Annotated in this window: 49 protein-coding genes and 5 pseudogenes; 25 read left to right on the top strand and 29 right to left on the bottom strand. The window is 67.6% G+C overall.

Annotated features, from left to right (window positions below):
• From ACFXI4_RS38945 to ACFXI4_RS38925, 5 genes are all read left to right on the top strand, one after another.
• The coding region (locus tag ACFXI4_RS38945; RefSeq protein WP_385000668.1) for a transposase at window positions 1-480 on the top strand (480 nt) is incomplete at its 5' end.
• Window positions 481-941: 461 nt separating this feature from the next.
• Window positions 942-1,715, top strand: coding sequence for an SDR family oxidoreductase (locus ACFXI4_RS38940; protein WP_385000665.1), 774 nt, complete (start codon window positions 942-944; stop codon window positions 1,713-1,715).
• 111 nt (window positions 1,716-1,826) lie between these two features.
• Window positions 1,827-2,579 carry an SDR family NAD(P)-dependent oxidoreductase gene (locus ACFXI4_RS38935; protein ID WP_385000661.1) on the top strand — a complete coding sequence of 251 codons (753 nt, stop codon included), beginning with the start codon at window positions 1,827-1,829 and terminating at the stop codon, window positions 2,577-2,579.
• 10 nt (window positions 2,580-2,589) lie between these two features.
• The gene (locus ACFXI4_RS38930; protein WP_385000659.1) at window positions 2,590-3,060 is read left to right on the top strand and encodes a hypothetical protein; all 471 of its coding nucleotides are present in this window, start codon (window positions 2,590-2,592) and stop codon (window positions 3,058-3,060) included.
• Window positions 3,061-3,120: 60 nt separating this feature from the next.
• The gene (locus ACFXI4_RS38925; protein ID WP_385000656.1) at window positions 3,121-3,951 is read left to right on the top strand and encodes an alpha/beta fold hydrolase; all 831 of its coding nucleotides are present in this window, start codon (window positions 3,121-3,123) and stop codon (window positions 3,949-3,951) included.
• Between the two features lie 932 nt (window positions 3,952-4,883).
• Here ACFXI4_RS38925 and ACFXI4_RS38920 read toward each other — a convergent pair.
• Window positions 4,884-6,296, bottom strand: coding sequence for an FAD-dependent oxidoreductase (locus ACFXI4_RS38920; RefSeq protein ID WP_385000653.1), 1,413 nt, complete (start codon window positions 6,294-6,296; stop codon window positions 4,884-4,886).
• Window positions 6,297-6,623: 327 nt separating this feature from the next.
• Between ACFXI4_RS38920 and ACFXI4_RS38915 the strand changes: the two are divergent.
• Both ACFXI4_RS38915 and ACFXI4_RS38910 read left to right on the top strand, forming a co-directional pair.
• Window positions 6,624-6,839 (top strand): annotated as a pseudogene (locus ACFXI4_RS38915) (helix-turn-helix domain-containing protein); the annotation flags it as partial.
• A 19-nt stretch (window positions 6,840-6,858) separates the two neighbouring features.
• A complete protein-coding gene (locus ACFXI4_RS38910) occupies window positions 6,859-7,128 on the top strand; it encodes a cytochrome P450 (RefSeq protein ID WP_385000680.1) in 270 nt (89 codons plus the stop codon).
• A 206-nt stretch (window positions 7,129-7,334) separates the two neighbouring features.
• On the opposite strand, the gene ACFXI4_RS38905 is transcribed toward ACFXI4_RS38910, so the two are convergent.
• Complete coding sequence (locus tag ACFXI4_RS38905) at window positions 7,335-8,003, bottom strand: TetR/AcrR family transcriptional regulator (protein WP_385000677.1); 669 nt, start codon at window positions 8,001-8,003, stop codon at window positions 7,335-7,337.
• Between the two features lie 373 nt (window positions 8,004-8,376).
• Here ACFXI4_RS38905 and ACFXI4_RS38900 point away from each other — a divergent pair, with 373 nt between their 5' ends.
• Window positions 8,377-9,522: an acyl-CoA dehydrogenase family protein gene (locus ACFXI4_RS38900; RefSeq protein ID WP_385000650.1), complete on the top strand. Its 1,146-nt coding sequence runs from the start codon at window positions 8,377-8,379 to the stop codon at window positions 9,520-9,522.
• 11 nt (window positions 9,523-9,533) lie between these two features.
• Window positions 9,534-10,421 carry a 3-hydroxybutyryl-CoA dehydrogenase gene (locus ACFXI4_RS38895; RefSeq protein ID WP_385000647.1) on the top strand — a complete coding sequence of 296 codons (888 nt, stop codon included), beginning with the start codon at window positions 9,534-9,536 and terminating at the stop codon, window positions 10,419-10,421.
• A gap of 443 nt (window positions 10,422-10,864) precedes the next feature.
• On the opposite strand, the pseudogene ACFXI4_RS38890 reads toward ACFXI4_RS38895, so the two are convergent.
• The 5 genes and pseudogenes from ACFXI4_RS38890 to ACFXI4_RS38870 form a co-directional block, all read right to left on the bottom strand.
• Window positions 10,865-11,056: pseudogene (locus ACFXI4_RS38890) on the bottom strand (transposase); the annotation flags it as partial.
• 46 nt (window positions 11,057-11,102) lie between these two features.
• A complete protein-coding gene (locus ACFXI4_RS38885; protein WP_385000644.1) occupies window positions 11,103-11,711 on the bottom strand; it encodes a DUF1775 domain-containing protein in 609 nt (202 codons plus the stop codon).
• 127 nt (window positions 11,712-11,838) lie between these two features.
• Window positions 11,839-13,419, bottom strand: a complete 1,581-nt coding sequence (locus tag ACFXI4_RS38880) for a beta-propeller fold lactonase family protein (RefSeq protein ID WP_385000641.1) — start codon at window positions 13,417-13,419, stop codon at window positions 11,839-11,841.
• A 109-nt stretch (window positions 13,420-13,528) separates the two neighbouring features.
• Window positions 13,529-14,164 (bottom strand): hypothetical protein, encoded by a 636-nt coding sequence (locus ACFXI4_RS38875; protein WP_385000638.1) that lies wholly within the window; start codon window positions 14,162-14,164, stop codon window positions 13,529-13,531.
• On the bottom strand, window positions 14,161-14,772 hold the full coding sequence (locus ACFXI4_RS38870; RefSeq protein ID WP_385000635.1) for a sigma-70 family RNA polymerase sigma factor: 612 nt from the start codon (window positions 14,770-14,772) through the stop codon (window positions 14,161-14,163). The genes ACFXI4_RS38875 and ACFXI4_RS38870 overlap by 4 nt, the downstream gene beginning before the upstream one ends.
• A 325-nt stretch (window positions 14,773-15,097) precedes the next feature.
• Between ACFXI4_RS38870 and ACFXI4_RS38865 the strand changes: the two are divergent.
• A pseudogene (locus tag ACFXI4_RS38865) lies at window positions 15,098-15,856 on the top strand (SDR family NAD(P)-dependent oxidoreductase).
• A gap of 106 nt (window positions 15,857-15,962) precedes the next feature.
• On the opposite strand, the pseudogene ACFXI4_RS38860 reads toward ACFXI4_RS38865, so the two are convergent.
• Window positions 15,963-16,189, bottom strand: a pseudogene (locus ACFXI4_RS38860) (IS701 family transposase); the annotation flags it as partial.
• A 208-nt stretch (window positions 16,190-16,397) separates the two neighbouring features.
• Between ACFXI4_RS38860 and ACFXI4_RS38855 the strand changes: the two are divergent.
• Complete coding sequence (locus ACFXI4_RS38855; protein ID WP_385000632.1) at window positions 16,398-17,729, top strand: IS701 family transposase; 1,332 nt, start codon at window positions 16,398-16,400, stop codon at window positions 17,727-17,729.
• 237 nt (window positions 17,730-17,966) lie between these two features.
• Here the strand turns inward: ACFXI4_RS38855 and ACFXI4_RS38850 are convergent, their stop codons facing one another.
• The 9 genes from ACFXI4_RS38850 to ACFXI4_RS38810 all read right to left on the bottom strand — a co-directional run bounded on the left by ACFXI4_RS38850 (window position 17,967) and on the right by ACFXI4_RS38810 (window position 27,233).
• Window positions 17,967-18,791, bottom strand: coding sequence for an SDR family oxidoreductase (locus ACFXI4_RS38850; protein ID WP_385000629.1), 825 nt, complete (start codon window positions 18,789-18,791; stop codon window positions 17,967-17,969).
• 234 nt (window positions 18,792-19,025) lie between these two features.
• Window positions 19,026-20,225: a cytochrome P450 gene (locus ACFXI4_RS38845; protein WP_385000626.1), complete on the bottom strand. Its 1,200-nt coding sequence runs from the start codon at window positions 20,223-20,225 to the stop codon at window positions 19,026-19,028.
• Window positions 20,226-20,248: 23 nt separating this feature from the next.
• A complete protein-coding gene (locus tag ACFXI4_RS38840; RefSeq protein WP_385000623.1) occupies window positions 20,249-21,208 on the bottom strand; it encodes a PDR/VanB family oxidoreductase in 960 nt (319 codons plus the stop codon).
• Window positions 21,205-23,235, bottom strand: coding sequence for a flavin-containing monooxygenase (locus ACFXI4_RS38835; protein WP_385000620.1), 2,031 nt, complete (start codon window positions 23,233-23,235; stop codon window positions 21,205-21,207). The genes ACFXI4_RS38840 and ACFXI4_RS38835 overlap by 4 nt, the downstream gene beginning before the upstream one ends.
• Window positions 23,232-24,062 carry an alpha/beta fold hydrolase gene (locus ACFXI4_RS38830; RefSeq protein ID WP_385000617.1) on the bottom strand — a complete coding sequence of 277 codons (831 nt, stop codon included), beginning with the start codon at window positions 24,060-24,062 and terminating at the stop codon, window positions 23,232-23,234. The genes ACFXI4_RS38835 and ACFXI4_RS38830 overlap by 4 nt, the downstream gene beginning before the upstream one ends.
• A gap of 47 nt (window positions 24,063-24,109) precedes the next feature.
• Complete coding sequence (locus tag ACFXI4_RS38825) at window positions 24,110-24,835, bottom strand: SDR family NAD(P)-dependent oxidoreductase (RefSeq protein WP_385000614.1); 726 nt, start codon at window positions 24,833-24,835, stop codon at window positions 24,110-24,112.
• A complete protein-coding gene (locus ACFXI4_RS38820) occupies window positions 24,832-25,617 on the bottom strand; it encodes an alpha/beta fold hydrolase (RefSeq protein ID WP_385000611.1) in 786 nt (261 codons plus the stop codon). Before ACFXI4_RS38820 ends, ACFXI4_RS38825 begins: the two co-directional genes overlap by 4 nt.
• Window positions 25,618-25,622: 5 nt before the next feature.
• Window positions 25,623-25,823 carry a 4-oxalocrotonate tautomerase family protein gene (locus tag ACFXI4_RS38815; RefSeq protein ID WP_385000608.1) on the bottom strand — a complete coding sequence of 67 codons (201 nt, stop codon included), beginning with the start codon at window positions 25,821-25,823 and terminating at the stop codon, window positions 25,623-25,625.
• 45 nt (window positions 25,824-25,868) lie between these two features.
• Window positions 25,869-27,233 (bottom strand): MFS transporter, encoded by a 1,365-nt coding sequence (locus ACFXI4_RS38810; protein ID WP_385000605.1) that lies wholly within the window; start codon window positions 27,231-27,233, stop codon window positions 25,869-25,871.
• Window positions 27,234-27,384: 151 nt separating this feature from the next.
• Here ACFXI4_RS38810 and ACFXI4_RS38805 point away from each other — a divergent pair, with 151 nt between their 5' ends.
• From ACFXI4_RS38805 to ACFXI4_RS38795, 3 genes are all read left to right on the top strand, one after another.
• Complete coding sequence (locus ACFXI4_RS38805; RefSeq protein WP_385000602.1) at window positions 27,385-28,155, top strand: IclR family transcriptional regulator; 771 nt, start codon at window positions 27,385-27,387, stop codon at window positions 28,153-28,155.
• A gap of 96 nt (window positions 28,156-28,251) precedes the next feature.
• Window positions 28,252-28,698, top strand: coding sequence for a MarR family transcriptional regulator (locus tag ACFXI4_RS38800; protein ID WP_385000600.1), 447 nt, complete (start codon window positions 28,252-28,254; stop codon window positions 28,696-28,698).
• The gene (locus tag ACFXI4_RS38795) at window positions 28,695-30,785 is read left to right on the top strand and encodes a SpoIIE family protein phosphatase (RefSeq protein WP_385000597.1); all 2,091 of its coding nucleotides are present in this window, start codon (window positions 28,695-28,697) and stop codon (window positions 30,783-30,785) included. Before ACFXI4_RS38800 ends, ACFXI4_RS38795 begins: the two co-directional genes overlap by 4 nt.
• 579 nt (window positions 30,786-31,364) lie before the next feature.
• On the opposite strand, the gene ACFXI4_RS38790 is transcribed toward ACFXI4_RS38795, so the two are convergent.
• Together ACFXI4_RS38790 and ACFXI4_RS38785 are read right to left on the bottom strand one after the other, a co-directional pair.
• Entirely contained in the window at window positions 31,365-32,156 is a 792-nt protein-coding gene (locus ACFXI4_RS38790; RefSeq protein WP_385000594.1) for an alpha/beta fold hydrolase, read from the bottom strand.
• Window positions 32,157-32,263: 107 nt separating this feature from the next.
• Entirely contained in the window at window positions 32,264-33,280 is a 1,017-nt protein-coding gene (locus ACFXI4_RS38785; protein ID WP_385000674.1) for an aldo/keto reductase, read from the bottom strand.
• Window positions 33,281-33,427: 147 nt separating this feature from the next.
• Here ACFXI4_RS38785 and ACFXI4_RS38780 point away from each other — a divergent pair, with 147 nt between their 5' ends.
• Window positions 33,428-34,345 (top strand): helix-turn-helix transcriptional regulator, encoded by a 918-nt coding sequence (locus ACFXI4_RS38780; protein ID WP_385000591.1) that lies wholly within the window; start codon window positions 33,428-33,430, stop codon window positions 34,343-34,345.
• 238 nt (window positions 34,346-34,583) lie between these two features.
• Entirely contained in the window at window positions 34,584-35,267 is a 684-nt protein-coding gene (locus ACFXI4_RS38775) for a TetR/AcrR family transcriptional regulator (RefSeq protein WP_385000587.1), read from the top strand.
• Window positions 35,268-35,322: 55 nt separating this feature from the next.
• Here ACFXI4_RS38775 and ACFXI4_RS38770 read toward each other — a convergent pair whose 3' ends face one another.
• The 5 genes and pseudogenes from ACFXI4_RS38770 to ACFXI4_RS38750 all read right to left on the bottom strand — a co-directional run bounded on the left by ACFXI4_RS38770 (window position 35,323) and on the right by ACFXI4_RS38750 (window position 39,398).
• The gene (locus tag ACFXI4_RS38770) at window positions 35,323-35,883 is read right to left on the bottom strand and encodes a transposase (RefSeq protein WP_385000584.1); all 561 of its coding nucleotides are present in this window, start codon (window positions 35,881-35,883) and stop codon (window positions 35,323-35,325) included.
• 769 nt (window positions 35,884-36,652) lie between these two features.
• Window positions 36,653-36,787, bottom strand: a pseudogene (locus ACFXI4_RS38765) (transposase); the annotation flags it as partial.
• A 336-nt stretch (window positions 36,788-37,123) separates the two neighbouring features.
• On the bottom strand, window positions 37,124-37,570 hold the full coding sequence (locus ACFXI4_RS38760) for a VOC family protein (protein ID WP_385000581.1): 447 nt from the start codon (window positions 37,568-37,570) through the stop codon (window positions 37,124-37,126).
• 1 nt (window position 37,571) lies between these two features.
• On the bottom strand, window positions 37,572-38,345 hold the full coding sequence (locus ACFXI4_RS38755) for an SDR family NAD(P)-dependent oxidoreductase (protein WP_385000578.1): 774 nt from the start codon (window positions 38,343-38,345) through the stop codon (window positions 37,572-37,574).
• Between the two features lie 111 nt (window positions 38,346-38,456).
• Window positions 38,457-39,398 (bottom strand): SDR family NAD(P)-dependent oxidoreductase, encoded by a 942-nt coding sequence (locus ACFXI4_RS38750; RefSeq protein WP_385000575.1) that lies wholly within the window; start codon window positions 39,396-39,398, stop codon window positions 38,457-38,459.
• 132 nt (window positions 39,399-39,530) lie between these two features.
• On the opposite strand from ACFXI4_RS38750, the gene ACFXI4_RS38745 reads away from it, so the two are divergent.
• From ACFXI4_RS38745 to ACFXI4_RS38720, 6 genes are all read left to right on the top strand, one after another.
• A complete protein-coding gene (locus ACFXI4_RS38745) occupies window positions 39,531-40,112 on the top strand; it encodes a TetR/AcrR family transcriptional regulator (protein WP_385000573.1) in 582 nt (193 codons plus the stop codon).
• A gap of 933 nt (window positions 40,113-41,045) precedes the next feature.
• Window positions 41,046-41,810, top strand: coding sequence for an SDR family NAD(P)-dependent oxidoreductase (locus ACFXI4_RS38740; protein WP_385000570.1), 765 nt, complete (start codon window positions 41,046-41,048; stop codon window positions 41,808-41,810).
• A gap of 455 nt (window positions 41,811-42,265) precedes the next feature.
• Window positions 42,266-43,189: a helix-turn-helix domain-containing protein gene (locus ACFXI4_RS38735; RefSeq protein WP_385000567.1), complete on the top strand. Its 924-nt coding sequence runs from the start codon at window positions 42,266-42,268 to the stop codon at window positions 43,187-43,189.
• 174 nt (window positions 43,190-43,363) lie between these two features.
• Window positions 43,364-44,386 (top strand): DUF4331 family protein, encoded by a 1,023-nt coding sequence (locus tag ACFXI4_RS38730; protein ID WP_385000564.1) that lies wholly within the window; start codon window positions 43,364-43,366, stop codon window positions 44,384-44,386.
• A gap of 343 nt (window positions 44,387-44,729) precedes the next feature.
• The gene (locus tag ACFXI4_RS38725; protein WP_385000561.1) at window positions 44,730-44,888 is read left to right on the top strand and encodes a hypothetical protein; all 159 of its coding nucleotides are present in this window, start codon (window positions 44,730-44,732) and stop codon (window positions 44,886-44,888) included.
• The gene (locus tag ACFXI4_RS38720) at window positions 44,882-45,037 is read left to right on the top strand and encodes a hypothetical protein (RefSeq protein ID WP_385000558.1); all 156 of its coding nucleotides are present in this window, start codon (window positions 44,882-44,884) and stop codon (window positions 45,035-45,037) included. Before ACFXI4_RS38725 ends, ACFXI4_RS38720 begins: the two co-directional genes overlap by 7 nt.
• Window positions 45,038-45,331: 294 nt before the next feature.
• Here ACFXI4_RS38720 and ACFXI4_RS38715 read toward each other — a convergent pair whose 3' ends face one another.
• Window positions 45,332-46,438, bottom strand: coding sequence for an MFS transporter (locus ACFXI4_RS38715; protein WP_385000555.1), 1,107 nt, complete (start codon window positions 46,436-46,438; stop codon window positions 45,332-45,334).
• Between the two features lie 142 nt (window positions 46,439-46,580).
• On the opposite strand from ACFXI4_RS38715, the gene ACFXI4_RS38710 reads away from it, so the two are divergent.
• Window positions 46,581-47,051 carry an Lrp/AsnC family transcriptional regulator gene (locus ACFXI4_RS38710; protein WP_385000552.1) on the top strand — a complete coding sequence of 157 codons (471 nt, stop codon included), beginning with the start codon at window positions 46,581-46,583 and terminating at the stop codon, window positions 47,049-47,051.
• Between the two features lie 861 nt (window positions 47,052-47,912).
• Here the strand turns inward: ACFXI4_RS38710 and ACFXI4_RS38705 are convergent.
• The 4 genes from ACFXI4_RS38705 to ACFXI4_RS38690 all read right to left on the bottom strand — a co-directional run bounded on the left by ACFXI4_RS38705 (window position 47,913) and on the right by ACFXI4_RS38690 (window position 51,819).
• Window positions 47,913-48,509: a cysteine hydrolase family protein gene (locus tag ACFXI4_RS38705; RefSeq protein ID WP_385000549.1), complete on the bottom strand. Its 597-nt coding sequence runs from the start codon at window positions 48,507-48,509 to the stop codon at window positions 47,913-47,915.
• Entirely contained in the window at window positions 48,506-49,981 is a 1,476-nt protein-coding gene (locus tag ACFXI4_RS38700; protein WP_385000546.1) for an MFS transporter, read from the bottom strand. The genes ACFXI4_RS38705 and ACFXI4_RS38700 overlap by 4 nt, the downstream gene beginning before the upstream one ends.
• A complete protein-coding gene (locus tag ACFXI4_RS38695) occupies window positions 49,978-50,457 on the bottom strand; it encodes a MarR family winged helix-turn-helix transcriptional regulator (RefSeq protein WP_385000543.1) in 480 nt (159 codons plus the stop codon). The genes ACFXI4_RS38700 and ACFXI4_RS38695 overlap by 4 nt, the downstream gene beginning before the upstream one ends.
• Window positions 50,458-51,333: 876 nt before the next feature.
• A complete protein-coding gene (locus tag ACFXI4_RS38690) occupies window positions 51,334-51,819 on the bottom strand; it encodes a MarR family winged helix-turn-helix transcriptional regulator (RefSeq protein WP_385000671.1) in 486 nt (161 codons plus the stop codon).
• A gap of 109 nt (window positions 51,820-51,928) precedes the next feature.
• Here ACFXI4_RS38690 and ACFXI4_RS38685 point away from each other — a divergent pair, with 109 nt between their 5' ends.
• Together ACFXI4_RS38685 and ACFXI4_RS38680 are read left to right on the top strand one after the other, a co-directional pair.
• Window positions 51,929-52,531, top strand: coding sequence for a UbiX family flavin prenyltransferase (locus tag ACFXI4_RS38685; RefSeq protein ID WP_385000540.1), 603 nt, complete (start codon window positions 51,929-51,931; stop codon window positions 52,529-52,531).
• Window positions 52,531-54,000, top strand: coding sequence for a UbiD family decarboxylase (locus ACFXI4_RS38680; protein WP_385000537.1), 1,470 nt, complete (start codon window positions 52,531-52,533; stop codon window positions 53,998-54,000). Before ACFXI4_RS38685 ends, ACFXI4_RS38680 begins: the two co-directional genes overlap by 1 nt.
• Window positions 54,001-54,138 lie beyond the last annotated feature (138 nt).

Raw genomic sequence — 54,138 nt, 5'->3', positions numbered from 1 at the left:
GGCTGGCCGAAGGGGATGCGGCTGATCGTCCGCAAGGAACGGCCACACCCCGGCGCCCAGTTGAGGATCACGGACGCGGACGGCATGCGGATCACGTGCTTCGCGACCAACACCACCGGCCTGCCGATCGCCGAGCTCGAACTCCGTCACCGGCTCCGGGCCCGGGCCGAGGACCGAATCCGAGCCGCCCGGGCCACCGGCCTGCGCAACCTGCCCCTGCACCACACAGCCCAGAACAAGGTCTGGCTGGAGATCGTCCAGATCGCGCTCGACCTCCTGGCCTGGATGCCCATGCTCGCCCTGACCGACCAGGCCCGTCTTTGGGAGCCCCGCCGACTGCGGTTCCGCCTGTTCTCCGCGGCCGCCCAGCTCGTCACCACCGGCCGACGCCGCATCCTCCGCCTCGCCCGCCACTGGCCCTGGACCGGCGAGATATCCGCCGCCCTTGAACGACTTGCGCTCCTGCCGAACCCCGGCTGACCAGCTGATTCGCCTGTCCCTACAAGAAGAGGAACCAGCCCGGAGCAGTGGGACCCGGCGTCCACCCGAGGCGACACTCGGGCCCTCGGAATGCCCGCCATCAGCCACCGAAAGCGAAACGGTCCACCGACTCCGTCGGCGGACCGTCATGCAAGATCGAGGCTAGCAGTCCGGGATGCCAACCGGGCGGCCTCCTCGCGCCGCGCCCGGCTGCGGGGGAATTTGCCTGCTCCGGGGTGATGCGAGTCCGCAGAAATTCCTGCAGTTCAGCCTCCGATACGTGCTCACTTGTGCCTGCCACGTTAGCGCTGCGGGCAGTGCGGATCCCCGGCCGTGGGGGGCTATGCCGTACCCCCGGTAAAGCGCGCCCGGGGACGAAGCGTTCTCTTCCACGGCATCCGAACCGGTGGTGCTCTAGACGTGCCGCTAGCCCCCGGCCACCAGGCTGGTGAAGAAGCGAAATGGACAAGTACATATCTCGTTCGGAGATCTTCATGAATTCCTCGTCCTCGCATCGCAAGGTCGTCCTGGTGACCGGTGCGTCCAGTGGCATTGGCGAGGCGAGCGCCCGTCACCTTGCTGCCGCCGGACACCACGTCGTCCTCGGCGCCCGGCGCGTTGACCGCCTCATCCAACTGGTCAGTGAGCTCACCGAGGCCGGCCACGACGCCGAATACGCACAGCTGGATGTCACCGACTTCGAGAGCGTGAAAGCCTTTGTCGACGGCGCGCTGACCCGCCACGGGCGAGTCGATGTCCTGGTCAACAACGCCGGCGTGATGCCGCTGGCCCTCATGCAGGACCTGCGCGTCGACGAGTGGAACCAGATGATCGACGTTAACCTGCGCGGCGTACTGCACGGAATCGCAGCGGTCCTTCCCGGCATGCGCGAGCGCCAGTCCGGTCACATCATCAACGTCGCCTCCACCGCTGCACACCGCACGGACCCGACCGGGGTCGTCTACTGCGCAACCAAGTTCGCCGTTCGCGCTGTCTCCGACGGCCTGCGCCAGGAGACCACCGACCTCCGCGTCACTGTTGTCTGTCCAGGCCTCACCCACACCGAGCTGATCCATTCCGGAGGCGACGAGCAGGTACAGGGTGCGGTGCGCGCAGCACTCGATGCAGTTGGCATCAGCCCCTCGGCCATCGCCGAAGCCATCGGTTACGCCGTCGCCCAGCCAGCCAGTGTCAATGTCAACGAGATCATCGTCCAGGGCACCGCGCAGGTCTGACGTCGTGCCGACCGCTGCTGAAACACCACGCCCTCAGCATCCACAAGGGTCCAGATCGCTGATGCAGGCCGGACAAGACATCACACGCTCAGCAACAAGGAAGAAGCAGACATGACCCAGCAGTTTGCAGGCAAGTCGGCGCTCGTCACGGGTGGCGGCAGCGGCATAGGGCGGGCGTCCGCCCTGGCCCTCGCCATCGAAGGAGCACTGGTGACGGTCGCGGGCCGCACCGTGAAGACCCTGCAGGAGACCGTTCGTCTCATCGAGGCCTCCGGCGGGTCGGCCCGCTATGTGGTCGCTGACATGAGTGACGAGGCCCAGGTGGAAAAGGCTGTCCAGTCCGCTGTTGCGGACACCGGCCGCCTGGACATCAGCCTTAACAACGCGGGCTACGACGGCGAGCACCAGCTCACCCAGGACTACTCCACCGAGATGCTCGACCGTATGATCGCCATCAACGTGCGTGGCATGTTCCTGCCAATGAAGTACGAGCTGCGGCACATGGTGGCACAGGGCTCCGGCGTAATCGTGAACATGTCCTCCGGTGCGGGGCTGGTGGGCGTTCCGGGGTTTTCCGGCTATGGCGCCACCAAGGCCGCCGAGGTCGCCATGACCAAGAGCTCCGCGATCGAGGCCGCGACCCACGGCATCCGCATCAACGCCATCTGCCCCGGCCTGGTGGAAACCCCGATGATCGCGGACCTGCCACCGGACTACCGCAAGCAGCTCGACGCCGCCCACCCCCTGGGCCGCATCGCCCGCGCCGAGGAGATCGCCGATGCCGTGGTCTGGCTCGCCTCCGACAAGTCCAGCTTCGTCACCGGCATCGCCCTGCCCGTCGACGGCGGCTACACAGCCCCCTAACGAATCGATCGTGCTCAATGTCCACGACCACCCGCAGCTGCGCCCCGGGGCCCGCACCGGCGTGTGGTGCGCGACCAAGCTGGCCACCGACGCCGGCGGATGGCGGCAGATCAACCGCGGCGGGCACCCGATGATGTGGCCGATCTCCTGGCCCGGCGACACCGGCTTCACCGACCCCGCCAACACGCGGCATCCCTCCGGGGATCTCGCCGCCGCCGACCAGGTCGCCGCCGTCGTAGCAGCCACCGGGGCCTGCGCCGATCCAGAACGGCAAGACCGTAGCCCGGCAGCAGTTCCCGGATGTGCTGCCCTACGCCGTCGGAACCCCTGCCGGTACGGCTTCAACGGCCGCACCCTGGCCGACAACGCGTCCGAGGCGATGCTCTCGCTCGTGACCAACACGGCCGTGCCGTCCGGGCTCAAGCCGTCCGTCGCCCAACATCTGCGGACCGACCACTTCCCGTACATCGTGCCCGCGTGACCATCCCCTTCCGCACCATCGCGAAAACAACCCCACCGCAGGGACTTCGAAAGAGATGCCATGCCTTTCATAACCGTCGGCCAGGAGAACTGCGCGCCGATCGAGCTGTACTACGAAGACCATGGGACGGGCAGGCCCGTCGTACTCATCCACGGATTTCCGCTCAGCGGCCGGGCCTGGGAGCGGCAGGAACGTGCCCTGCTGGCGGCCGGGCGCCGGGTCATCACCTACGACCGTCGCGGCTTCGGCCGCTCGAGCCAGCCCACCACCGGCTACGACTACGACACCTTCGCCGCCGACCTCGACAAGCTCCTGACCGCCCTGGACCTGCGCGACATCGACATCGCCGGGCACTCCATGGGCGGCGGCGAGATCGCCCGCTACCTGGGCACCTACGGATCCGGGCGGGTCCGGCAGGCCGCGATCATCTCCGGGGTACCGCCGTACCTGCTCAAGACCCCGGAAACGCCTCATGGGGTGCCCCAGGAGGTCTTCGACCAGATCGCAGCGGCGCTGACCACGGACCGGCTGGCGTACTTCACCGAGTGGAACAAGAACTTCTTCAACCTCGATGAGACACTCGGCTCCCGGATCAGCGCCGAGGCTGTCCAGGACGCCTGGAACACCGCGGCCGGCGCCTCACCCACCGGAACCATCGCCTGCGTGGCCACCTGGCACACCGACTTCCGCGCCGATCTACCCAAGATCGACGTCCCGGTGCTAGTCCTCCACGGCACCGCCGACCGTATCCTGCCGATCGAGGCCTGCGGTCCGCGCTCCCACGAACTCATCGTCAACAGCAAGTACGTGGCCATCGAAGGCGCTGACCACGGCCTGTGCTGGACACACGCCGACGAAGTCAACGCCGAGTTGCTCCGGTTCTTCGACTGACCCGATCGGGCCGACGACCGGCAATCAGCAGATGCCACCGAGCCCCTCCCCCGATCCTTGGGCCCTCGTGGTCGTTGCAACACCCCAGCTCAGAGAAGTGGCTGGGGTGACCGTAACCCTGACTCGTGAGCGGGAGGTATATCTCCAGCTCACGAGTCGGGGTTACGGCAACTCGGAAGCTTGCCGGATCGTCGGGATCAACCGGCGGACCGGCAAGCGATGGCATCACGGTCACCACTCGCCGGCCTACGGCAAGCCGAAGCCGCCCATCACGGCAGAGGCCCCGGCGGCCGGCCTGTCGCGCTACCTCCGGGAGGTGCGCGGTCTGGAACCCCGCCGTCAAATGATCACGTGGGTCATGGGCACCGTGCCAGGCGCGGCAGCTGCAGGACGTCCAGGAAGCATCCGACGATCATCGTGGGCGGGTCATGGTGTGCAGGAGCCGAGGCGTGGTGGTCGGTACCTCCTGTGGCGCGCGCCGGCGAGGCTCCGCAGGTTCCGGGACGCCAGGGAGAAGAATTGAGGGCACGCACGAGAGCGTCGAGGGCCTGTTCGGAGGGCCGGACGTCACGTTCCTGCTCCATGCCCTGGCGGTGGTCCGCGTTCACCCCGGCCGGCAGAGCCAGAGCTTCCCGCCGCAGCCCGGCGATGCGCCGCCTCGGGCTGGGTTCCAGGCCGATGTCCGGGCACCAGCCGGGTCCGCAAAAACTCAATGAGAAGCAGAAGCAGGTAAACAGGGCGGCCGCGTAGCCGAGACCGCCCGGGGTGGGAACGCGCCCTGCTGGCACGGCTTCAGGAAGCAGCCCGCCGAACACAGTGCCGGCCCGGGCATCGACGGGGTGGTGGACCCAGCCCGGTGGAAGAGCTGGTCGGTGTCCGGCTGAGACGAATGGTTCGGTGGCCGTCAGCGGTCTGGGAGGCCGGACCTGCGGTCAGCGGTAGCTTGGCGGGTACTCGCTCTCGGGTACACCATTGATGCTCGCGGCGCGCAAGACGAGGTCGTGGTCGGTGAGCGAGGCAGGATGCTCTGTCATGAAGGCAACTGCGCGCAGGCGGGTCGCCACCTCGACGTCCGTGGCAGAGGCCGCGGTGACTTGTCGCACGGCCCAACCGCGCGTCCGCTCGGCGTCCGTGGCGGGCGCCGGGGCGAGCCCGAGCCGCACTGCGTCGGCGGCCGTCGACGTCTGCCAGGCGGCCTCAACGACCACTCTCTGAGCCGCTAGGAACTCCCACGCGGGCACGTCCGGATCAGGATCTGCACAGAGGTAGGCGGACAGGCAGGAAGCGTGCAGAGCGGCGGACGACATGCCCTGGCCGTACACGGGATTGAACGACGCGACGGCGTCGCCCACGACGGCCAGCCGGGCGGGGAACCGCTCGAGCCGCTCGAAGTGCCGCCACCTGCTGTCCGCGTGACGGTACGGTCGAACCTCTCCGAGTGGCCGGCCCTTGATCGCTTCCTGGAAGATCTCCGGCAGGACCCGGCACCACGCGGCGAAGTCCTCAGTCGTCGGCTCGCCCGCCCCGCTGCCGAAGAAGGCCAGCATCAGCGCCCACTGGTCATGCTCAATCGCATTGACGGCCGCCCCGGCCAACCCGCCGGACGCAAAGGCGGGGCTGTGGCGGAACACGCCGTTGAGTGGGCCGCGCCAGTCGGTGGCGCGAGAGAAACGGGCGGTCAGGTAGCGGATGTCGACCGGGATGCGGTCCATGAGCGGCGGCTCCCAGCCGTCCCGGGCCAGCCAGTTGGCCAGACGACTGGCTCGTCCGGTCGCGTCCACGACGAAATCGGCCGGCTGTATGTGCTCACCGGCCGACGCCGTGCGCCAGCGCACGGCCTTGACGGCGCCGTCCCCGTAGAGCAGGCCGGCAACCTGCCCGATCACATGCACCACGTTGTCCAGGGCCAGAACTCGTTGCCGCACAAGTGCTTCCAGGAACGGACGGCTGAAGGTCACCAAGTCCGTGTTCGGTGTGACGATCTGCTCGACCCCGTCCACGTAGGTGGCTGTCTGCTCCGGACGGCAGTGCACAGCGCCCGCGGCGACGGCCTGCGCGACGATGCCCGGGAAGAACCGTTCCAGCTGTGCGCGCCCTCCGGGCAGCAGGCCGTGGACCTGGTACCCCTGCGGAACCCCCGGCCGCCACTGGGCTCCATCCGTGGCGCTCGAACTGTCGCGTTCGATAATCAGAACACGGTCGGCATGGTCGGCCAGGACCCGCGCGGCCAGCAGGCCCGCGATGCCTCCGCCAAGGACGCATACCGTCCCGAGGAAGCGCCGGGGGTTCTCCGGTGCCGCCGTCGTGGCGAGCCGGGCGAAGACAGTTCTGGGGTCGGTGTGCACAGACGCTCCGTGGGTGTACAGGGGGTTACGGCGCCCCGGTGACGTCGGACCGTCGCCTGGGCAACGACTGGCACCGCACCGGTAAAACGCCCGAACCTTGTCCTCTGGGCGCAGCCGAGCGCCGCGCCACGGAAGGGACCTCTCAGTCGTCCGTTGCTCGCAACGCTGCCGGTCGGGCGGGTCGGTATGGCGGATCACCGGGCTCGGTCATCACTGCCGTGGCGCCATCGTAGGCTCTTCTGACAGAACGGCGGGGCGGCCAAAGGGGGCCTGTTGGACCCCCTTTGTGAGGGCCGTGGGCGAGCCACGAGTGTGGTTAGTGAGTGACTGGCAGACGCCGCATTCGCGCGCTTCGACGAGCGTGGATACGAGCAGACGACCGTCGACGACATCGCCGAGAGAGCGGGACTCGGGCGCACCACGTTCTTCCGGAACTACCGCTCCAAGGAAGACGTGATTTTCCCCGGCCATGACCGGCTCCTGGAGTTGATCAGAGATCGGCTGGCTACCTCGAGCCACAGCACCGCTCTGGTCGCCGTGTCAGGGCGCACAGTTGCTGCTGATGCTGTTGGGTAGCGGATCCGACCCGAAGGTCTTCCCCTGCGCGGAGCGCATGCGCCCCTATCGGCCGAACGTCCGTCACCACCTCGCATTCGATGCCGGCCGTCGCCGCTGTCCGGGCGCGTCCTTGGCTCGCGCAGAAGCAGCGGTGGCCTTGCAGGTAAGAGCCAGTCGACTGTCGGGAGTGCGTCTGGAGGACGGTGGGAGCGAGCCCCCGATGCTGGGTCTGCTGTCCTTCCGGGCTCCCCTCGACGTCACCGTCAGTCGGTGAAACCTGCGGCCTACGGGGTGATAGGCCGCTGCGCCATTACTCGCCGTCGACGGCGAGCGCAGCGGTGTGATGCACGCGCCCGACGCGGCTGATGGCATGCACTTCGTCAAACTTTGCCGTCTACCGCGCATGTCGTTGCCAGTCACAGCGATCGGCTCCAGCTCGGTAGACTCGCTACCAGCCTCGCGGGAGGGAACCGAGTTCCCTTAAATCTGATCCTGAGTGTCACGCGTGTGAGGGTGAGGCCATACGTCCTCGAGTTGCTGCACAACGCGCCACATTGGCGTGTCAGTGCGGGCCACGATGACGACAGATTCTGCGCCAGTGCCCCAGGTGCGGTGCACGAGATCGAGGGCCCTGTCCACGACCGCAACGGCATCCCCGGTACCTCCGGAGCGGAGCCAGGCACGCAGTCCGTAATTGTGGGCCGCCACTACCGCTGCGGCCGCCGTGCAGGCGCGGGCGCCACCATCGGGCAGTGTCGCAAAGCGGCGCTCCAGATACGAGGCCAGAGCCCGCTCGTATTGCCAGACGACCGAGATCTCGTGGTTCTTGAGAGCGGGCACACTGCGGGTCAGCGCGTAGCGTCGCACGGAGAAGTCCGGGTTGGCGGCATACATACGGACGACTAGCCGGGCTGCCCCGCACGCCCGCCCTATTGGATCGGGGTCGACAGAGCCCTGATTCAGGTAGTCGACCATCCCGGTGAGCGCTCGCTCATGATCCGGGAAAACCACTGCTTCCTTCGTCGGGAAGTAACGGAAGAAGGACCGTCGCCCCACGCCAGCTCGGCGCACGATGTCATGAATCGTCGTGGCGTCGTAGCCGAACTCGGCGAACAGGTCGAATGCTGCGGAGACGAGCTCCTCGCGGATCGATGACTGCTGCGCTTCCCCCTCTGTGGTCTCACGTCTCGCACGCTGCTGGGGCCGGCCGATCTGATCGCTCACAACAAGAACGTATACCCCCTTCCCTGCCGTGGCACTCAGTACGCATAATTAGGGTACTGAGTGCCGAGAGGTCCAGGTGCCTCTTACTCGCCTTCGACCTGTTCCAGATCGGACGAGCGAGCAGAGCCGCGCACCCTGCCGGTCGAGCACTCGAGGGTGTCAACCCCTCGCTGCTGCCGTCCCCGGGCCGGTCGGTGTGCTGCGCTGCTTGCCGCTTCCCCGCGCGGCAAGCACTCCTCCCCCTTCACACAGCGCCTTGCGGCACATGCCGCACCAACCCTGAACCAACGAGGAATCAATGGACAACTTCGACCTGTACCGCCCGTCCGAGGAGCACGACATGCTCCGTCACGCCGTCCGCTCGCTGGCGGAGGCGAAGATCGCACCGCACGCCGCCGCGGTCGACGAGGACTCACGCTTTCCGCAGGAGGCGCTGGAGGCCCTGGTCGCCAATGACCTGCACGCGGTGCACGTACCGGAGGAGTTCGGCGGCGGAGGCGCCGACGCGCTCGCCACCGTGATCGTGGTCGAGGAGGTGTCCCGCGTCTGCGCGTCCTCCTCCCTGATCCCGGCCGTGAACAAGCTGGGCTCGCTCCCGGTGATCCTCTCCGGCTCCGAGGACCTGAAGAAGAAGTACCTGTCGCCGCTCGCCAAGGGCGACGCGATGTTCTCGTACGCCCTCTCCGAGCCGGACGCCGGTTCCGACGCGGCCGGCATGAAGACCAAGGCCGTCCGCGACGGCGACCACTGGATCCTCAACGGCGTGAAGCGCTGGATCACCAACGCGGGCGAGTCCGAGTACTACACGGTCATGGCCGTCACGGACCCCTCGAAGGGCATCTCCGCCTTCGTCGTCGAGAAGTCCGACGAGGGCGTCTCCTTCGGCGCCCCGGAGAAGAAGCTCGGCATCAAGGGCTCCCCGACCCGCGAGGTCTACCTCGACAACGTCCGCATCCCCGCCGACCGCATGATCGGCGAGGAGGGCACCGGCTTCGCCACCGCCATGAAGACCCTGGACCACACCCGCATCACCATCGCCGCCCAGGCCCTCGGCATCGCCCAGGGCGCCCTCGACTACGCCAAGGGCTACGTCCAGGAACGCAAGCAGTTCGGCAAGGCCATCGCCGACTTCCAGGGCATCCAGTTCATGCTCGCCGACATGGCCATGAAGATCTCCGCCGCCCGCGCCCTGACCTACCAGGCCGCCGCCGCCTCCGAGCGCGGGGACGCCGACCTGACCTACCTGGGCGCCGCGGCCAAGTGCTTCGCCTCGGACGTGGCGATGGAGGTCACCACGGACGCCGTCCAGCTCCTCGGCGGGTACGGCTACACCCGGGACTACCCGGTGGAGCGCATGATGCGCGACGCGAAGATCACGCAGATATACGAAGGCACGAACCAGGTGCAGCGCATCGTCATGGCCCGCAATCTGCCCGCCATCTGAGGAGTTTGACCATGCCAACACAGGCAACTGACGTGGACGCAGTAGGCGTAGTGGGCTGCGGGCTCATGGGTTCGGGAATCGCGGAGCTGTGTGCCCGGAAGGGTCTCGACACACTGGTCTACGAAGCCAACGCAAGGGCTCTCGAAGCCGGAATGAGCAGGATCGAGAGTTCCCTGTCGCGTGCTGTGGAGCGGGGCAAGCTGACGTCGGATGACCGCGACGCAGCACTACAGCGCATTTCCTTCACGACGGACATCGCGGACTTCACCGACCGCGACCTGGCGATCGAGGCGGTACCCGAAGACGAAGCGCTCAAGCTGCGCGTGTTCGCCGATCTCGACAAGGCACTGGCCCGTCCCGAGGCTCTGATCACGTCGAACACGTCCTCCATCCCCATCATGAAGCTCACCGCCGCCACCAATCGCCCCGGCCAAGTGGTAGGGCTGCATTTCTTCAATCCCGTGCCCGTCCTCGACCTGGTGGAACTGGTCCCTTCTCTGGTGACCAGCGACTCAGCTTGGGAACGCCTGCGCGCCTTCGTGACAGACACCCTGAACCGGCATGTGATTGTTTCCCAAGATCGGGCGGGATTCGTCGTCAACTCCCTGCTGGTCCCCTACATTGTCTCGGCCATCCGCATGTTCGAGTCGGGCTTCGCGACCGCCAACGACATCGACGAGGGCATGGTCCACGGCTGTGCCCACCCCATGGGCCCACTGCGGCTGGCCGACCACATAGGCCTCGACACAACTCTCGCTGTGACCGAATCGCTGTATGCAGAGTTCCGCGAGCCCCACCTGGCTCCGCCGGCGCTGTTGTCACGGATGGTGCAGGCAGGCCACCTGGGCCGCAAGACCGGCAAGGGCTTCTACAAGTACCTGAGTGGTAAGGCCGCGTAGCGGAATCCGCCAACGACAGCTAACACGCGCTGAAAGACGAGGACCGTAATCAACCTCCACCGCGCGTCAACCACTCAGTCTCCGTCCGCGGAGAGGGGCTCCGCTGCGGCCGCGCAGTCCACGCTCGGCCGTAGGGGAACCGGTTATCGCGAGGCAGATCATGGCTTCCGGGCGTGCGCAAGGATTTCGTAGTCGCGTGCCAGGCGGCGGTAGAGCATGAGTTAGCGGTAGGTGCGCGCGACCGTCCAGCGTCTCGGGATCAAGGTGGATCACTCGGTCCCAAGAGTGCGCTGGACGATCGCGAGGGTCGATGCCGAGGGTGGCGGCCTGCTCGACGAAGTACTTGCGACAACCGCCGTCGCCCCAGACTGCGCGGTCGTGGGTGGGCGACGGCGATCTGGCTGACTGAGCGTTTGGTCCGGTGATTCGTGTTTGGTCCCGGGTCAGGTTCCGCGCCAGTTCGGGGTGGCTTCGCCGGTGAGTCTGCGGGCCATGAGGTCGATCATCGCGAGGTGGATCATGGCTTCGGAGCGGTGCGGGTGTCTCTCGTAGTCGCGGGCGAGGCGTCGGTGGTGTATGAGCCAGCCGATGCTGCGCTCGATGGCCCACCGTCTCGGGTTGATCGTGAACCCGCGGGCGCCGGTCCGCTCGCGGCATGGTCTTTCCTCAACGTTGTTGCATTCACGCTCTGTTGGGAGGCGTCCTGCGTCGTATGGCGACCACGGCGCCTGCGCCCAGGACGGCGGCGCCGGCGACAGTCCACGGGAGCCACGACGCCCCGCCCGCGGCTTCTTCTTGAGTGGCCACCACTGATGCAGGCGATGCCGCGGCAGTCGGCGCCGGCTTCGCGGTTGCTTGCTGGCGGATCTCCTCGGTCTGGGCAGCGACGGCATCCAGAACGAGTACGGGGGCAGGAAAGTCCGGCATCTTGGTACCTGCCTGCCGCTCGTTCCAGTCCGCGACCGACCCGTCCGAGTATGTCTGGGCCACGTCGAAGGCGATGCTCGCCTTCTTCGGGAGCGGCCCCACCCGTACCTCGAAGTACCGGTGTTCGTCGGGTTTGAGCTCGTGGCCCGCCGTGGCTGTCCACATGATCTGGGTCGCTCCGCCGGCAGGAGACGGAATTTCCTTGCGAGTCCAGCCGGAGGCCGGCGGAATGCCGGTGGACGCGACTCCCTTGGGGAGGGTGACGTCGACGCGGACAGTGGTCGCGTCCGCCTTCTCGGAGGGCACTCGGAACCGGAGTGCAGCCGGGCTTCCTTCCTTGGCGCCGTCGGCAAAGACCCGCACGTGTGCCGAGGCCGGCCCCGCCAGAAGGAACAGTGCTCCTGCGGCAGTTCCCAGCACTGCCGCCGCCCGGTGTGTGCGCCGGCTGGAGCGGATGCGAGGTGGGCGTGTCATGGTGGCGTGGGGCCTTTCAGCAGCAGTCGCAGTACAGAAGGTCGGCAGCCTCGACGGTGCTGTCCGAGCCGGGGTGCATGGAAGCGACCCCGGACGACATCCGAGCCAGCGTCTGTGCGGTGGCCTTGCCCTGAGAGGTGAGGGAGACGCTCACACCGGTGAAGTCGGCGAAAGCCAGGACCTGGGGGGCGTTGCCCGCAGCGTCCGCGGTGAACGACAGGAGGCGGATCTTGCTGCCGTCCTTCTGGACCGAGTAGGCCTGATAGGTGGTGGTCGGCTGAAGGCCGCGGGCTTGGAGCTGAATCATGTCGAGCCCGCTGACCGGTCGGATGGTGGCTTCCAGCTGACGGCCCTTGCCACCGGGGCGCATGGTCTCGCCCGCCGTTCCGTCGGGCAGGGTGGTGGGCACGTTGCGGGGTGCATCCCCCAGGCCCTGCCGGCCGAGGTTGGCGGCGGATCCTACGGGCGCCGCGTTGGGCACGTACACCAGGGCCTGCGGTTCCTGGCCGACACCGACCGCGCCGATGACCTTGTTGGTGGCGGTGTCGATCACGTCCACGGCGTCGGACTTCTCCATGCCCACGTACATACGGGTGCCGTCTCCGCTGGGCCACACGCCGTGCGGTGCATGACCGGTGTCGTGGATGCGGGTCACCAGCTGGGGCGTGCCGCCGGGACTGCGGCGGTAGACGAGGGTCTCATCGAGGCCGCCCACGGTCAGGTAGGCGAACGAGCCGTTCTTCGTGTTGGCGAAGTTGGGGTGGTTGGTGTCCGGACCGGTCTTCAGCACGGCCGCGACCTTCCGGTGTTCGAGGTCCACGACGCTGGCCAGGCCGACGCGCTTGTGCGCGGCCCACAGCTCCGTGCCGTCGGGTGAGATCGCCTCGTCGGAGGAGAAGGTGTCGCCGAGGCCCTTGATGTTGTAGAGGACCTTGTGGGTGCGCACGTCAACAACGGTGATCTCGGCCGCGCTGATGTGGTTGACGTAGGCGGTCCTGCCGTCGGGGCTGAGGACGACCTTGGAGGGCCCGGGGCCGACGTTGATGTTCCTGATCACACCGCCGTGCACCGCGTCGACGACGGTGACGGTGTCCCGGCCGCGGTCGGCGACCCAGAACTGCTTGCCGTCCGCGGTGAAGGTGCCCTCGTGCGAGGCACGGCCGACGTCGGTCTCGTTGATCACCTTGTTGGTGGCGGTGTCGATGATGTCGACCGTGTTGCTGGTGACGCTCACGACGCCCAGGCGCTTGTCGTCACGGGAGAAGGCCAGACCGTGCACGCCGACGTTGTCGGTGTACTGCGGGCTGAGTGTGGCGCCCAGGCGCTGCGCGCCGAGGGCGATCGTGCCGAGCGTCTTGTTGGTGGACGGGTCGATGACCGTGACCGTGTTGGAGGTCTGGTCTGCGGTGTAGACGCGGTCGCGGCCCGAAATCGGCAACGGCACCGATGTGCCGTCACCCGCGGCGGCCTTCGCTGAGCTGTGCCGGGCGGAGGCCGAGGGCGTGTCGGCCTGGGCGATGCTCACCGCTCCGATGGCTGCGGCACCGACGCCGGTCAGCACCGCGGCGGCACGCGCGGCCCTTTTGATCGAAATCACTGACAAACCTCCATTATAAGGTGCGCCCGCTGGGCGCGTCGAGGAGGGGCCAGGCATGTTGCCGGCCCTGATTCGGGTGGTCGATGACGGGGTGGGAACTGGCCCCGTGTCAGGAGTTGCGGTGTGGTCCCACTGCGGCCTGGGCAACGAAGTGCCCGTCCGCGTCCTGGACGTACAGCGTGGTGATGGTGTCCTTGCGCATGGCGGTGGTCAGGTGGACGCGCATGGGGCCGTCGCTCGGCCCACTCGGCTGCACACTGCCGGCCTGCACTCGGTCACCACGGGAATTGCCTGTCATCAGCCGGTAGGTGGTGCCGTCCCGCAGCCCGGACAGCGACACGGGGATCTCGGTGCCCCAGGGGTGCGAGATCATCTCACCGTCCTGGGCGACTTGAACCGCGGCGACGGAAGTGCGGGTGTCATTGCCGGAGGTTGCCACGACCGTCACGAAAGCCGCGCACGCCGCCAGCACCAGAGATGCGATTCCGGCCGCCATCCGGCGGCGGATGCGCCCCCGCTTCTGCGACAGGACACCGGCTGATGCCCGGCCAGCGTCGGGAAGGGCGGACGGGACACGGAGGGAGTCCGCACGCTCGAAGGTCCGCACCACCCGGCGCACTCCTTCTGCTTCCTCGGAGCACCCCTCGCACGACGCCACGTGGCGGGCCAGCGGAGCGGGCAACGGCTTGCCCAGCAGCAGGAGTTCGGTGACCTCCTCGCGGATCGCGGTGCAGAAGTCGTTCATGGTGCCAGCCATCCGTTCTGGTCGAGAATGCCGCGCAGCGCACGGATGCCGTGGTAGAGGCGGCTGCGGGTGCTGGAAGCCGGGATGCCCAGCTCGTCGGCCAGGTCGGCGCAGGTCCTGCCCAGGAAGTACACCTCGATGATCACTTCCCGGTGCTCGGGGCTCAGCCGGTCCAGCGCCTCACGCAGCTCTATGCGTGCAAGCAACTGGTCGTACGGGTCGACCTCGGCAGCCGCCTGCTCCCGCTCCGCTTCCTCCGCATGGGCCACGGCCGGCCGGATCCCACGACGCCGGTGCGCGTCCACGACCGCGTTGCGGGCAATCGCGTACAGCCAGGTCCGCAGGCTGCTCCGCCTGCTGTCGAAGGAATCCGAGGCGCGCCAGGCCCGCAGGAACACTTCCTGCACGACCTCTTCCGCCAGCTGAGCGTCACCAAGTTGGTTATGGGCGAAGCCCAGGAGCTCTCCGCCATACTCGCTGTAGGCGGCTCGCACCCCGGCTTCACTATTCAATGACGGGTCTTCTGCATTTCTCCGCCAGACGCGCCATGTCCGGACGCCCACTACGAGCACCTGCCGTTCCCGGCATGCCACGCGTTCATCCAGCATCCTCCGATCCGGCCTTGCTCGATTGCGCGAGGGGATACGCAGCCGAAGAAAGCAGCGTTGTCACCCAGGTGTGTGCCCTGAGTCACGTCTTAAGGATGAGAGGTCACCGCGTGATCGCTGGACCGCTCGATCCGGCATGCGTGGCATAGCGACTGCTGCACTGGGATGCGACACCAAGGCAAAGATGCGCGGCCTGCGGGATGACTGCACGTTCCTCGCGCGCGAGGTCATCCCCTGAGGTAGCACTCGGCGCCAAGGTCGCGTACTTCAACAGCCCGGACGGCACGGATCTGAAGACCATCCAGCCTCACGGCGAATCCGTGCGCTGCCCCGGCGTCAGTTCACGCAGGTGGTCACCGGCTCCACCCAGGGCATCGGATACGCCATCGCCGTCGGCCTCGCCCGCGCCGGAGCCCGGGTCGCCGTCAACGGCCGGGGCGCGGAGCGCGTCACGGACGCGGTGGACCGGATGCGGGTCGACTCCGGCGACGACGTCGTCGCCACCGCGGGTGGCCGTGCTGGAGGCCGTCCCCTCGGTCGACATCCTGGTCAACAACCTCGGCATCTTCGGCTCCGCCGCCCCGCTGGAGATCGATGACGCCGAGTGGCGCCGCTACTTCGAGGCGAACGTCCTCTCCGCCATCCGGCTCATCCGCGCTTATCTACCCGCCATGACGGAACGGGGCTGGGTCGCATCCTCAATCTCGCCAGCGACTCGGCCGTGGTCATCCCCGCCGAGATGATCCATTACGGCATGACCAAGACCTCGCTACTCGCCGTCAGCCGCGGCTTCGCCAATGAGGCCGCCAGCACGGGCGTGACCGTCAACTCCGTCATCGCCAGCCCGACGCACACAGGCGGCGTCGAAGACTTCGTCCGTGAGTTGGTCGGTGACGAGCCGCCCTGGGACGCGGCACAGCGCGAGTTCATGATCAAGCACCGCCCGCAGTCCCTGATCCAGCGCCTCATCGAGCCCGAGGAGATCGCCCACATGGTCGTCTACCTCGCCTCGTCCTACGCGTCCGCGACCACCGGGGGCGCCCTGCGCGTCGACGGCGGCTACGTCGACTCGATCCTGCCCTGAGCAACCGGCAACCGTCGGCTCCCGGCTCCAACGCCTGTGTCGGCCGGGGCGTCCTTCGCTCACGCTGAAGATGCCCCGGCCACTGGTCATTTCTCCGGCGCACGACATCGCGAGCAAGCGCCGGTAGCAACCGGTGGATGCGATCAGGACCCACGTGCCCGGCTTCCTCGCCCAGCGTCCAGCCGTATTCCGCTCCAGCGGAGCGACCAGGCCTCGCATGTAAGCCAGCGCAGACTGGCGCGGCTCCTCCCGGTTAAACCGGTGGATGAACCGCTCGTGCAGAGCGTCCAGTTCACCCGCCCACAGCCTGACATCGTCAAGGTCCCCACCCATAACCACACCAACGACCGACCTGGCCCCAGTCACGACAAGCACCGTTGCAGTACTAATACTCCAGCAGCACTTTGACGTTTTCCCTGTTCAGGGGCAGTTTGGGTGAGTGTAGAGGGCTGATGACCGGCCTGTGTTGTCTTTCCCGGGCCGCCCCTCGATCGTGTGCAGCCGCCGCTGATAGTGACAGTGGTCCGGGCAGCCTCCCGGCGTGATCGACGAGCGTGCAGTTGAGATCTGGAACTACGAGCTCGAGGAACTGTTCCTGCGTACCGGCCACCGCTTCAAGCGTGTCGAGCCGCGTCGCCGGATGCGTGACTACATCCGTGGACTGCTGGGCCCGGTCGGCCGCAAGAACGGCTGGCAACTGGCCGAATACGCCGGACACCGCACACCCGACCGCCTCCAGCGGCTCCTCAACGGCGCCCGCTGGGACGCCGATGAACTCCGCGATGACCTGCAGCACTACGTAGCCGAACGACTTGGCGAACCAGACGGAATCCTCATCCTCGACGACACCGGCTTCCTCAAAAAGGGCACCACCTCCGCCGGCGTCCAGCGCCAATACTCCGGCACCGCTGGCCGCACCGAAAACTGCCAGATCGGCGTGTTCGCCGCCTACGCCACCACCCGCGGACGCGCCCTGGTGGACCGCGAGTTGTACCTGCCCAAGTCCTGGACCGACGACCGCGACCGCTGCCAAGCGGCCCACATCCCCGACGAGCGGACCTTCGCCACCAAGCCCGACCTGGCCAAGACCATGGTGCTGCGCGCGATCGCGTCACCGCTGCCGATCGCCTGGGTGACCGCAGACTCGGCCTACGGCCAGGAACACCGGCTGCGCCGCATGATGGTGCTGCGCGCGATCGCGTCACCGCTGCCGATCGCCTGGGTGACCGCAGACTCGGCCTACGGCCAGGAACACCGGCTGCGCCGCATGCTGGAGGAGACCGGCCTGGGATATGTACTCGCCGTCCCCAAGTCCCAGCAAGTGCCCCACTTCGGACGCATCGACCATCTCTTCTCGCAGGCACCAGGCGAAGCCTGGGAGAGACACTCGTGCGGCGACGGCGCCAAAGGCCCGCGCATCTACCACTGGGCCGCCCTGCAGATCACCTCCATCGAGGACTTCGACGGCGAGATGCCCACCCACCAGCGGTGGGCACTGGCACGCCGCAGCATCAGCAAGCCCGAAGAGATCGCCCACTACCTGGCGCACGCACCGCTAGGCACCACCATCGAGCACCTGGTCCGCGTCGCCGGGACGCGCTGGGCCATCGAGGAAGCCTTCCAGGCCGCGAAGAACGAATGCGGCCTCGACCAGTACGAAGTCCGCCGCTACACCGGCTGGATGAGGCACATCACCCTAGCCATACTGGCGCATGCCTTCCTCGCCGTCATGGCCGCCGACGCCGCAGCAAAAGGGGCAGCAGAAACGGTTCCTGCCTCGCGCCCCTCACCGTGGCAGAAGTCCGGCGGCTCCTGGCAACTTGCCACCCACCCCTCGCCGCTGGCCAGCCCTTCCACAGCGCACGCGCGCTGAGATGGTCACACTGGCGCAGACGACGCCAAGCCGTCGCCCGCCACTGTCACTATCAGCGGCGGCTGCACACGATCGAGGGGCGGCCCGGGAAAGACAACACAGGCCGGTCATCAGCCCTCTACACTCACCCAAACTGCCCCTGAACAGGGAAAACGTCAAAGTGCTGCTGGAGTACTAAGAGCGACACCTGGGGAGATTCAAAGAGCGCCTTCAGCGGAACGGCCGTCCTTGGGTGGTTCAGGCATCGAGGAAGATGTCGAGCTTGAGGTCGGCCTCTCCTTCTGCTGCACGGTAGTGACGCAGGTCGGTAGTCCCTTCCTCGGCCAGGACTTCGTCATCGATCAGCAACTGCCCGGTGCATTGCCGTGAGTCGCGGGTGAGGATTGCGTAGGCGGCGTCTGCGACGATCTGGGGCGTGCGGGCCTGGTCGGCGCCTCCCAGGATGTTGCGGACGGCGGCGGTGTCGATGAGGGTACGAGGCCACAGTGAGTTGGCGGCGATGCCGTCCTTGGCGAACTCGTGGGCGAGGCCCAGGGTGCACAGACTCATTCCGTACTTGGCCAGGGTGTAAGCAAGGTGGGCGCCGGGCCAGTGAGGAGCAAGGTTGAGGGGCGGGGACAGCGTCAGGATATGGGGGTTGTCGGCGTTCCTGAGATGGGGAACGGCGCTGCGGCTCAGCAGGAAGGTGCCGCGGGTGTTGATGTCCTGCATCAGGTCGTAGCGCTTCATGTCGATGTGTTCGGAACCGGTGAGGTCGATGGCGCTCGCGTTGTTGATGACGATGTCGATGCCGCCGAAGCGTTCCGCCGCCTGGGTGACCGCGTTGCGGACGTCGCTGTCGACGCGGACGTCTCCCACGACAGGCAGAGCCTTTCCACCGACTTCTTCGATCTCTTCGGCGGCGGTGTAGATGGTGCCTTGGAGCTTGGGGTGCGGTTCGGCGGTCTTGGCCAGCAGGACCACGTTGGCTCCGTCGGCTGCGGCGCGCAGCGCGATGGCCAGGCCGATTCCGCGGCTGCCGCCGGACATCAGGATGGTTTTGTCAGTAAGGGTGCGGCTCATGGTGGGCTCTTTCGGCCGTTGGGCTGGAGACATGGTTCCCGTCGCGGGGTGACGAGCTCGTGCCGGGCGATGCGGCGTTTGCGGGGCTGCGGGCTGGCCCTTTCGAGCCGGGCAGATGAGCTGCCGGGGTGTGTGCTGGGCGCCTGTGGGCTGGGAAGGATCGGCCATTGGGCGCTGCGGCGCCGGATGGGGTGTGCGTCGTCGCCGGTGTGCGCGGGTCGTGAGGGTGGGTTGTCAGGTGATGCGGATGGGGTAGGAGTCCCAGGCCTGCAGGGTGTTGTTGAGCTGCCGTCGGGCCTTGTTGATGGGTTCAATGGTGCGGATTCTCTGGGCCATTGCGGTGATGATGGCTTCGGCTTCGAGGCGGGCGATGTGCTGCCCGACGCACTGGTGAATCCCTGTGCCGAAGCCGAGATGACCGGAGGGGTCTCGGGTCAGGTCGAAGGCGTCGGGGTCTTTCCATCGGCGGGGGTCACGGTTTGCTGCTGCGGCGATGACAAGGATCTTGCTGTGGGCGGGGATGGTGATGCCTGCGAACTCGACCTCCTTCTCGGTGGTGTGGAACCACTGCTGCAGGGGTGAGGACCAGCGCAGCGCTTCGTCGAAAGCCACGCGGGCGAGTTCCGGCCGGGTGCGGAGGTAGGACCACTGGTCGGGGTTCTCGGCCAGTGCGCGGATCACGGCGGTAATTCCGTGGACGGTGGTGTCGACGCCGGCGGAGAGCAGGGAGCGGACGGCGAGGGGCGCCTGCTCGTAGGTGATCTCGTGCCGGTCGGCAGCCGCCCAGATCTCGGCGCCGAAGCCGCCGGGGGTCAACGACTCCCGGCGGCAGAGCGTGGTGACCCATTCGGAGAGTTCCACGAGCCGGGTGGCGCTCCGCTGCAGGAGTGCGTTCTGGGGTCCGAAGGCGTTGAAGACGAGGTCTCCGTAGGCGAGAAGGTTCTCGCGTCCTTCGGCGGGCAGGCCGACGGCGTCGGGGAACACTTTGAGAGGGAAGGATCCGAGTGCCTGAACGGCGTCGAACTCCCTGTTCTCCACAGCCTTGTCGACGATTTGGGCGGCTTCTTCGAACCACGCGTCACGCAGTCGGCGCAGTGCGCGTGGCCCGAGGACCGTGGCAAGGACTCGGCGGGTGGCGTCGTGGGCAGGCGGATCGGTCTCCGTGGGGTTGGCCGGTGGCCTCCACGGCTTTTCTTTATAGTAGTTGGTCAGACCGACTCCGCCTCCGACCTTGAAGTGCTGCCAGTTCGTGAGGATTTCGTTCATCTCCGCGTACCGTCCGACGGCGTAGATGTCGTAGCGGTTGAGGTACACGATGGGCGCTGTCTCCCGCAGTTCCCTCTGCAGCGAAAGGGGGTTGCGGAGTGTGCGCTCGTCGAACGGGTCCGCATCGCTGCGCGGGGTCGCTGCTGGGGGTGCGGTTGGGGTGGTCACGCACTGCCTCCGGTCTCAGGTCGTCACAGGTCGAGTACGAGCTGGGCGGTGCATGATCTCGACACGCAGAGCATCATGCAGTCGTTGCGGGCACGGTCGGTGTCGTCCAGGACGGCGTCGCGGTGGTCGGGAACACCGTCCAGGACAGTCGCTTCGCAGGTGCCGCACACGCCCTGTCCGCAGGACGACAGCATTTCGACGCCGGCCTGGCGCACGACGTCGAGTACGGATTCGTCGGGTCGTACGGTCAGGGTCTGCCCGCGACGGTTGAGGCGGACGGTGAAGGGGCCCGTGTGGCGGGGTGCGGTGAGGTCCTGGGCGGCGAAGCGTTCGGTTCGCAGGGTGTGGGGCGGCCAGTCGGCGCAGGCCTTGGCCAGCGCTTCCAGCAGGGGAGCCGGTCCGCAGCCGTATATCTGGGTGTCGGTGCGGGGGCGGCCGATGAAGCCGGTGAGGTTGAGCAGGCCGTGCTCGTCCTGGGGGGCGATGTGGATGCGGGCGCCGTAGCGGTTGAGTTCGTCGCGGAAGGCCATCGACGCCAGGGTGCGGCCGCCGTAGAGGAGTCGCCAGTCGGCTCCGAGCTGATCGGCCTGCCTGAGCATGGGCAGCAGCGGGGTGATGCCTATGCCGCCCGCGATGAACAGGTAGGACGCGGAGGGCACGAGGGGGAAATGATTGCGTGGTCCGCCGAAGCCGAGGATGTGGCCGGGGGTGAGCTGCTCGTGGATCCACTCGGATCCGCCGCGGCTGGCAGGCTCGCGCAGGACACCGATGCGGTAGCGGTAGGCGTCGTACCGGTCGCCGCACAGGGAGTACTGGCGGGTCTGCCCGTTGGGCAGGATCAGGTCGATGTGCGCTCCGGGCGTCCACGGCGGGAGGCGGTGCCCTTCGGGGTGCTCGAGTTCGATGACGCGGATGCCGTCGGCCGCGGGGGTGCAGGAGCGGACTTTGACGACGGAGCGGTCCGCTTTCTCTGGCGTGGTCATCGGGGCTGCCCCGTGGTCGGCGTGAGCGTTCCGAGCAGTTCGTAGTCGTTGAGGTCGGGTCGCCGCGACAGTTCGAAGTACTCGCGCAGAGAGTAGGGCCACACCTGGGATGCTCGGCCGAATTTGTTCTTGTACCAGCTGTCGATGGGGCTGGAGCCCCAGGTTCGGCGGAGGTTGCCGGCGTCGACCCAGGTACAGAACCGGTCGAGAGCGTCGGGGTGGCAGTCCAGTGCCCGGTGTCCGGTACGAAGCAGGGAGCCGATGGTGGCGACGGTGTATTCGACGGCGCATTCGGCCATGAAGACTGCGCTGCCGTTGACGACGACGCCGGTGTTGGGCCCCATGATCATGAACAGGTTGGGGAAACCGGGGACGGTGACGCCCTTGTAGGCGCGGGCGTCTCCGTCCCAGTGTTCGTGCAGGTCGAGACCTGCACGGCCCTTGACGGTCATGGGGGCCAGGTAGTCGGAGGCCTGGAAGCCGGTGGCGTAGATGATGACGTCCAGGTCGTGGTGGGCGCCGTCCGCGGTGCGGATTCCGGTGGGTGTGATCTGTGTGATGCCGTCGGTGACGAGGTCGACGTGCGGCTTGCGAAGCGCGTTCGCCCACACCCCGTTGTCCCTGGTCATGCGCTTGAGGCCTGGGGGGTAGTTGGGGGTCATCTTCTTCAGGAGGTCGGGCCTGTCGGCCAGTTGTTCTTCGAGGCGCTCCAGGAGCTGCTTGCGCAAGTGGGCGTTGCCGGCGGAGGTGGAGCCGGGTTCGGTCCAGTCGGGGTCGGCTTCCACGAAGGGGAGGCGTCCTTCGCTGGCGAGCCAGAACTGCCAGAACCTGAGCCAGCGGCCGTAGTAGGGCACGTGGCGCAACAGGTAGGTCATGCCTTCGCTGATGCGGTCGTGGTAGGTGGGTGTGGGCAGCATCCAGGGGGCGTGTCGCTGGAATACCGTAAGGGAGGCGACGTCGTCAGCGATGGCGGGGACGATCTGGTAGGCGCTGGCGCCGGTGCCGATAACGGCGACGCGCTTGCCGGTGAGGTTGATGCTGCTGTTCCACTGGGCGGAATGGAACGCGGCACCTTGGAAGTCGTCGCGGCCAGGAACGTCGGGAAAGTTGGGGCGGTTGAGCTGGCCGACGGCGGTGACGACGGCGTCGAACCGGTGGGTTGTGCGGTGTCCGTCGCGTGTCTGGGTCGTCAGTGACCAGCACAGCTGTGTGTCGTCGAAGACGGCTTGGACGACTTCGGTCTCGAAGCGGACCAGGCGCCGCAGGTCGAAGCGGGTGGCGGCGTCGATGAGGTATCCGGAGATGTCGTCGCGGGCCGAGAACTGCCAGTTCCAGTCCTGCTTTTGGGCGAAGGAGTAGCTGTAGGCGAAGTTGGGTGTGTCGAGGCGGCAGCCGGGATAGACGTTCTCCCACCACACGCCGCCGACTTCGGTGTTCTTCTCGAAGATCACGACGGACAGGCCGGCTTGGCGCAGCCGGTGGGCGGCGGCCATGCCGGAGATGCCTGCTCCGATCACGGCCACGGTGAAGTCGGTACCGGGGGCTGTTTCCTGCAGCGACCAGGTGGGGGCTCCGGTGTCTTTGGGCAGTCCGAGTTCGTGACGGAGCAGGGGCAGGCAGTCGGGTCCCGCCTGCCTGGTCAGGAAGGCCATGATCCGGTGGAGGGCGTCCTCGTCGGGTAGGGGCGCCGGGCGCGATCCGCTGTCGCGGAAGCGGACCAGGGCGTCGAGCGCAACCTCACGGGCGCGGGCCTGGGTCTCCTGGGTCATGCCGCCCTGGGGGGCGATGACCGCGTCCATCGGCGGCAGCGGCGGGCGCAGGTCATCGGCGAGAAGCTGGTCGTACTCGCCGGTGACCAGGGCGAGGGCGGCCAGCAGCGGGGGCAGCTCGGTCTCGTTGACGGCTCGCTCGAGGAAGACGGTGTCGGCGTCGATGGGCAGGACCTTGTCGTAGGTGCGGGCCGCATCTACGGGGCCGTGCGTGACGCCGGCCGACGTGGTCTCGTCTGCGCCAGTGATGATGGTCATGCGCCGGCCTCGATGAACTCGCTGATGATGCGGGCGGTCTCGGCGGGCGCTTCGATGTTGGGCTCGTGCGAGTAGTCGACGGTCACGGACCGTGCGGAGGGCGAGAGATCGGCGAGCTTCTTCGACCAGCCGTCTTCGAGAAGCGGGTCGTGACGGCCCTCGACGAGGAGGACGGGCACGCTGAGTGTGGCGAACCGGTCGAGGAAGTCATCGGCCGGGGCCTGCCGCTCAGTGGCGGGGTTGCGCAGGCGAGGGGCAGTGAGTGCCTCCCAGTGGCCGGGGGCCAGGCTGTTGTCGTAGCGGCGGCGGATGTGCTCGGACAGGTTCGCGGTGTCGCGGACGATCAGGCCCGTCATGCGTTCGGCGGCTTCCAGGCTGGGTTCGTACTCGGCGAGCGCGGCGGTGCCCTTGGGGTCCCGGAAGGGTCCGCCGGTGCCGGAGATGCTGATGGCTCGGTCGATGGGCCAGGGCCGGCGCGCGTCGACGAGGGCGCGCAGGAGGACGGAGCCTCCGAACGAGGCGCCGACGAAGGTGGCGGAGGAGACGCCCATGGCACGGCAGAAGGCGGCGATGTGCGGGATGCGTCCGGCGTAGGGGGGGCGGTCGAAGTAGACGACCTTGTCGGTCTCGCCCCAGCCGAGCAGTTCGGGGGCCAGAACGTGGTACTTGTCGGCCAGGTGGTCAATCACCTCGCCCCAGCACAGGTCGGCGGTGGTGCCGTAGCCGCCGTCGTGGATGAGTACGACGGTTTCCTTGGCCCCGGGGCCGGCCTCCAGGTATCCGGTGTGGAAGCCGCCGGCGTCGATGGTCGACCGTGTCCAGCTCATGGTGTTGGGGTCCTCTCGTGGGCGGGAATGTGGGCCGGTCGGGCCGGTCAGTGCTTGACGGACCCGCCGTCGACGCAGAGCGTCTGGCCGGTGACGAAGGCTGCGGCGGGCGAGAGCAGGAACTTCACCGGGCCGACCAGGTCGTCGGGGACGGCACGGCGGCGGATGGACCTGCTGGCGATGTTGTGGTCCGTGGTGTGGGCCATCGGCACGATCATGGGTGTGTCGGTGAGGCCGGGGCTGATGACGTTCACGGTGATCTCGTCGTCGCCGAGTTCGTCGGCCAGGCAGCGGGCGAATCCGATGACGCCGGCCTTGGAGGCGACGTAGGCGAAGACGTTGCGGGGGCCCTTGAAGACGGTTCCGGAGGCGAACAGGACGATCCGGCCACCGCGTGGCATCAGCGGGACGATCGCCTGGGTGAGTGCGATGGTGCCGTCGAGGTTAACCCGGAGGACCCGTTCCCAGTCGGCTCGGCTGGTCTCCTTGAAGGGGGACCACTGACCGACGGCGGCGCAGTGAACGAGATGGTCGACGTGGTTGGCCTGCACTGACGCCAGCAGCGACTGGACGGTCTCGATGCTGTCAGGCGCGGCGAGGTCGGCTTTGAGATATTCGACACCGTCCGCGCGCTCGTCGGGGACGTTCAGATCCAGGACGATGCAGCGGTTGCCGTCGGCCGCGAGGGCGGAGACGACTGCGGCGCCGATGCCGCTGGCTCCGCCGGTGACGACGGATGTCGTCACGCCGTTGCAGGGGGAGGTGGGATTCATGACGTCACCTCGATCGTGGAGGCCGCGTAGAACGCCGTTAGAGCGTCGTTGAACGCCGCCGAGTTCTCAATGCTGGACAGGTGTCCCGCCTCGGGAATGATCTTCAGGCGTGCGTTGGGGATCCCGAGGGAAAGCTGCTCGGACAGAGGGGCGGGGCTCTTGTGATCGTTCTCCCCCACCAGCACGAGTGTGGGGTGGGGGATGTCCGGGAGCAGGGGCAGGTGGTCGGTGAGGAAGGTGGCCTCGGCGGAGGCGATGTAGGCCTCGGGGACCATGCCGGCGATCGCGGAGTGCAGAAGCTTGTAGTTGGCGGGCGTGAGCTTGGTGACGAGAGTTTCCTGCAAGTAGCGGTCGGCATAGGCGGTCATTCCGAGGGTGGTGATTTCCCGTGTGATCGCTTCGACGCGAGCGTGGGCTTTGTCCGGTGGCAGCGCGGCGAAGGTGTCGGCCAGGACCAGGTCCTTGACCCGCTCAGGACGTCGGGCCGCGTACTCGATCGCCTGCACGCCGCCCATGGACAGCCCGACGAGGTGGACGGGGGTGGGGTCGGGTCCCAGCGCGCGTTCGAGGCAGTCGTCGATGTCGGCGACCCAGGCGTCGAGGTCGATCGTGCGGTGCCACCGAGCGGAGCCGTGTCCGCGGCTTTCCGGGGTCAGGATGCGGGAGTGCCTGCCCAGGGCGATGACCTGCGGGCGCCACAGGTGGTGGTCGGTACCGAGGCTGTGCAGGAACACCACGACCTCGCGTTCGGCTGGGCGGGGAAAGGGTGTCGGGGCGGCCATGTTTCTCACGCCTTCTTCTGTGATCGGGCGGCCAGGCTCTGGCCGCCGACGCCCCACTGCTGCGGCGGCACCTGTTCGATCAGCACGTGCAGGGCGACCGGGTCGCTGCCGGTGGTGGCGGCGTAGGCGGTGGTGAGTGCGCTGATGAGCTGTTCGACGGTGTCCGGTGTGAGCGGAGAGGCGTGGTTGACGCGGATCAGAGGCACGGGAGTGACCTTTCTTTGCGGGGTGGGGTACCGGCAGGGGGCCCGTTACTGGCCGGGGACCGGCTCCAGCGTGCCCTGCGGGTCGTGGGGCGCCGCGGCTGTGTCTTGGAGGCCGGTGTGACGGGTCTCGGGGGTGAGTACCGCGCCGAGGAGGAAGAGGGCTGAGGCTGCGGCACAGAGGAGGACCAGGCGGGAGGGGATGTCGCTGACTTGCGGGCTGATCAGGGTGACGAGCGTGGGTGTCATGCCGCCGAGGCCGAAGCCGATGTTCCAGCTCAGGCCGGTGCCGGTGGCCCGGATGTCGGTGGGGAAGCGTTCGTTCAGGAAAATCAGTACCGGCGCCTGGGCGACTACCACGAAGACGGCCATGAGGCTGGCCAGCAGGGCGACCGACGCAGGCCGGCCGGCCTGGTCGTTCATGTGGTGGTAGAGGAACGGGACGAGGACGACCATCGGCGCTCCGCACCCCAAAAACGTCGCGCGGCGTCCGATGCGGTCGCTGATCCAGCCGCCGGCGGCGCCGGCTGCGATGGTGATGATGTTGACGACGGCCAGGATGATCGCGGCGCTTTGCTGGTCGAGTCCCAGGCCCTTGACGAAGTAGGTGGGGAAAAACCCGAGAGTCAGGTAGTACAGCGATGCGGCGCCGGTGACGATGACGACGTTGAGCAGCAGGTTGACTCGGTAGCCGAGGCCGAACAGTTCCTTCAGCGGGGAACCCTGCCGGGTGGGGGCAGTACCGTTCTGCTTGGCCTTCCACAGCGGTGACTCGTCGGTCCGCCGGTAGATGTAGAAGCTGACGGCGGCGGTGAGCAGGCCGGTGAGGAACATGGCCCGCCAGCCGTAGGTGGAGAATGCCTGGCCGGGGAAGATGCCGGAGATGATGAAGTAGACGATGGAGGCGACGAGCGCGCCGGCTCCGGCGCCGCCTCCGGCGACGAGGCCGGACATCAGGCCGCGGTGGCGGGCGGAGACCGTCTCGGTCCCGAGAGTGTGGGTGGAGGCCACCACGCCGCCTACGAAGATGCCCATGATCAACCGCAGGAGGCCGAAGAGGATCGGTGCTGCGATCCCGGCGGCGGCATAGGTGGGCACGAGGCCCATCAGGGCGGTGGAGACACCCGCGCCGGTGATCGCGATGATCATTGCACGCTTGCGGCCGTTGCGGTCGGCGTAGACCCCGAAGAGCGCCGAGCCGAGGGGGCGCATCACGAGGGTGACGGCGAACGAGGCGTACACGAACGCCAGCTGCAGTGTGGCGCGGTCCGCCGGGAAGAGCAGCGGCCCGATCGTCGAGGCAACGTAGAGGATGACAAACAGGTCGTAGAGATCCATCGCCCAGCCAGTGATGGACGCCAGGCCCGCCCAGCGCACTTGCTGGCGTCGGTGTGTGGCGGTTCTTCCACTCATGGCGGCCTCCGTTGGCTGCACGTGGGCCCTTTGTGGGCTGGTTCACGCAACCGTAAAGACGAGTTTCTCCATGAGCAATAGAGGTTTCCCATAGAGGAACAATCGTTGAGGCTTGTTGTTTCGCTGAGCGAAACAGCCCTAGAGTGAGGGCATGGTGGACACAAAGGCGACCAGTCGGCTTTCCTCCGTCGAGCGCGCGCTGACGATGATGGAAGTGTTGGCCGCACACAGCGGCCTGACCGTCACGCAGCTCGCCACACGCATGGGAACGGGCAAAGCAACCGCGTTCCGCCTGGCCGGAACACTCGTGGAACGCGGCTGGCTGGTGAAGGACGACGAACTGCGCTACCGGCTTGGCCCCGGCATCCTCGGCCTGGCAGCAGCCCGCCAGGAAGTCGACCTCGCCCCCGTACTGCGTCCGATCCTCGAGGAACTCCACGAGGCATGCGGTGAGACGATTCACCTCACCCGGCTGGACGGCCGGCAGATCATCTACCTCGACCAGCTCGTCTCACCGCAACCCGTCCACTCGGTGGCCGTGCTCGGCAGCCGGTCACCGGCCCACTGCGTCTCCCCCGGTCTCGCCCAGCTCGCCCTGCTTCCCGAAGAGATGCTCAACTGGGTCCTTGCCATCGCCCTGCGGCGCTACACCGACCACTCCCCCCGCACCGCCGATGAAGTCCGCGCCCGGCTCGAAGTCGTCCGCGACCGCGGGTACGCCGTGAACGTGGGTGGCTACCGCCCGGACGTTGGCGGCGTCGGTGTGGCCGTCAGCGACAGCCGCGGAATGCCGATCGCGGGAATTTCCGTCTGCATGCCCACCTACCGCATGAAGACCATGGATCTCGAGGCCTTGGGCGACAGGCTCACAGGAGCCAGCAAGGACGCCCGCCACCGCCTGCAGCTCGCCCAAGGCATCTGAGGCACGGCATCGCATACAGCCCGGCCGGAGCAGCGTTCCGAGCACCCTCAGATTGTCGGTGTACGAACCGACCGTGTGCGGAGTTAACCTGGGTTCATGACGCGCACGCCCTACAGTGGTGTGGCTGACGGCATCGCTCATCAATCGCGATGCGCCACGCAGGCGTGGAACGCCTCGTGGCAGCAGCACAACAGTGATCTCACTGCGGCGCAGGTCGCCATGCTGCAAGTCCTTGATGAGCGGGAGAGCGCAGATCAGAAGACGCTCGGCTCGCTCGCTGCGGTCGACCGCTCGACTCTCACTCCGCTTCTGAACCCGTTGCAGGCACGTGGCCTGATCACCAAGGCCACCGACCCCCGACCCCGGTCCCTGGTCACTCTGACCACCGATGGACGTGAACAGGCCGCCCACGGCCGCATCCAGGTGGAAGAGATAAATCACCAGGTTGAAGAACTTCTCGGTCGGGAGCGGTTCTTCATCCTCACCGTCTTGCTCACGGAGCTCGGGGATGTGGCCCTCATACGAGGGCTGGAGCGATCATGAGCGAAGACGCCATCGTCGTAGCCCCCGAGGCAGGTCCGAGGCTAGAAGCGGCTGCGGTCATCGACAACCGCGGCATCGTCACCGCGTGGAGCGACACCGCCGAGCGACTGCTGGGGTACGACTCCACGGAATCGGTGGGCAAGCCTGTATGGGATGCGCTCGCTGCGCCCCTGCCCTCGACAGCCCGGAACAGCTGGGCGGCCCGCAAGGCATGGACTGCCGCCGTGCAGGCAACCGACCGTAAAGGGCATCACCTGCCACTCACCGTCCGTGCGCAGCCCGTGACGGGTGCCGAGGGTGAGCCCTTGTGGATCATCACAGCCACCGTCCCCTGCGGGTTTGAGGGACTGGTCGGCACCAGCGACCAGGCCTGGGCGCGGCGGCGCCTTTCCATCATCAACGAGGCTGGCCTGCGGATCGGCAGTACTCTGGATCTCAACCGGACGGCTGAGGAACTGGCAGAAGTCGCCACCGATCACTTCGCCGACTTCGTCACCGTGGATCTCCTCGACGCCGTTCTCCACGGTGAGGAGATCGGGCCCGCTCCCCCGGCCGGACGCCTCGTATTCCGCAGGGCCGCGCAGAGGTCTGTACTGGAGGGCTGCCCTGAAGCAGTGGTCCCGATCGGCGGACTGCATACCTATCCCGAGAACTCCCCGCCCGGCCTCGCCCTAGCCACCGGCCGCAGCTTTCTGTATCACGTCGATGAGGCAACGCTGCGCTGGTGGGCCGCTGACGCACCTGCCCGCGCCCGGACCGCTACTACGTTCGGAATTCACTCGGTACTGTTGGTGCCGCTGCGGGCACGCGGCACCAACCTCGGCATGACGTTCATCTGCCGCCACCGCACCGCTGACCCCTTTGATCAGGACGACCTGCTCATGGCAGAGGACCTCGCCTCCCGCGCAGCGGTTTGCGTGGACAACGCCCGCCGCTACACCCGTGAGCGAACAACCGCTGTCACCCTGCAGCGCAGTCTGCTTCCCCAGCGCGCCCCCGAGCAGAACGCCCTGGAAGTCGCTACCCGTTACATACCAGCCGGATCCCGAGCAGGCGTAGGCGGTGACTGGTACGACGTCATCCCCCTGTCCGGAGCCAGAGTCGCAATGGTGGTGGGCGACGTCGTCGGCCATGGTCTGCAGGCTTCGGCCACCATGGGACGGCTCAGAACAGCGGTGCGCACCCTGGCCGATGTCGATCTTCAGCCCGATGAGCTCCTCACCCGCCTCGACGACGTCGTCATCCGGCTTGGACTGGAAGACTCTGCGGCCCACGATGTCGGTCAGCTTTCCCAGGACGACGGTGAGATCAGCGCAACCTGCCTGTATGTGGTCTACGATCCCGTCTCCTGCCAGTGCACGTTGGCCAGTGCCGGGCATCTGCTGCCGGTCCTCGTCACACCGGACGGCGTGGTCGAGTTTCCTGACATGCCCGTCGGGCCACCCCTCGGTGTGGGAGGGCTGCCGTTCGACACGACGACGTTCGCACTACCTGAAGGCAGCGTGATCATGCTCTACACCGACGGCCTGGCAGAAGCTCTCAATCGCGACCTCGATACCGGCCAGAACCTCATCGCTGACGTCCTCGGGAATCCCTCGCAGTCCTTGGAAGAGACATGCGACCTGCTCCTGCACACCCTGGTGCAGGGACGTCCCACCGATGACATCGCGCTGCTCCTGGCCCGCACCAGAGCACTGGATGCCACGCAAGTGGCCACATGGGATCTGGCTGCCGATCCCGCCGTCGTCGCCGGCGCACGGCGTCACGCCTCCCACGTACTAGCCGAGTGGGACGTCGAGGATGCCTCGTTCGTCACCGAGCTCGTTGTCAGCGAACTGGTCACCAACGCCATCCGCTACGGAGGAGCACCGATTCAGCTGCGCCTCATCCGGGACGCCTCCCTGATCTGTGAGGTGTCCGACGGCAGCGGAACTGCCCCCCACCTGCGTCGCGCACGGGACTTCGACGAAGGGGGACGCGGTCTGCTGCTCGTCGCACACCTCACTGACCGCTGGGGCGCACGCCAGACCCCGGCCGGAAAGATCATCTGGGCTGAACAGGCCCTTCCCGCCACTGGCATGGCCTGAGCCCGCAAGGAGCTAACCCGGGCTGGGCACCGGACCGTTCACCACAGCGCGCCAGTGGTTCCAGGAGAGGCGCCCGTCGGCACTCCCTGTTCGCTGTCGCCAGCGTTCTGCGCTTACTTCGGGTGGCTGGCCAGCCACCCGAGGGCGAACGCTGCTGGCACGGATACAAGTCCCCACTCCGTCCATCCCCGACAAGCGCCTTCGTCGCGTTGAGGGGCGCCCACCGCCTCGTTGCCGTGGGTGGCGGAAGGCTACCGACAAGCCTCGTACGGGAAGGAGCGCATGCGTACACCGACGCATTTCCAGCGCAGCCATCGGCGCAGATCAGCTCGGCCGTAGGCTTTGTCAGGCCCTGGGGCTTGAAGTCCCGGACATTGAGGGCTCGTGCCTCGTCTGGTGACCGGCGACCATACGCTTCATCCCTCCGCTGTCGTGCGTGCTGCCGCCGGAGACGTCCTCCGCCCTGCGGCCGTACCTTCGACGCGATCTCCCACAGCCCGTCCGGAACAACCCAACTCCATGTACTCCGCCCCATACAGACCAACAGTCCGCCTCACCATGTAGGACGCGGTCTATGACTCACAGACTTGGCCGCGGAGGTCGCTGAGCTGGCGTGTCAACAGCGCGTTCCAGCAACTGGGCGAGTGCCTGCGGACGGCTCAGGAAGGGCGAATGGGAACTCGTGATGTGCAGCGGACGCACCCCTAGCCGCTCGGCTGACACCTCCGCACATCGAGGCGGAAACATTCGGTCCAAGTCGCACTGGATGAAGCTTCGCGGGATGTCCGCGTCCCAGAAGTTCGAAAGTCGCACAGTCTCCATGAGAGGGGCGAGTGGCTGCGGTGTAAGCCGTGCCGCCGCCCAACTGGCGGTGTGCGGATCGCAGTCGTGGTAAAAAGCCTCCTTCGCCGAGTCTGGCTCAAAGTACAGCGAGGCGCCGTCGGGACTCATCGTGTGATAGTCAAAGATCGGCTCGCTGCCAGCAGTAAACGCTTGCCCGTCGGGCTCGCGCGCCATGATCGACAGTGAATCCAACATGGACACTCCGTCGACCGGCAAAGGCCCCGCGAGGTACACGAGGTGACGTACGTCGGGCAGCGTGTCCGCGGCGAGTGTCATGACCCATGCTCCCATCGAGTGCCCCACAAGTACGTCGCCGGGCTGGATTGTCTCCATGACGGCGTCGCGGTACCCGGCCGCGGACGCAGGCTCGGCGACTCGCTGGGCATGGCCGGGCAGCTCCACGCCGTGCACGACGTGTCCACGCGCGGCCAGCGCAGCGGTCAGCCGTTCAAAACACCATGCACCGTGGGATGTCCCGTGGATCAGCACGAATCGCAATGCATTCCCCTTCTCGTTGATTGAGCCCAACGTCGTCCGCGTGAGCCGACTTATCAGATCGCGTTCGCGACGGATGGCCAGTGCCAGGCAGACAGCGTTCTGTGGGCGCGACGCGTATCCCGCCGCGCCGATGTGGGTCAGCTGCGGCGACGCAGCCGCTTGTCGGCGAAGGCCGGGATAACGGCGTCGTAGTTGTCGGCGGAGTTGATGTCGCTGCCGGGCTCCACGATCTCGTCGATGCGGTCCAGCACCACGTCGTCGAGGACGACGTCGGCGCCAGCGAGCAGGTCGTCGAGCTGTTCAGGCGTACGCGGCCCGATCAGCACTGCGCTGACCGCCGGGTGCGACCGGACAAAGCCCAGCGCCAGGTGGGTCATCGGTACACCCATGCCGTCGGCGAGATCGCGCAGTTGCCGCGTTGCGAGCAGCTTGGCCTGGTTGGCGGGGTCGGCGAGGTCGAAAACATGCTTTTCCATGTCCGCGCGCTGTCCACCGACCGGATCGGCGCGGCCGGCCAGCCAGCCGCTCGCGAGGGGCGCGTAGGTGAGCGCGTCCATCCCGAACTCCTGCAGGGTGGGGAAGACGTGAGCCTCCGGCCGACGGTTGAAGATCGAGTAGCGGGGCTGCTCGGTGACGAAGCGTCGGTGGGCGCCCCTTCGAGCCGCCCACTGAGCCGAGACGATGAGCTCGGCAGGGAAGGTGGACGAACCGATGGCACGGACCTTTCCTTCCCGCACCAGGTCCGTCAGGGCGCTCAGGGTCTCTTCCAGGTCAGTCCGGTAGTCCGGCCGGTGCATCTGGTAAAGGTCGATGTAGTCGGTGCCCAGCCGCCGTAGGCTGTCCTCGACGGCCCGCTTGATCCAGCGCGCCGACCCTCCGCTCATGTTCGGGTGCTCGCCCATCGACAGGCCGAACTTCGTCGCCAGGACGACCTCGTCGCGCCGGCCCGCGATGGCCAGGCCCACGACCCGTTCGGACTCGCCGTTGCTGTAGACGTCCGCAGTGTCGATCAGGTTGACACCGGCGTCCAGTGCCCGGTGGACCATAGCCACCGCCTGTTCGTCGCTCGGGCCACCGGGGAAGCCAAAGTTCATCGCGCCGAACGCGATGTCGCTCACCACGATGCCCGATCCGCCCAAAACGCGCTGTTCCACGATCACTCCGTTGCCGTCGCTCGGTTCCTCCAAAACTGAAACACCGCGCGGGCACCGGACGGCACACACTGCTGTGACCGGGGTACGGCCAGAGGGGGGACAGGCAGACCCCCCTCTGGTGCCCGCCGGCTTAACTAAGCTGGAGGAATGACCGAGCCTGCTGCTGACGACCTGGGTGCTTTCCTGCGTACCCGCCGTGCGCGCATCAGCCCGCAGGACGCCGGGCTGCCCCCGTCGATGGGCATTCGCCGGGTGCCGGGACTGCGCCGCGAAGAAGTAGCCCTGCTCGCCGGTGTCAGCGCCGAATACTACGAACGGCTGGAGCGCGGCCGCACGAAGAACGCATCCGCCTCTGTGCTCGACTCCGTCGCCCGGGTACTGCGGCTCGACGCCGCTGAGCGCGACCACCTCCACGCCCTCGCCACCTCTTCCCGCTCCCGGCGGACCCGCATGGCTGCCGTGCGCCTGCGCCCGGGGCTGCGCCGGGCTCTGGAGTCGGTCACCGATGTCCCGGCGCTGGTGCTCGGACCGCGTCAGGACCTCATCGCCATCAACGACCTCGGCGCCGCGTTCTACACCGGACTGGACCTGCTGCCCCCGGGGCGGCGGAACATGGTCCGCTACCTGTTCACGGTGGACGCGGCCCGCGAGCTGTACGACGACTGGGCCGGCACCGCCCGCGCGATGGTCGCCGAACTTCGCCGGTACGCCGGTACCCACCCGCACGATCCGGAGCTCACCGACCTGGTCGGTGACCTGGCCGTACGCGACCGGGACTTCCGATGCTGGTGGGCCGAACACGATGTGCACCTGCGAAGCCACGGCAGCAAGTGCTACCACCACCCCATAGTCGGCGACCTGGAGCTCGGCTACGAAGCGATGACACCGGTCGGCGAACCTGAACTCACTTTCGGGACTCACACCGTCGAAGCCCACTCACCGTCCGCCGAAGCCCTCGCCCTGCTGTCGAGCTGGTCGGCCACGTCCATGCCCGGCAGTACGGTCGACACCTCCAGACCAGTGGACCCGCAGTCCGCAACCACGGACCCCGACGCAACTCCTTAGCACTCCGGCAGTCCGTACTCCCTGCGCCGCCAGAACGGCAACAGCCCCTGCGTCGGGCAAGTGAGCGCACTCCTCCATGCGCTGCCGCAACGTCTCGCGGAGCGGATGGTCGCGGCGGCCACGCTGGTGTTCATGCCGGGTGCTGGCCAGGCAAGACCGGCCCTGTGAACACGTCCTAGGCATGCGGCGGACCCACAGGTCAAGATCATCAAGAGCATTCCGAGTGCAAGGTACACGAATGGGATCAGGAAGTAGGAGCGGGAAACCCGCCGAGCGGGCTTTGCGCGCGGATGCTGAGCGGAATCGTCAGCAGATCGTGGAGGCGGCGCGTGCCGTGTTCGCTGAGCAAGGCTTGGACGTGTCCCTGGAGGAGATCGCTGAGCGTGCCGGGGTGGGTATTGCCACTCTCTACCGTCGCTTCCCCACCCGGGCTGAGCTGGTGGCCGCGGTGTTCGCGGTGAAGCTACGCGAATACGCAACGGTCGCGGAGGAGGCTTTGCAGTGCCCCGATGCCTGGGCGGGATTCTGCGAGTATGTGGAGCGGGTTTGTGCCATGCAGGTGGCCGACCGGGGATTTGCTGATGTGATCACGATGGCGCTGGCCCCGTCGGAGACCTCAAAGGATCTCTGGGGCCTCGAGTACCAGGCCGGTGTCCGGATCATCCGTAGGGCACAGGAAGCCGGAGCATTGCGCCAGGACTTCGTTCCGGAGGACATCCCGTTGTTGCTGATGGCCAATGCCGGAGTGATCCGGGTGTCCCGGGATGCGGCCCCGCATGCATGGCGGCGGCTGGTTGCGTTCTTACTCGATGCGAGCCGGGCGGACAATTCCGGGCCCCTGCCCGCGGCGCCGACGGCGGCCCAGACCGAGCGAGCGATGATCAGCTACGCCGGGTCCAAGGGAATCTCGTCGACCTACTGAATTTTGGGGCACAACGAAAGCCCACCCAGCTCCGTAGCCAGCCAGCAGGATCTCCCTACTCACTTTCGCAGCAGACCCTGGCCTCAATGCCGTGACTCTGTTGGGGATCTATGCCAGCGCCGGTCGCGTACCGGCGTTGCCACTGCTCGGTCTGCTGGTCGAGCCGATTGCGCAGCTGAATCTCGCGCAGCGGCCGCGGCAGCACCGCCACTGAGCGGGAGCGAGTGGCCGAGGAGGTGCACCGTGCGCGATCTGGGCAAGGCCTGCAGTCGGCCTCGGCGACGCGGGACTGAACGTAGGTGTGGCCGGAGATGTTCAGCTTGGTCCAGGACGCACTCATCACGCCGCGCGGGCAGATGGCCTGCTCGTTGACCCAGTCGATGGTGAAGCCGCTTTGTTCGAAGCCCGAAGCCGCTTTGGCCTGGCGGCTGTTGTCCGCGAGGGCCGGGCCGAGCAGCCTGATGCCGTGTATGCGCTGAGCCCGCTCGATGTGGGCGGGTGAGAGGTGGGCGGTATCCACGATGTGCTCGGCCGGAGCCCGGTCACGGATGGCGAGGTCGTCGTGGATCTTCTCGGTCAGCTGCCCGTCCTGGACGGGAGCAATGGCGGTGGCCACGTGCACCACCCGGTGCGACAGGTCCTGATCACACGACTCGGTGACATGAACCCGCTATCCGCTCCACTCGACACCGCGTTTGACGCAGGAGTGCGCGTCCGTGTCATACGGGGAGTCGAACCGCAGCGAGGCCGGCGGCAGGGCAGTGCCTTCCCGCCGGCGCAAGTGCCCCTCGGGATCCGAGTAGTACCGGTGGATCCAGACCTGCCGCAGGTTCTCCACCTGCCGCACGTCCGCAGAGGGGGCGGGGCGCCGGCCGCCCAGGCCGCAGTGAGGAGCGTGTGCCCGTCCCGGCCGAAGGCCTCGGCATGGCTATGGCGGTGAACTTGGCCCCGCTTGGGGCGACCAGGAGTGGACCCGCCTAAATCGGACAGAGCCTGTATCGGTCTCGCGTGGCTCCACCTCCCACCAGGCGAGGGGCGCACACGTGGGTCCACCGCAAGCCGCCCTCGAACATCCGAGTGGAGCCACGGCAGGCCGTCCCGAGGTGGGGCCAGCGTCACCGTCATAGCCACCTCGGCACGTTCCCGCACCGCTGCCGGCACCTTCCCGATCTCGACCTTCCGGCGGTATCGCTTGGCCCACCCGGGTTCGATCCGCGGCACGAGCCAGTCCGGCTCGGCCTCGGCGATCTCCTCCAGCGCGGCCCGCACGCTCTCGCCCGCCAGCTCCGGCCGGCTCAACCGCCGCACCGCCGCCAGGACATGGGCGGCGTCGGATGCTGTCGGCCCCGCCTCGAGCAGTCCGGCCGCCGCCAGGCAGTCCAGCATCAACTGCAGCAGCTGATCCGCCCGGTCGCCTCGGCCAGCCGGGGCCGGAACTCACTGAGCAGCGAGCAGTCGAACTCCGGATCGTCCAGATCAAGGCCGAGCCCGTACGTCCAGTCGATCCTCGTGCGCACCGCATCCGCCGTCGCCGGTCCGAGAGGTTCTCGGCGAACTGCAGCACCGACACCAGCGCCAACTGCCCCGGTGAGAAGGCCGGTCGGCCATCGGCCGGATACAGGTCAGCGAAGTCCTCGTCGGTGAACACCACATCCAGCCGGTCCCGCATCAGCACCACCGGCGTCCCCTCGGACACGCCGCCCGCGCCGTCCGGACCGTCATCGGGGGAAGCCGCTGGAAATTTGCCGAACGCATCGACACCGTCCACGCCCCACACCGAGGCCGCCCCACCAACCACCATCAGCGATCGCCGTCACCACCCCGTCAAGATCACCAACAGAGTCACGGCATTGCCCCTAGCCCCTCTTGGGAGAGACTGGTGCGGTTGTCCGAGTCTCCTCGGTCGTCGTCAGTTCGATGAGGTTGCCTTCGGGATCGGTGACGTAGGCGAACCTGATGCCGGGCCTGGTCTGGGCGTCGGCGGGCTCGGTCACAAGGTTTCCGCCAAGAGCCCTGATCGTGGTAAGCGCGGCGTCAAGGTTGTCGATGCGCAGGGACCAGTGGAACCAACCCTGGGTCCGTGCTCCGTCGGCCACGCTGGTGTGCTCCTGCGGCCGTGAGCCAGGAACCTGGGTGAGTTCGAGGCACAAGCCCGGGGTGCCGGTGAGCACGGCGACCCGGGAGTGACCGTCGGCGAGCACACGGGGCCCCGTGGTCGTCATGCCGAACGCCCGGCAGTAGAAGGCACTGATGCGGTCGAGGTCACCGACAGACAGGCCGACATGGTCGGTGCTGGCAGCCATGTCAGTGCACCGTGTATCCGCCGTCGACGGGAACGACCGCACCGGTGACGAAGCTGGACTGCTTGGAGCAGAGCCAGACGATCGCGTCAGCGATCTCTTGTGCTTGGGCGATGCGGCCCAGGGGATGCTCGGCGATGCGGGCTGCCATGACCTCGGGAGAGCGGCCGGTGGCGACGAGGGGAGTTTCGACGAGGCCGGCCGCTACGATGTTGACTCGGATTCCCAGGGCTCCGTAGTCCAGGGCCGCGGTCTTGGTCAGTCCGGCGCCGCCGTGCTTGGCTGCGACGTAGCCTGCGAAGCCGGGGGCTCCGACCAGGCTGGCACCGGATCCGACGTTGACGATCGCGCCCGACTTCTTCCGGGCCATGAGCGCAAGCTCGTACTTCATGCTGAGGAACATGCCGCGCAGATCGATAGCGATCATGCGGTCGAACTGGGCCGTGTCGTAGTCGGCGAGCGGGCGCAGGGCATCGCCCCCGCTCACGCCGGCACTGTTGACGGCGATGTCGAGTTGTTCCTGTTCGCCTCCGGCCGCCGTGACAGCGTTGATGACGGAGTTCTCGTCGCTCACGTCGCAGATCACCGCCTGACCGTCGCCGCCCGCGGCGTGGATGAGCTCGACCGTCTCGCGCAGAGTTGCTTCGGTGCGGCCAGCAACGGTCACGTAGGCGCCCTGCTGCGCCAGGGTCACCGCGGTGGCACGGCCGATGCCCGTGCCACCTCCGGTGACGAAGGCCCGCAGACCGTCGAAGCGCTCAGGGTTGTTTGTGTTCATGTTTGCTCCTGTTTGTGATGCTTAACGCCACCGGGCCCGGCAGGACCTCAGGTGCGGCGTCCGCCGGAATGGGCAGCGGGGTGCTGGAGCACCCGGGGCGGGATGGGCCCGTTACTGGCCGACGCCGGTCAGTTCCACCGACAGGTCCCACAGGCGGCGGGCGTTGTCGGGGTCGACGGCGTAGTCAGCGACCCCTCGACGCACACCCGGCGTGAAGGGGGCGGCTTCCTGACAGTCCTCGAAGTATGTGCCGGTGACGCCTTCGACCAGCGGCGAGGCGGCCAGGAGTACGGAGGTTGCCGCACCTTGGGCGATGTTCTTCACGGATACGCCGCTCTGGCCTGAGGGGTCGAACGATGCCGGAGGCGCCTCCATGTGACGGCCGAGGTTGGTTCCCCAGATGCGTCCGGGATTGAGGGCATTGACGGCGATGCCGTCCGCGGCCCAGCGTTTGGCCGCTTCGACCGCGAACAAGATGTTGGCCGTCTTGGACTGCGCGTAGGCCAGCCAGGGGTCGTAGGGCTCCTTGGTGAAGTCGGGGTCGTGGAAACGGACGGGTCCGTTGACGTGCCCAACCGAGCTGAGGACGACCACACGGGCCTTGCCGGCGGCAGCGAGCGAGTCGTGGAGGCTGACGGCCAGCGCGAAGTGGCCGAGGTGGTTCGTTGCGAACTGCAGCTCTCGCCCCTGCGGGGTGCGGCGCTCGGGGGTGGCCATGACCCCGGCGTTGGCGACGAGGATGTGCAGCGGGCCCGACCAGCTGGCTGCGAATTCCTTGACGGAGGCGAGGTCGGCCAGGTCCAGTTGTGCGGCGCGCGTGAGGGGGTTGCCCGTCTGCGCGGCGATCTCCCGCGCGGCGGCGTTGCCCAGGTCCAGGTTGCGAGCTGCGATGGTCACCTCGGCGCCCGCGGAGGCGAGGGCGCGGGCGGTTTCCTGGCCCAGCCCGCCGGCGCCGCCTGTCACGATCGCGCGCCGGCCGATGAGGTCGGTGCTGGCCACCACTTCCGAGGCGGTCGATTGTGCACCGAACGGTGTGGTGATGGGCTGTTTCATCTGTATGTTCCTTGATCAGTTATGCGGCCGAGCCGGGCTTGAGGCGGCTCAACTACAATGCGAGCAGTAAGTGGAGTCGGATCCACTTAGCTCGACTATAAGCGGAGCTGGCTCCGCTTACAAGGAGGAGCGATGCCCCGCTCATTGCGCGCCGACGCACAGGCGAACTACGACCGGCTGATGGAGGCTGCCGCGCGCACGTTCGCGACAGAAGGAGCGGATACGTCCCTGAAGGCGATCGCCGCCGAGGCAGGCGTCGGGATCGGAACCCTGTACCGCCGCTTTCCGACGCGCGAGGACCTCATCGAGGCCGTCTACCGCAACGAGACCGACCGTCTGTGCGCATCGGTGCCGCAACTGCTCGAGGACCACGATCCGGTGGACGCGCTACGGCAGTGGATGGAGGTATTCGTGGACTACATGCTCACCAAACAGGGAATGGCGGATGCCCTGCCCTCCATACTCGCCGCGCGCGAAGGACTGCGCCTGCACAGCCGCGAGGCACTGGGCGGAGCGGTCCGCACCCTCCTCGATGCAGGCATCGCCGCCGGGCGCCTGCGCAGCGACGCCGCGCCCAACGATGTCCTCATGGCGGTCGGCGGCATCACGCTCATTGCTGGACACGAGCACCAGCGTGACCTCGCATCTCGGCTGATCCGTCTGCTTCTTGACGGACTCGCCGCAGGCCGCGGCGCCTCACCGACTACGCCGTAGCCGCGCCAAGCGCCCCCGAGGCCAGCGCCTGCCAAGTTCCCCGTGGCACGCGCCACCCACGTGCAAGCGGGAGGCGCAACAGAGCCCGCAGGCCGAGATGCCCCGCGGCGGCGCACGCAGGCCGTCGAGCCCCGCTTCCAGCCCTCACGGGGCACTTGGGCGTGACGAGCTCCTGCTGGGGCTGCCGCCCGTCCCGCCACGGCCGGTCCCATTCCAAGCAGCAGGTCCGCCAGAGGCGGCAGCACAGGCACGACATACACCCCAACGGTGCCCCCTGCTGCTTGGCCGAAGACCTTCACCGGCTCCGACCAGATTCGCGCCGTCGAGCAGAGACGGGGCCACAACGCGAGCCCCATCGCATCTGGGCCCACTTCCCTGCACCCGACTGGCCGGTAACCCCAGTGACCTGATCCGATGTCGTGGCGCGGGCGGACGCAGACCGCGGCCGCCGTGTCGTCGCCGCTCTCGACCGTTCCCGGATCGATGCCCCCGACCGGCAGCCCTTCCGCACGGTCGTCCAGGCCCACCACCCGCTCCTGCGATCCATTGCGCTCGGAGAGGGCAGACCCTTCAGCGGCCCACGCACCGGCGAGGCACTCACGCACGTGCACCCAATCCGCCACCTGCAACGCCCCCACGCCGCAGTGCACTTCACGGGGTCCCTCTTCGGCCATCCGCGGCCTACCGCCACCGAGGCGGCCGCAGACAGCCCCCCTCCGACGCCTCGCCGCAGGCAGAACCTGCGGCGAGGCGTTGCCGGGCGTGGCTTTCGTCGCGCGCGCACTGGCATGTGGTGGCCGTTCACCGGGATGCGGTCAGTCGATCGAGGCCTCCGCCTGCCACCCAGAATCAGATAAGTGGAGTCGGCTCCGATTCCGTGTTAGCGTGAGCGGAGTCGGCTCCGGTTATGGAGCGGAAAAGAAAGGCAGACACATGGGTAACTCACTGGAAGGCACCGTCGCGCTGGTCACCGGGGCCAGTAGCGGCATAGGAGCCGCCACCGCACGGCGGCTCGCGCAGGAGGGCGCTTCGGTAGCGCTCGTCGCCCGCCGGGCGGACCGCCTGGCAGAGGTGGTCAGCGCGATCGAGTCCGAGGGTGGCACCGCACAGGCCATTGCCTCCGACATCACCACCCGGGCGGCCGCCCACGACGCCGTCGAGCAGGCCGTGGCCGCGTTCGGCCGCCTCGACACGGTCGTCAACAACGCCGGCGCCATGCTGGTCGGCCCGTTCGCGGACGCTCCGGACGGCGAGTGGGAACGCATGGTCGACATCAACCTGATGGGGCTGCTGTATGTGACGAAGGCCGCCCTGCCCCACCTGATCAAGGCAGCTGAGCAGGATCCCCGGCGGACCGCGGACCTGGTCAACATCAGCTCCTCCGCCGGACGGGTCGCCCGCCCCGGCACTGCGGTGTACAACCTCACGAAGTTCGGGGTCAACGGGTTCTCCGAGGCTTTGCGTCAGGAGATGCAGTCCCTGCGAGTGCGGGTCAGCGTCATCGAACCCGGCAACGTCGACACCGAACTCGCCTCCCACACCCGGGAAGAGCTGCGTGCGGGAGTCGAGGCCCAGACGCAGGCCATCGAGCGACTCCAGCCTGAGGACATCGCAGACGCCGTGGCCTACATCGTCACCAGCAACCGTCGGGTGGCCGTCAACGAGGTCTTCGTCCGCGCCGCCGACCAGACCTGGTAGAGTCACGGCGAGAGCGTGCGCGCAGGTGGGGCGGGCGACACCGCCAACCCCACCCCGCACGGCCCCCCTCGCGGCAGCGCCCTGCTGCACGACCGCACGATGCAGGCCAGGACGCCGCAGACGGCCGCGGCGCAGCGGGCGGGGCCGGCGGAGACGAGGGCGCCTCAGACGTCACGCAAGCCCGCCGACGGCTCAGTGCGTTGCCGTCCGCCGCGGCTCCTCACGGCTGCCACCCCTGACGCAGTACGGGCGGCGGACGCCGGCGCAGTCGGAGCGGACCACCCGTGAGGGCGGTTCCCCACGGGGCCAGCGTTGCATCAGTTCATCCTTTTTCTGCTAGTTCTCGCTATATATTCCGCTGTCACGCGTCATGGTGAGAGGCGACGGAAAGGGGGTCCAACAGGCCCCCTTTCGGCACTCCAGCCACGGTGGCGTGCCCGTCTACGGTGGTGGACATGGCCGAGCAACCCAACACGGCCCTGGCGGCGTTCCTGCGCTCGCGTCGGGCCAGGATCACACCCGCAGAAGCCGGCCTGTCGCCCGAAGCGGGCGTCCGCCGCGTCCCAGGGCTGCGACGCGAGGAAGTCGCCCGGCTGGCCGGTGTCAGCGTCGACTACTACATCCGCCTGGAACGAGGGCGTCACCTCAACCCCTCCACATCTGTCCTTGACGCAATCGCCCGCGCCCTTCACCTGACCGAACTGGAGCGGGTTCACCTGGTGCGGATCGCCAAACCCACCCGTGACCGCCGGCGGCCCTACCCGCAGCAGCGCATCCGTTCCGGCTTGCAGGTCCTGCTCGACAGCCTCATCGACGTCCCGGCCCTCGTCCTCGGGCGGCGTCTGGACGTGCTCGCAGCCAACCATCTCGCCCGTGCCCTGTACACCGACTTCAATGCCTTGCCGGCGCGCAGCCGGAACATGGCCCGTCTGGTCTTCCTCGACGACCATTTCCGGTCCCTGTACGCCGACTGGGAAGACGCCGCCCGCGGCATCGTTGCCGCCCTGCGCCTATACGCCGGACGTCATCCGCACGACCCCGCCCTGGCCGAACTTGTCGGTGAACTCTCCGTCCAGGACGCGGACTTCCGCACCTGGTGGGCCGGCCACGATGTCGCCCAACGCACTCACGGCACCAAGCACCTGCACCATCCCGTGGTCGGCGACCTCGTCCTGTGCTACGAAGCCCTCACCCCCGTCGGCGACCCGGAACAAACACTGGGAGTTGTCGTCCCGCAACCCGGATCCGCTTCAGCTGAGCGCCTGAAACTACTGGCGAGCTGGGCCGTGACCGAGCAGCCTTCCCGCGCAGACACGAATCCCGACGAGTCACCTCACGGTGGTCATCGGGACACTTCGAATCCGCGGACCACCGATTAGGCCTGACGGCAGTCGTCGCCCCGGCAGCAGGCCGCGCACATTCGAGAGCGGTACGCCGACATCAACCTCGGCTTCCCCGGAGCCACCCCCACCACCGGAGCGCGCGCCATCGGCCCTCCCCGGCCGACACCCGGCGAGCGCTACAGCAACAACACTGCGAGGAGCGAACCTGTTATGTCCCATCACCTCGACACCCCGCTGGCGGCTCAAAACGGTCAGCTGTACATCGACGACCTGTACGTCTTCCCAGGCGAGAACAGCACGGTGTTCGTCATGGACGTGAACTCGAACATCACTGGCGTCTACGCTGAACCGGGCTTCCATCACGAGGCACGCTACGAGTTCAAAGTGCACTTCGACGGCGCAGAGTACGAGTCCCTGACCTACCGCTTCTCCTTCGGAGAACCCGATACGAGCGGTCACCAGTCACTCGAGTTGTCCACCCTGACCGGCCCGGACGCACGCGAGGACGCCGCCGACGGCGAGCTCGTGCTCCGGGGCCGCACCGGTGAGACGGCCGAGGCCTATGGCACCCGCGTCTGGGCAGGCCGCGTCGCGGACTCGTTCTATATCGACCTCAGCCTGCTGGCGATCATCAACGGTGCAGTCGCCAAGGGCATCCCGGTGGATCTGTCCTCCTGGCGACCGAAGGAGGCCACGAACAGTTTCACCGGCACGTCCGTCGAGACAATCGTGCTGGAGGTTCCCCACACCCACGCGCTGCTGAAGCCCGGCGCCCGCACAGGGGTGTGGTGCGCGACCAAGCTCGCCACCGATGCGGGCGGCTGGAGGCAGATCAACCGAGCGGGCAACCCCATGATGTGGCCCATCTTCTGGCCGGACGACACGGACTTCTCCAACCCGGCCAACACCCGGCACCCCTGCGAAGACCTCGCCGCAGCCGGCGACCAGATCGCCGCCCAGGTCGCCGCCGTCGTCCGCGCGACCGGCACCGCACACGACCCCGAAGGCTACGGCCGGACGGTGGCCCATCAGCTCTTCCCGGACGTACTGCCCTACGTCGTCGCAACCCCCGCCTCTTTCGGCTTCGCCACCCGCAACGGCCGCCCCCAGGCTGACAACGCACCCGAAGCCATGCTCTCGCTCGTGACGAACATGCCCGTTGCCTCAGGCCTGACCCCGGCGACCTCCGCCGACCTGCGCGCCCGGCAGTTCCCCTACGTCGTCCCGGCGTAACAGCGACAGGACTTCTCCAGACCGGTGCCCCCTCGGCGAACCCCCGCGCCGCGGGGGCACCCCTTCTTCTGGGCCCGCAGCTCTGCGACATGCTCGCGGGCACCGCCTGGCCTGCACCACGAGCACAAGGGCCTGAACCTCCCGCCCGCCCGCCCGCCTGGCTGGCTGGCTGGCTGGCTGGCTGGCTGGCTGGCTGGCTGGCTGGCTGGCTGACGCTCTCACGTCGCTGAAGATGGCGGTGGCACGCCGCAGGCAAGAAGAGCGCACGCCCAGCGGAATGTGTGCGCCGCCCTCATACTCCGTTCCCGCGCCGACAGACGACAGGTACCAACCCCTTGGGCGTATGGCCGGGTTCGTGCTGAGCGCCGTGGAGCTTTTGAGGAACACTTTCATGGCCTCCTCCATCGGCATCGCGCACCGCGATGTCAACCCGCTGGCCCAGGCACACACCGCGGAGCTGGCTGACCTTATGCGCACTGCACCGCAGCAGTTCGTGTGCTGACAAGCCGTCTACCGGCCCCTTCACTCGGCCACTACTTCAGCACGCTGCTCAACCCTGTCCTGCTTCAGGAGCACGGCGTCGAGAGGTTCGTCGTCATTGCCAAATACCAGGTGCTGACCGACCGCGAGGTTGCCAGCAACCCGCCCTGACATGTCAAAGCCTCGTCGCGGACCACCTCGCGCGGGCATCGACCCGGCGCGCAGCGGGCGACATGCAGGTGAGCGTGGTCAGACCGTGCGGGCCGGAACTCACCCTGCGGCAGCCTGTTCAGCCTCAGGCTCAAACCGCCGGGGTCGCCGCTGCAGCCCGCACGGAGCATGCACCGCCGGTCGATTCGGCCGTCTGACGCAGCTGGTGGTCGAGTTACTGTAGGTGCGAGAACCGTTGCCCAGGCAGGCCTGCTGCACGTCTGAATTGACGTCCCCAGGCAGAGCAGGCTGGCGTTATGCGAGCTGCGACTGCTGCGGCGATGCCGCGACCATGAGCAGTCCGGCCGCACAGACAACGGCAGCAGCCAAACCCAGCCTTGCGAACCCCACGCTGGAAACGATGGCTCCAGCGCATGCGGTGCCGACCGCGGCCGAGATGTATGTGATCGAGTTGTACAGCGCCAGTGCCTCAGATGCAGCGGAGGCCCGCGATATGCGGACCACCAGCATGGTCAGTGCTGTCTCGTTCACCATGCCCCATACCGCTGCGGCAAGCAGCACCGTCGGCAGGGTGCGGTCGGCGAGAGGCAACAGCGCGTAGACCGCGATCAATGCAGCAAACGTCAGAGGCAGCAGTATGCGCTCCAAGCGATTCGTCCAACGGTGCAGCAGTCCCGCGGACGCGAAACCACATCCGTACGCGAGGGCTACTGCGGAGGAGAGACCAGGACCGTGTCCCAAGTGCGCCCTCGCATCGGAGCCGACGAACGCGAAGACTCCGTAGAACGTAGCCATGAACGCCGCTACTGCACCGAGGAGAGGCAGGACCGCACGGTCGCTGAGAACCTCGCGGAACTGAGGTCGCCTCTCCTCAGGCGGGTCGGCAGACGGCAGGCCGAGACCGAAGACTGCAGCTACCAGGGCCAGCGCGGCCAGAACAACGAAAGCGCTGCGCCAAGAGAACAGTTGCGCGATCAGCCCGGCCACCGGAATCCCCACCACCAGTGACAGCGCCCAGCCGAGAAGCACCCGGCTCGTCGCCCGGCTTGCCAGCTCTCCATCGACCATGACGGCAACTAGTCCATACACCGCAGGCAACGCGATTCCCGCTGCCGCACCAGCGACAACAACGCCTGTGAGCAACCCCAACCCGTCGGAGGCACTCGCCACAACGACAAGACCGGCCGCGAGACCGGCAAGTCCTCCTACGACTCGAGCGCGGCCGGCCAACCTGCGAAGGCATACGCCCGCCGCAAACGAACTTGCAGCAAGCGCAAGGCCATAGATCCCGAAGATCCCGCCAGCAGTGACGGCGCTGAGACCGACGCCCTCGGCGATGTCAGGCAGCAGAACACCTGGAACGAGCGCCTGTGCCCCGATAGCTGTCACAGCGGCGGTCAAGATCCACAAGGTTGACGGCAATGGTTGCCGACGTTCCAAAGAAGCACTCATGGATCTAGAATGCATATAGCCTTATGGCAGATTCACCGAAAAATTAGAAGGTCCGAACCTGGTTCGGCCGAACCTCATCCTAGGAGGCGGCGTGGATGACATCGACCGAACACTGATCGGTCTGCTCCAGGAGGACGCCTCACGCACGTACGCAGATCTGGCTGCTGCCGTCACACTGTCAACCGGTGCCGTCCATGAACGGGTGCGGAAACTGCGACAGCGGGGGATCATCCTCCGTACGACAGTGGACTTGGACGCGAAGGTCCTGGGCCGCCCCGTCGTTGCCTTTGTTCTGATGGAGACAGAGGGGTGGATCACGAAAGCGATCCGCCAGGCGACCATCGAAGACCCGCGAGTGGAAGATCTGCACACTGTGGCGGGTGAGGCGAACTTCGTCCTGAAAGTCCGCGTGGGGGATCCCGCTGAACTGCAGCGTTTTCTCCGCAGTCTCTATGACGTGGCCGGCGTGCGCCGAACGCGCACGCTAATGGTGCTCGACACCTATGTGGACCGTCGTCCGGGCGTGGCACCGGTCAACGAGGAACTGTCGCCACCGGACTGAGTGCCTGCCACAGGATTGGGTTTTGGTTCGAGCATGACGTGCTGGTGGCTGGCCGCCTGAAACGAGGCCGCCGTCTGGGACAGGCTGCACGCCGTGCCGCTGAAGGAACTGCGATCGAAGAACCAGCTGGAGTGGTCCCGGGCAGTGATCGACTCGTCGCACATGCGGGCGGCCCGCCGGTGCCCAAACGCGGGCCCAGCCCGGTCGAACCGTGCACGGCCGGGCAGCACCCCCATCATCGGCGGGCAGGGCATCCCGCTCGCGGTGTCACCGGCCCCCGCCCCTGTTCGACAAGATTCCGGCCGTTGCAAGCCTGGCCGGAAGGCCCAGCCGACGGCCGGACGCCCTTCCGGCAGATGTCCTACAGGCACAGCCGGTCGCCCGACGACGGCTGGGGCCAGGGAGGCAGCAGCGGTTTGATCAGCACAAACAGTCCGAATCGTCACACCGGTCACGCCCGCCCCCTGCGCGAGAGCCGGGGCGCGATCGTCAACGTCTCCAGCACCTACGGCCAGCCACCGGCCGAACCTCGTCGCCGCCCACTACGGGGCGTCCACGGCGGCCCTCGAACAGCCGACCCGCTCATGGACGGTTGAACTGGCGGCCGACGGCATCCAGGTCATGCCGTCGTTCCCGGACCGACCGAAAGTCAGGCTCGGGCTGCCGCAGGACTTTCCGAAGCCGTCATTCCAGGCCAAGCAGCAGGAGGTCGCCCGAATCCCCTGGCCGTCGCGTCGAGCCCGAGGAGGTCGACAACTTGATCCTGCGCCCGGACCGGATACCACCTGGCTCACCGGCCAGATCCTTACGCTGACGGAGCCTGGAACGGGCCTGAGGCCTCGGCCCGCGCGACACTTCGCGTCAGGCGGCCTTGAGCAGCGCGGTCAGGTCGGCCGTGTCGATCAGGTGGGCGCGGGACGGGAACACCTTCTCGACCAGGACCCGGTTGACCTCCGGGTCATGGTCGGCGACGCCGTCGGTCAGGACGTACACCTGGTAGTCGCGGTCGGCGGCGTCGATGAGGGTGGACAGGACGACCCCGCTGGTGCTTATGCCGGAGAGGATCAGGGCGTCAATGCCGCGGCTGCGCAGCTGCTCGTGGAGGTCGGTGGTGGAGATCGAGCCGAAGCGGATCTTGCGGACGACGATGTCGCCGTCCTCGGGGGCGATCCGTGCGTCGATCTGCGTGGCGTCGTCCTCGTGGTGCAGCATCTTCGCGGCGGCCACCGCGCTGAAGGCCTTGTTGGTATCGGGGACCGCGTTCCAGTCGTCCTCGGCGAAGGCGACGCGGACGTAGCCGATGGTGCCGCCGACGGCGCGGAGGTCGGCCATCGCGCCCTTGACCCTCTCGACGAGCGCGTCGGATTCGGGGACGTGGGCGAGAATTCCGTTCTGGAAGTCCATGGCCAGCAGGGCGGTCCGCCGGGGGTCGATCGCGGGGTGGGCGGGGGTGGTCATGCGTGGTTCTCCTTGCGGGGGTTTGGTGCAGCGTTCGCAGCGTTTGTAGGGGTGTTGGCCGTGCTGCGGGCCATCAGCTGACGGTCCAGGACGGTCAGGAGCAGGACGACAACACCCGCCGCGACCAGAACGAGGCCGAGGCTGTGCAGACCGTCGTCGCTCGCCCCATCGTGGAAGACGATGCCGCCGATCACGGACGATGCGATGGTCCCGAGGTATCCGAAGGTCCTAAAGAGGCCGGCAGCGGTGCCGATCTGGTCGGGCGGTGCCGCAAGGTAGAGGGCGGTCTGATTGCCGACCGTGGTAGCGGCCGAGGTGACGCCGAAGATCAGGGAGACCAGGACGACCGCGAGGGCGGGGCTGTGCGAAGTGAGCAGCATGATGGCGGCCGAACCGATCAGCATGGTCAGCGCTGCGGTGATCAGCGGTCCGCGTACCAGGTTGCGGCGCGTGAGGGGGCGGGAGAGCAGTGCGGAGGCGGCACCCATCGGGAGCAGCAGGAGTCCTGCCTGCACGGTGGAGTAGCCGTGTGCGGCTTCCATCCACTGCGTCATGCCGTACATGACGGTGTACGTGCCCAGGAGGGTGAGGGCCTGGCGCAGGTAGGTGCGGGTGAGAGTCGTGTTGGCGGCGAGGCCGCGAAAGTCGAAGAACGGGGCCGTCACGCGCAGTTCCCACCAGGCTGTGGGTACGGCGGCCGCGACGAAGACGGCGAGCGCGGCCCACGCGGGCTGCGGGAGGCTCATCAGGAAGATGACCAGTGCGGTCATCGTGGTGGCGAAGCCGATGATGCCGGGCAGGTCGATCCGGTCGGCGATCGTACGGAAGGCGCTGTCCGCGCGGTCGAGCGGCGGGTCCTTGGGGAGCCAACGCAGAGCCATGACCAGAGCGATCACGGTGACCGGGAGGTTGATGAAGAAGGCCCAGCGCCAGCCCGCCGCGCCGACCAGGAGTCCTCCGAGGGGCGGGCCGATGGCGGCGGTGGCCATGCCGGCGATGGCGAGGCCGCCGAGGACGCCGCCCGGCGGGGTGTCCAGGCCGCTGTCCTGGGCGCGTCGCCGGATCATCACCATGGCGCAGGGGAAGGCCGCCGAGGTGCCGGTGCCGATCAGGATCCGGGCGGCGGTGAGCATGGTCAGGTTCTGGCCGAAGCCACCTACGAGACCGCCGAGCAGGACGAGGACGATGCCGGAAAGGAAGATGCGGCGCGGGCCGAGCACCTCCGCCAGTTTCCCGGCGGTGGGCTGGGCGACGGCGCTGGCCAGGTAGAGGGCGGATACAAGGGCCGCGGTGGCACCGACGGAGACTTTTAGTTCGGCGGCGATGGGGACCGTAGCGGTCGCGATGATGGAGCTGTTGATCGGGTTGAGGGCCGAGCCCACATAGAGCGGGGTAGTGAAGGGCCAGGCGAAGAGCTTGTACTGCCGATCGTGCGTCGAGGCTTCGGCGGGCCCGGCTGCGGCTGCTCTCATATGCCGCTGCCACTGAGGTCGGCTTCGGCGAGCCGCTCCAGGAGTTCGATGGCCTTCTCCACGTCCTGACGCTCGCCCGGGACGACCACCTGGTCGATGGCGCGCGCCAGGAAGGAGGCGCGGCCTGTCAGAAGCCGGTCGATCAGCTCGGTCGCGGACGGGTCGGCGCTGATCAGCTTCTTGCGACCGTCCCTCGGGTCAGGCTGGCTGTGGACGAGACCGGCGGCCTTGAGGACCGCCAGGCTCTGTGCGATCGACTGGGCGCTGACGTGCTCGATGGTGGCGAGCCCCGCCGCAGTGACCGGGCCTTCTCGTATCACGCTCGCCAGGACGCCCAGCTGTGTGGCTGTCAGACCAGTCGCGTGCTGCCCCGACTCCGCGCGCAGCCGTGCGCGCAGCCGTGTCATCGCGTCCTGCAAGCGCTGCGCGGTCGCGGCAGGCGCTGTGGACTGCTGCTGCCCGGGAGTCGTGTTCATGCCCCCATCCTAAAATTCCACAAGTAACTTAAGCAAGTTACTTGTGGAATTTTAGGTCCTCGTCCGGTGGGCCGGCCGGATGGCCAGCCCACCGGATCCCAGCGACGCGTCGCGGCGTCAGTCGGTGCGGACGGTGATGAGCCCCCGGCGGGTGCACTCGTCCATCAGGTCGGAGAAACGGCCGCGCACCGTCTCCGGGCGCGGCTGCCAGATGCGGCAGACCGCGTGCGCCAGCACGCTGGGCGCGGCAAGGTACGGCCGAACAGGACATTGACGCCTTCGGCGGTGGTGTCGCCAGCGGCATGATGCGGGCGACACCCGCGTTGTCGACCAGCACATCCAGCTGCTCCCACCGCTCGATCGCGGCATCGGGCCAGCCCTGCCGTACAGGCCGAGGCGCACGGATTGGATCGGCATGCACGACTCGATCCGGCCCAGTCTGCCGCAGGAACACCCGGCCCACTGCACGCCGTGGCGTGCACACCGTCCACAAACCCGACCCCACAAACGCCGCTTGGACGATGTCGTCCATGAGTACATGGCCTTGACGGCGTTTTGCCTACCCCTTGCCGGAGCCGGGGCAAATGATGTTGCTGCGGATGCCGTGGGTCGCGGCCTCGATCGCGGAGCTCTGGTCATGGCAACCTCGGCGGCCTTGGTGGCGGCGTAGCCGGAAAACCCGGGACGCCCACCAGCCCCGGGCCGGAGGACATGCTCACGATCACGCCGGAGCTCTGTGGTGGCGCGTCACCTTGCGTCAGACGACTCCCTCGACGACGGCGCGTCCCAACAGGCCGTCAGTGTCGTCGACCCAAGCCAGGACCGTGCCGTCGGAGCTCACATGACCTGCACCCCGGCGCGGCACGCTGTCCACGGTCAGCGCTGATGCCATTTTCCGTCATCTTCGCTCGCCCCCCGGCCACCCGCGGTTCCTGCGTCGCCGATCTGTTTGAGCAACAAGGTGAGGGTCGCGAGCGACTCCGGTCCCAGCAACTCCTCGATCCACCGGCTCGTTTCCTGGGCTTGGATCCGGCCCGTGGCTGCGCGTTCGCGCCCGGCAGAGGTGAGGGTGACGAGCTGGCGGCGGCGGTTCGCGGGGTCGACCGTCTTGGTCAGCAGTCCGCGGGCGACCAGCCGATCGAGCAGCGGGGTCAGTGTCGAGCGGTCGACGGCCGCCAGCGAGCCGAGGGTCGTCTGGTCGAGGCTGCCGCGTTCGTCCAACACTTGGACCACGGCGAACTGCACGGGAGTGAGATCTCCTGCGCGGGACTGCCATGAGGCGTTGATCACCTGCGTTGCACGCCGCAGGTGATGCGCCATGCCGTCAGCGAGCAGTCCGTCGTATCGGGCCCCGGTCACCATGCCCACGACTTTACTCCGTGCACTGTGAGTCCGCCCACGAATAGTTGGTACACAAATAGTTGTGGGATACATTGACCGTGTACGAATTGATCGCACACGGAGAGTTCTCATGTCGAAAAAGGTGATCGTGGGCATGACCGGGGCGACCGGCGCCATCTTCGGGATCGAGATCCTGCGCAAGCTGCTGCCGCTGCCCGACATCGAGACGCATCTGGTGCTGTCCCAGTGGGCCAAGGCGACGATCCACCTGGAGACCGGCCTGTCGGTGCGGGAGGTCACCGCACTGGCCGACGTGTCGTACAGCGCGCACGATCAGGGCGCTGCGATCTCCTCCGGGTCCTTCCCGGTGCACGGCATGATCGTCGCCCCGTGCAGCATGAAGACACTCGCGGGCATCCGCGCGGGGTACGCCGATGGGCTGGTCTCCCGCGCCGCCGACGTGACGCTCAAGGAGGGCCGACGGCTGGTCCTCATGCCCAGGGAGACCCCGCTCAGCGAGCTTCACCTGGAGAACATGCTGGCGCTTGCCCGCATGGGCGTCCGGATCGTGCCGCCCATGCCGGCCTTCTACAACCTTCCGAAGTCCGTCGACGAGGTGGTCGACCACCTCGTCGTCCGGGTGCTGGATCAGCTGGACATCCAGGTCTCTTCCGCAGGGCGCTGGACCGGCATGCCCACCAGCCACTCCCTCATCGCAGAAAGAAGCAACTGATGTACGACCACGCCGACCTGCGGTCCTACCTGGCCGCCCTCGAAGCCCTGGGAGACGTCCAGCACATCACCCGGGAAGTCAGCCCACACCTGGAAGCCGCAGCCATCACGCGCCGTTCCACCGAACTCACCCGTCCTGCCCCCCTCTTCGACAACGTCGCAGGAGTGGCACCCGGTTTCCGCATGGCCGGCGCGCCCTGCGCCCTGTCCAGCATCCCCGGACACCCGCTGGCCCGGGTGGCTCTCTCCTTCGGCCTGCCGCACACCGCGACCGCCGCCGAGATCGTTGATCACTTGGTGCAAGCACGCTCGCGCGAGCCCCTGCCGCCGCGCCGGGTGAACGCAGGCGACGCACCGTGCAAGCAGAACATCCTGCTCGGCGACGACGCGAGCCTGGCTCGCTTCCCCATCCCGAAGGTTCACCAGGACGACGGTGGCCCCTACGTCAACACATGGGGCGTCATCATCGCCCGCACCCCGGACGGCCGGTGGACCAACTGGGCAATCTCCCGCATCATGCAGGTCGACGATCGGCACATGACCGGACTGGTGCTGCCCGGACAGCACCTGGGCCAGGTCTGGCGCGAGTGGGAGGCGCTCGGGCAGCCGATGCCGTTCGCCCTCGTGCAGGGCGGAGACCCCGGAGTCCCGGCGGTCGGCGCGATCCCCCTGCCCGCCGGCGCCGACGAGGGCTCCTACCTCGGCGCACTGCGCGGCCGACCGGTCGACGTAGTGCGGTGCGAGACGAACGACCTGGAGGTGCCAGCCGGCGCCGAGGTCGTCATCGAGGGCCACCTGTCGGCCACCCGCGACGCGATCGAGGGCCCGTTCGCCGAGTTCCACGGCTGGGCGTTCGACGAGACTTCGCCCCAGCCGCTGTTCACCATCGACGCGATCACCCACCGGGACAACCCGATCTGGCCCGTGGTGGCCGCCGGCCGCCCGGTCGACGACTCGCACGCCCCGTCCGGCCCCGGCGTGGCAGCCGAGGTCCTCGCAGCCCTGCGGGACGCCGGCCTGCCGGTCACCACCGCCTGGCTGCCCCTCGCTGCGGCCTGCCACTGGCTGGTCATCACCGTCCCGGCCAACTGGCGCGAGCAGTTGCCCGGCGTGGACACCGCCGGGTTCACACACCGCATCGGCGAGGTGATGAGCACCAGCCGGGCCGGGCGGCTCTGCCCGGTGACCTACGTGCTGGACGACGACATCGACCCGTCGAACGAGACAGATCTGCTGTGGGCACTGGGTACCCGGGTACATCCGGTCAAGCGCCAGGAGAGCTTCGAGGGGCCGATCATGCCCTGGTACCCGTGCTATCTGGAGGAGGAACTCCACTCCGGCCGCGGCGCCACCGTCGTCCACGACGCTCTGCTGCCGCCTCTCGGCGCTGGCCGAGTGCCGCCCGCCGCGTTCGACAGCGTCTATCCAGCGGACCTGCGCGCCCGCGTCCTGGCCGCAGAAAAGGCCTGAGCCTGACGCCCGGAGGCCGACCACTCCACCGCCCCGGGGGGGGGGCGGCGCGAGTGTCGGGGGCGCACAGGCTGTCGGCGCGCAGCCTCCCCGCCCCAACGACGGCCATTTAAGATAGATACAATGAGACACAAAGTT

The organism is Streptomyces sp. NPDC059224 (assembly GCF_042754285.1).
Classification (GTDB): Bacteria; Actinomycetota; Actinomycetes; order Streptomycetales; family Streptomycetaceae; genus Streptomyces.
Note: the sequence above shows the minus strand (reverse complement) of the source record. Positions and strands in the feature narration are given on the sequence as shown.

Excerpts from the sequence above, each read along its gene's own strand:
- ACFXI4_RS38940 (WP_385000665.1), top strand. The coding sequence starts at position 942 with ATGGACAAGTACATATCTCGTTCGGAGATCTTCATGAATTCCTCGTCC.
- ACFXI4_RS38935 (WP_385000661.1), top strand. The coding sequence starts at position 1,827 with ATGACCCAGCAGTTTGCAGGCAAGTCGGCGCTCGTCACGGGTGGCGGC.
- ACFXI4_RS38925 (WP_385000656.1), top strand. The coding sequence starts at position 3,121 with ATGCCTTTCATAACCGTCGGCCAGGAGAACTGCGCGCCGATCGAGCTG.
- ACFXI4_RS38910 (WP_385000680.1), top strand. The coding sequence starts at position 6,859 with ATGCTGTTGGGTAGCGGATCCGACCCGAAGGTCTTCCCCTGCGCGGAG.
- ACFXI4_RS38900 (WP_385000650.1), top strand. The coding sequence starts at position 8,377 with ATGGACAACTTCGACCTGTACCGCCCGTCCGAGGAGCACGACATGCTC.
- ACFXI4_RS38895 (WP_385000647.1), top strand. The coding sequence starts at position 9,534 with ATGCCAACACAGGCAACTGACGTGGACGCAGTAGGCGTAGTGGGCTGC.
- ACFXI4_RS38875 (WP_385000638.1), bottom strand. The coding sequence starts at position 14,164 with ATGAACGACTTCTGCACCGCGATCCGCGAGGAGGTCACCGAACTCCTG.
- ACFXI4_RS38870 (WP_385000635.1), bottom strand. The coding sequence starts at position 14,772 with ATGCTGGATGAACGCGTGGCATGCCGGGAACGGCAGGTGCTCGTAGTG.
- ACFXI4_RS38850 (WP_385000629.1), bottom strand. The coding sequence starts at position 18,791 with ATGAGCCGCACCCTTACTGACAAAACCATCCTGATGTCCGGCGGCAGC.
- ACFXI4_RS38840 (WP_385000623.1), bottom strand. The coding sequence starts at position 21,208 with ATGACCACGCCAGAGAAAGCGGACCGCTCCGTCGTCAAAGTCCGCTCC.
- ACFXI4_RS38835 (WP_385000620.1), bottom strand. The coding sequence starts at position 23,235 with ATGACCATCATCACTGGCGCAGACGAGACCACGTCGGCCGGCGTCACG.
- ACFXI4_RS38830 (WP_385000617.1), bottom strand. The coding sequence starts at position 24,062 with ATGAGCTGGACACGGTCGACCATCGACGCCGGCGGCTTCCACACCGGA.
- ACFXI4_RS38825 (WP_385000614.1), bottom strand. The coding sequence starts at position 24,835 with ATGAATCCCACCTCCCCCTGCAACGGCGTGACGACATCCGTCGTCACC.
- ACFXI4_RS38820 (WP_385000611.1), bottom strand. The coding sequence starts at position 25,617 with ATGGCCGCCCCGACACCCTTTCCCCGCCCAGCCGAACGCGAGGTCGTG.
- ACFXI4_RS38810 (WP_385000605.1), bottom strand. The coding sequence starts at position 27,233 with ATGAGTGGAAGAACCGCCACACACCGACGCCAGCAAGTGCGCTGGGCG.
- ACFXI4_RS38805 (WP_385000602.1), top strand. The coding sequence starts at position 27,385 with ATGGTGGACACAAAGGCGACCAGTCGGCTTTCCTCCGTCGAGCGCGCG.
- ACFXI4_RS38800 (WP_385000600.1), top strand. The coding sequence starts at position 28,252 with ATGACGCGCACGCCCTACAGTGGTGTGGCTGACGGCATCGCTCATCAA.
- ACFXI4_RS38795 (WP_385000597.1), top strand. The coding sequence starts at position 28,695 with ATGAGCGAAGACGCCATCGTCGTAGCCCCCGAGGCAGGTCCGAGGCTA.
- ACFXI4_RS38780 (WP_385000591.1), top strand. The coding sequence starts at position 33,428 with ATGACCGAGCCTGCTGCTGACGACCTGGGTGCTTTCCTGCGTACCCGC.
- ACFXI4_RS38775 (WP_385000587.1), top strand. The coding sequence starts at position 34,584 with ATGGGATCAGGAAGTAGGAGCGGGAAACCCGCCGAGCGGGCTTTGCGC.
- ACFXI4_RS38760 (WP_385000581.1), bottom strand. The coding sequence starts at position 37,570 with ATGGCTGCCAGCACCGACCATGTCGGCCTGTCTGTCGGTGACCTCGAC.
- ACFXI4_RS38755 (WP_385000578.1), bottom strand. The coding sequence starts at position 38,345 with ATGAACACAAACAACCCTGAGCGCTTCGACGGTCTGCGGGCCTTCGTC.
- ACFXI4_RS38750 (WP_385000575.1), bottom strand. The coding sequence starts at position 39,398 with ATGAAACAGCCCATCACCACACCGTTCGGTGCACAATCGACCGCCTCG.
- ACFXI4_RS38745 (WP_385000573.1), top strand. The coding sequence starts at position 39,531 with ATGCCCCGCTCATTGCGCGCCGACGCACAGGCGAACTACGACCGGCTG.
- ACFXI4_RS38740 (WP_385000570.1), top strand. The coding sequence starts at position 41,046 with ATGGGTAACTCACTGGAAGGCACCGTCGCGCTGGTCACCGGGGCCAGT.
- ACFXI4_RS38735 (WP_385000567.1), top strand. The coding sequence starts at position 42,266 with ATGGCCGAGCAACCCAACACGGCCCTGGCGGCGTTCCTGCGCTCGCGT.
- ACFXI4_RS38730 (WP_385000564.1), top strand. The coding sequence starts at position 43,364 with ATGTCCCATCACCTCGACACCCCGCTGGCGGCTCAAAACGGTCAGCTG.
- ACFXI4_RS38725 (WP_385000561.1), top strand. The coding sequence starts at position 44,730 with ATGGCCGGGTTCGTGCTGAGCGCCGTGGAGCTTTTGAGGAACACTTTC.
- ACFXI4_RS38705 (WP_385000549.1), bottom strand. The coding sequence starts at position 48,509 with ATGACCACCCCCGCCCACCCCGCGATCGACCCCCGGCGGACCGCCCTG.
- ACFXI4_RS38700 (WP_385000546.1), bottom strand. The coding sequence starts at position 49,981 with ATGAGAGCAGCCGCAGCCGGGCCCGCCGAAGCCTCGACGCACGATCGG.
- ACFXI4_RS38695 (WP_385000543.1), bottom strand. The coding sequence starts at position 50,457 with ATGAACACGACTCCCGGGCAGCAGCAGTCCACAGCGCCTGCCGCGACC.
- ACFXI4_RS38690 (WP_385000671.1), bottom strand. The coding sequence starts at position 51,819 with ATGGTGACCGGGGCCCGATACGACGGACTGCTCGCTGACGGCATGGCG.
- ACFXI4_RS38685 (WP_385000540.1), top strand. The coding sequence starts at position 51,929 with ATGTCGAAAAAGGTGATCGTGGGCATGACCGGGGCGACCGGCGCCATC.
- ACFXI4_RS38680 (WP_385000537.1), top strand. The coding sequence starts at position 52,531 with ATGTACGACCACGCCGACCTGCGGTCCTACCTGGCCGCCCTCGAAGCC.